Source organism: Salinibacter altiplanensis (assembly GCF_002894645.1).
Classification (GTDB): Bacteria; Bacteroidota; Rhodothermia; order Rhodothermales; family Salinibacteraceae; genus Salinibacter; species Salinibacter altiplanensis.
In genome coordinates, this window is record NZ_NCQY01000009.1 from 65120 (window position 1) to 122790 (window position 57671).

The window sequence follows — 57671 nt, forward strand, 5'->3', positions numbered from 1 at the left end:
TCCTCCCGGTCCCTTCATCGTCGCCTCCCATCTGGGATGCATCGGCCTCGTGGGGGCATTTTCGTTCAAAATGTGCCCGTTTGGGGCGCGGTCCAGTGCTACTGCGAAATGAGTTGGGGAGAGGCCCAGAGCCCCGTTCGTCTCTCGCCGATCTTCTCCCTCGGGGAGCCGTCGATGTTTGCACCACCGCACAGATCCTACGTTCGTCCGGCATGCCCTCGTCGTTTCCCGTCCATGGCGCCCACCCCCACGACGACGCCGTCACGTTTCGCGTCTGGGCTCCGGCAGCGGACGCCGTCGCCCTGGAGCTCAAAGACGGGCCGTCCCTCGCCCTCTCAGCGACCGAGGGCGGCCTGTTTGTCCGGACAACCGACGCGGCGGCCCCCGGCACGCGCTACCGGTTCCGGCTGGACGACGATGGCCCATTTCCCGACCCGGCCTCGCGCCACCAGCCGGAGGGTGTGCACGGCCCGTCCGAGGTCGTCGACCCGACCGCATACGACTGGGGCGACGCGGACTGGACGGGCGTCGCCCGAGAGGATCTCGTCGTGTACGAGCTGCACGTCGGCGCCTTTACCGAGGCGGGCACCTTCGATGCGGTTCGCGAGCAGCTCACGTACCTCAGGGATCTGGGCATCACGGCAATCGAGCTGATGCCAGTGCACGGCTTCCCGGGCGCGCGAAATTGGGGGTACGACCCGGCGGCTTGGTTCGCCCCGGCACGCACCTACGGCCGGCCCGGCGCCCTGGGGCGCAGCCGTCAACCTGGACGACGAGGGCGCCGAGGGGGTGCGGCACTTCTTCGTCGACAACGCGCTGCACTGGCTGCGCGAGTACCACATCGACGGCCTCCGCCTCGACGCCACTCATGCCCTGCACGACGAGAGTGAGCCCCATTTCCTGGCGGCGCTGTCGGCCGCCGTGGACGACCACATCGACGGCCCCGAGCGCTTCCTCATCGCCGAGGACTCCCGCAACCAGTCCCTCCTCGTGCAGCCGCGCGACGCGGACGGGCACGGGCTCGACGCCGTCTGGAGCAACGACCTGCACCATCAACTGCGCGTGTTCACGGCCGGCGATACGCAAGGCTGCTACCGCGACTTCCAGGGCACGACGACCGACGACATCGCCACCACCCTGCGCGACGGGTGGTTCTTCCGCGGGGGACACTCGGAGCACGTCGGCGGGCCGCGCGGAACCGACCCCGCCCCGGTGGACCGCACGCAGTGCGTCGTCTTTATTCAAAACCACGACCAGGTGGGCAACCGCCCTGCCGGCAATCGGCTGACCGACGACGTGTCGCCGGCCACGTACCGGGCGCTCTCGGTGCTCCTCTGTGTCGTACAGGAGATCCCTCTCCTCTTTATGGGCCAGGAGTGGGCGGCGTCGACGCCGTTCCAGTTCTTCACCGACCACAACGATGAGATCGGCCCGCGAGTAACCGAGGGACGCACGGAAGAATTTGCGGACGTCTCCGGCTTTGCGGGCGACGTGCCCGACCCGCAGGCCAAGGCCACCTTCGAGCGCAGCGTGCTGGACTGGGACGAGCCGCGCCGCCCCCCGCACGACGGCGTGCTGGCGCTCTACCACGACCTCTTGGCTCTCCGCCCCCAGCTTGGCGACGAGATACGCGTCGACGCCCGCAGCGACACGACGCTGCTGTTGGAGCGCCCCCCGGTCCACATCATCGTGAACCTGAAGGGCGCAGCCCAGGTGGACATGCCGTCCGCCCTCACGGCGATACTGCACACCGAGCAAAGCGGCTACACCGTCGCCCCGCAGCCGCCCGCCGTCTCGGCGGACGCGGTCTCCTTCTCTCGGGCGGGCGCCGTCGTACTCGGGGCCGCCTAGCAAGGGCATCTCCTTCGACATTCGATGTGAAAGAGGACCGGTGTGTGCGAAAGAGGCCTACGATGAGTCTCACGGAGGAAAAACCGGCCCTCTTGCCGCCCGTCCCTCCGTCTGCGCCACGCCTCCGTCCCCACCACGGGTGCCGGAGCCGGTGCCGCCGTCCGCCTGGTCGTCCCGTCGATCACGGCCGGGAGCACACGCGTAAGAGCCTCGCGGAGTCTTCAGCCCGCAGAGCACGGAGCACACCGATTTCGATTGCCGATAACAATCCAACGTTTTGCCGCTGTGAACACCTACGCCGTCCTGATCCTCGGTGCCCTTCTGGCCGAGTACGGGCTCACCCTCAGCTCCGACCTCCTCAACCTCCGCCATCTCCAGCCCGAGTTGCCGGCCGAGTTTCGGGATACGTTCGACCGGGCGGAGCACGAGCGCGCGCAGGAGTACACCCGGACCCGGACCCGCTTCGGGCTCTTCTCGTCCACGGTTGACCTTGCGGTGCTGCTCGTCTTCTGGTTCATCGGCGGGTTTGAGGGGCTCGACACGGTCGTGCGTGGCTGGGGCTTCGGGCCCATCGCGACGGGCCTGTGCTACATCGGTCTCCTCGTGCTTGGGCGCGGGGCGCTGTCGCTGCCATTCACGATCTACTCCACGTTCGGGATCGAGGAGCGCTTCGGGTTTAACGAGACCACGCCCAGGACCTTCGTGCTGGACCTGCTGAAGAGCGTCGCGCTCGGGGTCGTGCTCGGCGGGCCGCTCCTGGCCGCGGTCCTGTGGTTCTTTCAGTCCACCGGCCCGTACGGCTGGGTGTACGCCTGGGTCGTGGTAACGGCGGTCATGCTGCTCCTTCAGTTCTTCGCCCCGCGCTACCTGATGCCCCTCTTCAACGACTTCGAGCCGCTGGAGGCGGGCGGGCTCCGCGAACGGATTCTGTCGTACGCCGATCGGGTCGACTTTCCAGTCGACGAGGTGTACGTGATGGACGGGTCGCGCCGGTCGAACAAAGCCAATGCCTTCTTCACCGGCTTCGGGGCGAACCGGCGCATCGTGCTGTTCGACACGCTCGTGGAGCAGCTGTCCGTGGACGAGCTGCTGTCGGTGGTCGCCCACGAGATGGGCCACTACAAGCTGCACCACATCCCCCAGCGCATTGCCACCAGCGTGGTGCAGACCGGCGTGCTCTTTCTGCTGCTTTCGGTTTTCCTGCAGGTCGAGGGCCTCTTCGACGCCTTCTACGTCGACCAGCCGTCGGTGTACACCGGCCTCTTGCTTTTCGGACTGCTCTACTCCCCGGTCGACCTGCTGCTCTCGATCCCGCTCAACGCCTGGGCGCGCCGCCACGAGTTCCAGGCCGATCGCTTTGCGGTGGAGACCACTGGCCGGGAGGGGGCGCTCGTGAGCGGCCTCAAGCGCCTTGCGGAGACGAACCTGTCCACCCTCACGCCCCACCCGCTGACCGTGGCCCTGGAATACTCTCACCCCCCTCTCGCCGAACGCATCGACCAGATTCGCGCCGCGGCCCGGCCGGCCCAGTCGGCCACGTAGCCCGTACGCAGCCCTCCCTTACGCGGTCGTTTCGATTAGCGGCAGGCGGATCCAAAACGTCGTCCCTTTCCCCTCTTCTGTCTCGTACCCAATCTCGCCGCCGAGCTCGTCGATGCTCTTTTGAGCGATGGCAAGCCCGAGCCCGGTGCCACTCGTTTTCGTCGAGAAGTTGGGCTCAAACACCTTGTCCTGCACCGCCGGCGGGATGCCGGTGCCGTCGTCGATCACCTCGCTGTAGACCGACGGCCCCTCGTCCAATCCCTCGCTTGGCTGTGCAGTGACCCGGACCCCGCCTTCATGATCGTCGGGGAGGGCCTGCAGGGCGTTCTTGAGGAGGTTGATGTAGACACGGCGCAGCTCCTCGCGGTCCGCCTCCACCACCAGCGGGTCGTCCGGCAGGTCGAGGGCCAGGGCCTCGGCGTTGGCCGCCTCCTCTTCCATGAGCGCTGCGGCCTCTTCGATGACCTCGATCAGGTCGGTCGGCTCGGGCACGCGGGTCGGCAGCCGGGCGAACGTCGAAAACTCGTCGGCGATGCGCACGAGCGACTCGACCTGCTCGATGAGGGTGCTCGTGATGCGGTCAAACACCTCCTCGAACGGCGAGCCCTCCGTCGTGCCGTCGGCCTGCTTGAAGGCCCGGCGGAGGTGTTGGATGGACAGCTTCATGGGTGTGAGCGGGTTTTTGATCTCGTGGGCCACCTGGCGGGCCATCTCGCGCCAGGCCAGCTCCCGCTCCTGCCGGGCCAGCTTGCGCCGGCTCTCGGCCAGCTGGTCGCGCATCTCATTGAACGTCAGCACGAGGTCGCCAATCTCGTCCCGCGTGTCCACCGAGAGCGGCCGTGTGAACCGGCCCTCGCCCACCGCCTCCAGGCCCTGCCGGAGCTGGGCGATGGGCCGGGCCAGGGCGTTGGCCAGCACCACCCCCGTGAGCATGACCACCACGACGAGCAGCAGCAGCGCCCCGAAGAGGTAGGCCAGGGTGCGCGACTTCTCCTCCTGCAGCTGCTCCTGCTGGGCGAGGGTGGGCACCCCCACCACGAGCCGCGGCCGCCCCGCCTCGTCGACCAGCGCCCGATACCCCACCCGGTACCGAAACTGCCCAATGGACGCCTCGGCGGTCACGGACCGGTAGGTCTCGTCGTACAGCTCGTGGTACACAGTCCCCGAGAGCCGCTCTTCCACCAGCCCGTCGCGGCGCAGGCGGGGCTGGCTCGTCCGCGTGAGCCGCCCGTCGTCGTAGAGGTGCAGGTCGAGCCCCACCCGGGCGGCAAGGGTGTCCACGTCCGTCCGCTCCGCCACCCGCCACAGGGGCTCGTTGGGGCCGGCCTTCAGGGCCAGCGTTTCCTCCACGCGGGTGAGCTGGTCGTGCATGCGTCGCTCGATGGCGCGCTCATTCTCGCCGGTCACCACACGCACCCCCACCACGCCCACGGCCACCATCGAGACGATGCCAACCACGAGGAAGGCGTTGAGCACCTTGTCGCGGAAGCGCACGCGGCGGGCCGGGAGGCGACCGTGCCGGTACCGCACGGAGAGGCCCAGCAGGTACACGACGAGCCCGACGCAGAGGCCGGCGACGGTCAGTCGAAGCAGGTAGTAGAGGTGGTCGAACGCGAGGATGGCGGGGATGCGCACCGCCACGGTCGACGGCGTAGCCCCCCCCGCCGGCACGAACCGGCGATAGTGCGTCAGGTATTCGCGTCCCCGCACCGTCTCGTGCCGCCACAGGGACGGTCGTCCGCGGAGGGCATCGCGCTGGGCAGTCTGGAGGCGTGCCCGGCCGAAGGCCTCGCCCACGCTCCGCACGAGCCGCCCGTCCCGAAATTCAGCCAGGGACAGGTCGGCGTACAGGTCCCCAAACGAGCCGTCCGGCAGCAGGACTCGGGACAGGCCAAACCCCGTCCCCGGCAGCACAGATTGCGGCTCGATGCGGACCAGCACCCAGCCCTCCACGAACTCGCCCCCCACCGGCATGCCCAGCAGCCCGGCATACTGGCCCCGACGCGCCCCGGCGGTCCGTACAGCCGTGCCCGACGACGACAGTTGCTTCACCACGGCCCCCGGACGCCGCCCGTAGCGGGGCGAGAGGGCCGTGAATGCCGTCCGGGCCGCCGCCTCGGTACGCTCCGCCGGGGCCACGCGTCCGTCGGCCGTGTACTGGCGCCGCACCGTGCCGTCCCACGCCAGCACGCTCAGGCGCACCTCGTACGTGGCCAGGGACGACAGCAGCGACTCCCGCACCACCCGGGCCGCGATCGAATCCATGTGGGCGTCGGCGGCGGGCGCATTGGTCCGCAGGGAAGGCCCTAGCGCCCCGGAGGCCGAGCGGAGCACGCGGCGCACCGAGTAGAGGACGCGCGGGTCTTGGCCCCGTTCAAACGAGCGCGCGGCATCCACCATGTGCTCCTGCCGCCTCGCGTCCATGCCGGCGTACAGGAGCGGGTAGAGCAGCAGCGTGACCGCGAAGAGCCCGCCCAGCAGCCCGCGCAGCGTGAGCACCTCGTCCTGCGCTCGGCGCCCAACGAGGCCGTACGTTGCCAGCCCCCCCACGCCCCCAAGAAGAACCAGCACGTACGGCAACGACACGAAGGCCTGTACGTCCGTGCCGAGGTACAGCGCGGCCAGCGCCCCGCCGTACAGCACCGTTCCCAGCACGAGCCCGATGCCCCGCGGCCAGGTGCGGGGCCGATGGTGCAGGAGGCGACGCAGGGCCACCCACGTGCCCCCAATGCCGACGAGCGCGCCAGAGGCCACGAGAAGAAAGAGGCCGCACAGCACCCCCAGCACGAGCGGCTCCGGCAGCAGTCCGGTGCGGGCAAAGAAGTCGAGGGTGCTATCGAGCACCGCCCGTCGCACGACGAAGGCAAGGGCCACGACGGCCCCGAGACTGCCCGCCACGAGTCCCACCAGGGTTCCAAGATACCGGGCCGCGTGGGGGCGATCGGGCTCGTATCGGCGAAGCGCCTTTGGAAGCTCGTCCAGCGCGTCGGCTCGCGGCCGGTAGTGCCGCCCCAGGTACACGACCCCGGTGGCAAGCCCCCCTGCCCACAGTCCCGTGAGGAGCAGGTCCCCGATGGACCGGAAGAGTCCGCCCCCGAGGGTAGAGGCAAAGTACGTCGGGTCGAAGAGAGCGTCGAGCCCCAGCCCCGGCCCCATCCATCGGGCCGGCACGTCGAACGCCACCATCGCGTAGCGTCCCCCCAGCGCAAGGAGGGTGACGAGGGCGAGCCGACCGGCCGCGGCCTGCCGGGCCCGCCAGTGCCGTCGCAGGCCGGGGCGCCGCGCGAGGCGAAGATACCAACGCCCTCCCAGGACGAGGCCCCACCCTAGGAGGCCGGCGGCCCAGGCCGCCAGAAGATCGGCGTAGAACGACGCCGTTCGGGTCACCACCTGATCGGGCGAGGGCGGCTCCACGGACGCGTACCCCAAAACGGCGCCGTCCCGCCCCCGCAGCGCCCGGTGAGGCGCAGCGGGCGCTGCCCCGCTCCAGTGCACCCGAACCAGTTCGCCGGTGGCCCGGCTCCACCGCGCCTCCAGGCTCGTGGCCTGAACATACCGGTTCTGCACGGGCGGGCGATGCCGAACCACCTGGGCAACCCGTACGGCCCCTCGTTGCTCCCCCTGATGGGAAACCGGCGCCCAGGCCGCGAGGGCCCACCGGCCACTTTCGTCGTGGACGACCGTCGTTCGGGAGCGGGCCCCCGATCGTCCCGCCATGTGCTCGCGGTCGACGGGCACCTGGGGGCCCGCCCAGGCCAGCGTACGGCCGCCCGGCCCGTACACCTCGATCGCGGTGCGGGCCTCGGTCGGGCGCCCGGCGACATATTGAGTGAGCCCCGACGGACGGGCCCCCCGATCCTGCCCGGCCCGTAGGCCCGCCCGAATGCTCGAATCGGCGGCGAGTCCCCTCGCTCGGTCGTGGAGCCGGTCGCGAAGCGCCCCAAACCGCTCTTCGATCGTCGCGAGGGCGGCCTCCACCGCCGCGTCCTGGCGGGCCGGCGCATCGGCCGCGACGTGCTGGACCGCGTAGCCCCGAAGGGCCGCCGTCCCCAGAAGGCCCACGCAGAGCACGAGGCCCACGCCCGAGGCCCACGGACGACGCTGGAGCACACGGAGCAGGCGACCCATCACGCGCAACGGAGAGACAAATCCACAGACGAGCGAGACCCTCTCGGTGCAGGCGCCCCCAACCGGCGCCGCGTGCCCGGAGGAGCAGGAGCGTTTCGCGCCCCGCCCATGCCTCGGTCACTCAGGGGCATGTTCGATCCGCACCTCGTGCAGGTTCCACAGATCCTTTCCCTGGGGCTGGTCGAGCCGAACGTAGACGCGATGCCGACGGACCCTACGGGCCTCTTCGTACTCGCCCCGCACGAAGAAACTCGTCCCCGCTTCCATCACGTCCCCCAGTGCAAAGTGACCCGGGGGGTGGCTCCGGAAGAACTCTCGAAGCACGTATACGGCCTGGGAGCTGCTGTAGAAGGTGCGATTGCCAAAGAGACTGATCTCGACCCGGTCGGCCGACGGCGTGAGGAGCCGACGGGCATCCCCCTCCGCAAACGCAGCCGCCACTCGCTGGGCCATTGCGGGCGGCCCGGTCGTCGAATCCGGGGCAGAGGCACTTGAGTCGGCCGGCTGCCCCTGAGCAGCGGACAGCCCCCCCCCAAGTCCGAGTACGAGGAACACCACCAACGATCTTGAGACAGACATGAACGCAGGGAAGCAACCGGGCAGGGAGTGAGCAACAACAATGCTACGGGCTCGCGGCCGCAAAAAACGGGCCGATTCCGCTCTGCGGGCCGCTGGCCTGTTTCCCACCCCCGAACTGTCCGACACCGCCCACACGAGCGTCCATCCCACCGACCAGCGCACGGGCAACCGGGGAGGGCCGGGGGCCTACACAAGACGGTGCGGCACATGGTCGGCCCCTTCCAGCAACGCCGTGATGGAGGCCACGCACATTTGAGCCATCCGCGTGCGGGTACCAGTGGTGGCACTGCCCAGGTGGGGCGCCAAGACGACCCGCTCCTGCTCCACCAGCCCCGGGTGCACGTCCGGCTCTTCCTCAAACACGTCGAGCCCCGCCCCCGCAATCTCGCCGTTCGCCAGCGCGTCGACCAGCGCCGCCTCGTCGACGACGGGACCGCGGGCGGTGTTGACCAGCAGGGCCGACGCCTTCATGTTCGCGAAGGCCGCCGCATCGAGAAGGTGATGGCTGTCCTCGTTGTGCGGGCAGTGCAGCGAGACGACGTCGCTCGTCTTCAGCAGCTCGTCCAGCCCCACGTACCGGGCGTTCACCTGGCGCTCCACGGTCGGGTTGGCCCGCGTTCGGTTGTGGTAGACCACCTCCATCCCGAAGCCGAGCGCCCGCCGGGCCACCGCCGTCCCGATCCGGCCCATGCCGACGATGCCGAGGGTCTTGCGGGACAGCTCCGTGCCCATCAGGAGCGTCGTCTCCCAGCGCTCGAAGCGGCCCTCGCGCACGTACCGGTCGGCCGCCGGCACCCGCCGGGCGGCGGCCAGCAGGAGGGCCCACGCCTGGTCCGCAGTCGCGTCGGTCAGCACGTCGGGCGTGTGGGTGACGGCCACATCGTGCGCCGCCGCCGCGTCCAGATCGATGTTGTCGACCCCCACGGCGTATTGCGCCACCATTTGGAGTTCGGGCCGCGCCGCAAACAATTCTTCTGTGATCGGGTCGGCGAGCACCGACAGGAGGACATCGGCCCCGTCGGTCAGGGCAATCAGGTCATCGACGGAGCGTGTGCTGCCGTCGGGCGGGTCGCAGACGGTGAGGGTGTGATCGTCCCGCACTCCGGAAAGCCCCTCGTCGATGAGGGGACGCGTCGAAACGATGTGGGCCATCGGCAGGCGTGCTACTAGGAAATGTCGTTGGGGTACGTTGCCGCCCACGAATCTACAAACCGGCGGGCAGTTCGTCCAGCACGTGGGGCAGGCATGGGAGAGCCCCTCGGCAGACTGCCCGCTCAAGAGGTCTTTTGTGCTTTACGGAGGGCTCGTCATTCTGAGGGAATACCGGCGACCGAAGAATCTCTTCGAATTTAGCGGTTCTGCCTCATGTAGAGAGATTCACTCCAGGAGCACTCGGTCGCTGCGCTCCCAGCGCCTCGACTCCGCTCGGAATGACTCTATCCCGAGGAGACTGCTTGAATCTGCATCAGGAAAGGGCGGCCTTCGTCACGCCCGCCCCGCCCTCTTCGATGGGCGCCTTATGGTGGTCCGCCACGTCCGGCCGGTCCGCGAGCATGTCGTGGAGCGCGTTCCGGAGCGCTCCGGTGCCCTTTCCGTGGAGAATCTCGACCGTATCGAGGTCGGCCGCCACGGCGTCGTCGAGGAAACGCTGCACCTGCCGCCGGGCCGCGTCCACCCGCTCGCCCCGCACGTCGATCGACGGGCTCGCCTCAAGGGCCGTCATCTCGGTGCCCCCGCCCGTGTCCTCCTCTTCGGGCGCCGGGCCGCCGACGCGCGTCAGGCGGTCGAGCGGCACGTGCATGTGCATCGAGCCCATCGCGACGAGCGCCTCTCCGTCCTCAATCTCCCGCACCTCCACGGCGGTCGAGCCATCGTCTACCACCACCTGATCCCCCTCGTTGATGGGAGGCCCCGACGCCGTCTGTCGGGCGTCCCGTCCCTCCGCCGGCGCGGCGTCCACGTCGCTCGACCCGGCCTCCTCACGCTGCGCCTCCAGGTCCTCTTTGTATTCTTCGAGCTGCTGCCGCGCCTCCTTGGTGGCCCCCGACTCGGCCTGCGCCTCCTTAATCTCGCGAATGGTGTTCTCGATGCGGGCGTTGGCCTCCTCTACGATGCGCTCGGCCTCCTCCAGGGCCTGCTGGCGAAAATCATCGCGCTCCTTCTCCAGCTTCTGCATCTTCTCCTCGTAGCGCTGCTGTTCCGCCTCGGCCTTCTCACGGGCCGTGCGGGCGTCGTAGAGCTCCTCCTCCAGCTCCTGCGTCCGCCGCTCGAAGGTGGTGATAAGGTTCTCCATCGCCGTCTTCTGGGTGCCGGCCAGGTCGCGGGCCCGCCCCAGCAGGCCCTCCGACAGGCCCATGCGCCGGGCGATCTCGAAGGCGTAGGACGACCCGGGCACGCCCTCCTGGTAGCGATGGGTGGGGCGCAGGGTCTCTTGGTCGAACTCCATCGACCCATTTTCAACCGCCTCCGTCTCGTGGGCGTACGTCTTCAGCGTCCCGTGGTGGGTGGTTGCAATCGTGCGGGCGCCGGCCGCCGTGAGCCGCTCCAGCACTGCCTGCGCCAGCGCCGCCCCCTCGTCCGGGTCCGTGCCGGTGCCCGCCTCGTCGATCAGGACGAGCGCGTTGTCCCCGGCCGCGGAGAGCATGTGACGGAGGTTGGAGACGTGCGAGCTGAAGGTCGACAGGTCGTCCTCAATCGACTGCTCGTCCCCGATGTCGGCCACGATCTGGTCGAAGAGGGGGAACGAGGAGTGAGGCGCCGCCGGCACGGGCAGTCCGTAGGCCAGCATCAGGGAGAAGAGGCCGACCGTCTTCATCGTCACCGTCTTCCCCCCTGCATTGGGCCCCGTAATGACGAGCGTTCGGAAGTCGGCCCCAAGCTCCAGGTCGAGCGGGACCACCTCCCGCGGCGGGAGGGCCTCGTCGTCGCCGCCCGGGGCGCGCCCGTCGGTCTCGTCCTCCGGGTCGAGCGATTCGAAGTGCAGCTGCAGGACCGGGTTTCGGCCCTCGTAGATCTCGATCCGGCCCTCCTCGTTGAGCTTGGGCACCACGGCGTCCAGGCGGTTGGCGAGACGGGCCTTTGCCCGGAGCAGGTCGAACTGCGCCAGCACCGTCAGATTCTCCTCGATCGCGTCGCTCTCGGCCCGCACGTGGCCGGTCACCTGGCGCAGGATGCGCTCGATCTCGTCCTGCTCGGCGCTCTGGAGCTCGCGCACCTCGTTGTTGAGCTCCAGGCAGGCCGCCGGCTCGATGTAAACGGTCTGCCCACTGGCGGAGCGGTCGTGGACAAACCCTTCCACCTTCCCCTTCGCACTGGCGCGCACCGGGATCACCATGCGCCCGCCGCGGAGGGTGGCCTGTTCGCCGGTGGCGTGGCCCTCCTGCACGGCGCGGCGGAGGGCCTTGTTGAGCGTCGTGCGGAGCGCCTTCTCCTTCGAGCGGATCTGCTGGCGCAGGCGCCGCAGCTCCGGCGACGCGTCGTCCTGGATGGAGGCATCCTCGTCGAGGATGGACGCGACGTGCTCTTCGAGGTCGGGGAGCGGGGTGGCCCGCGCCACGGCGTCGGCCAGCCGTGGGTAGTCCTCGCGCCGGGCCTCGAAGTGGGCCTTCAGCCGCCGGAGCGTGACCAGGGTCCGGCGCGTCGCCATCAGGTCCTCCGGGTCCACGTAGGCCTCCTCGGGGGCGGCGCGCCGGAGGGCGTCGCGGAGGTCGTACATCGGGCTCAGCGGCACCGAGTCGCCGTACCGGAAGGCGCCCTGCAGCTCCTCCACCCGACCCAGCTCGCCCCGCAGCCAGCCCATCGTCCGGGCCGGCTGCATCGACGCGAGGCGCTCTTGGCCCAAGGGGCTCTGTACGCGGGCCGCCAGGCGGTCGCGCACGACATCAAAGCCGAGCTTCTCGTCCAGCGAGTCGGGGTACGTCTCCATGAGGGCGTGCGGCACACGAGATTGGGAGGGACGCTCGGGGAGCCCGTGAACCGGGGCGTGAAAAACGACATCCGTCCTCCACGCACCTCCATCCACGGAGGAGCCGGCCCGTTGCTTCGCCGACCCGATCGACCGTCTTTGTGCGACGTGGAGACACAAACGATCGACCGGCCCGGCTGCTCCGATGCCACGCGGCACACGCGCCCTCAGCGCCGCCAAATGCCATAGTCCACCCAAAACACACACGCAGGGGGCGGCGTGCGCCCGGCCCGGTGGCGGCCTCGTGATCCTGCCCGGCCGTTCACGCGTCTCGTGCTCCGCCGTCGCCCTCAACTACGCAGCTCCACGTTGATCTGGGAGTGGTCGCCCACGTTGAGGCTTCGCACCCGCTGGTCGACCGCGGCGTCGCGCCCGATGACCGAGTCGGCGAGCACCGCGTTCTCCACCTCTCCCCCGGCAAAGACGATGCTGTCCCGCACCACCGAGTTGGAGACGGTCGCCCCCGCCTCGATCGAGACGTGCGGCCCCACGACCGCGTTCTTCACAGTCGCATCCGGGCCGATGTAGACCGGGTCGTGGACGACGCTGTCCTCGACGGTGCCCTGGTGGAGGTCGCCGGACTCCCGCTCCAGGACGCGCCCCGTCGTCTCCAGCAGGGCCGGAATGGTGCCACAGTCCATCCACGCGTCCACGCCCGCCGCGGTAAACACGTCGCCCTGTTGCAGGCGGTAGTCCAGGGCATCAGTCAGCTGGTACTCCCCATCGGCCCCCTTCAGGTCGCTGTCGATGACGTGGTCGATCCCGTCCTTGAGCTGCGCGAGCTCCCGGAGGTAGTAGATCCCGATGAGCGCCTCGTTGGACACCGGATCGTCGGGCTTCTCGATGAGCTCGGTCACCTGCTCGCCGTCGCGCACGGCGACGCCGAAGCGGCTCGGGTCCTCGACCTCGCGGACGAACGCCATCACGTCGGCGTCGCCGAGGGTCACCTCGTCGGACAGGCCAAAGAGCGTGTCCGCGAAGACGACCACGCCCTCGCCCTGCAGGTGCTCGTCCGCGCAGCCGACGGCGTGGGCCGTGCCGAGGGCCTCCTCCTGCACGGGAAAGTGCGGCGTGATGCCCCGCTCGTCGCAGAGCGCCGTGAGCTGGTCGCGGATTTCGTTGCCAAAGTCGGGCCCGAGGACGAACACGCCGTCGTCGGGGGGCGCCGGCAGGACCTGCGAGAAGGTGTCGACGATGCGCTCGACGATGCTCCGCCCTCGCACTGTGAGGAGCGGCTTGGGGGTCACATGCGAGTGCGGGCGGACACGGGTGCCCCGCCCCGCCATGGGAACGATGAGCTTCATGGACGTAGGGGATGTGGTGCGTGCAAAGCGAAACGAGCAGTGCGGAACGGCCGCACACGAGAGAATGTGTTGGGGCTCCTTGGTGCGACGTTCCTCCATAACAATAACGAGATCGGGCGCCGAATGCCAGTGTCCCGCCTCCTTCTCCTCTGCGTCCGGCTGTATTCAATCCTGGACAGCGCTGCGCACTGCCGCCCACAGCCCCTTCCCCACCCGACCGGGCCCGCCCCACTCCCCACCATCTTCATACTCTCCCCTTCTCCAGGCCACAACGTCCGACCAAGAGCCCCTCTTCTAGGGCACAAGAGCCTCGGGGGGGGCCTTGGGACACGAGTGCTCGTCGCGCGGACGGCCTCGTCGTCCGGCCGGCTACACATTCGGCACAGACGTTGTACCTTGTTCGAAGCAAACGTCCCGCAGTCGATCCGATCTCGGCTGTCGGGCCGACGCGCCCGTCGGGGCCGAAGGGCCTCGGCGCCGGAAACAAACGTGTAGGGCACCCCTATCGTACTCGGCGTCTGAGGTTGACGGTCTTTCACCATTCCCCGCAATCAGTCCCCCAGTCATGAATACCCATTGGTTTTCCCGCGTTCTCGCATCCCGTTGGTTGGTCGCCGCCGCTGCCGGCCTGCTCGGCCTCCAGCTTGGGGCCGGGGGCGCCCTCGCCCAGAGCGAAAGCTCCCTGTCCGCCGAGCAGAAGAAGAAGCTCAAGAAGGAGCTGCAGCAAACCTACAAGGAAGGCGCGCAGGCCGGAAACAAAGAGAACTACGAGGTGGCCGCCACGCGATTTGAGGAGTCCGTTCAGCTGGCCCAGAAGCTGGGGCTGAGCGACCTTGTCAGCAAGATTGAAAACAACCTCGCCGAGAGCCTCAGGGGCGCCGGGAGCGCGGCGCTCAAGCAGGAGAACTACGAGGACGCCCTGTCCCACTTCAACGCGCTGGGGGAGTACACGGACACCGACCCCACCGCCCAGTACAATCAGGGCCTGGCCCTCATCAACATGGAGGACAGCACAGAGGCGGGCCTCCAGTCGCTCCGGCGCGCGATTGAGATCGGCAACGAGGTCGGCAACACCCGCGTGGCGGGCCTGGCCACCGAGCGCATTCAGGACGAGTTTCTGGCCCGGGCGTCGAAGGCCCTGCAGGGCGACAACCCGTCACAGGCCCGGATCGACGAGGCGCTCGGTGCCCTCGACCAGATGACCGAGTACGTGGACCCGAACGCGAACGCCATGTTCTACCGCGGGACGGCCCTCTACGAGAGTGGGCAGTACCAGCAGGCCGTCCAGGCCGCCCGACAGGGGCTCGACCTGCACCAGGGCAGTCGTACCGACGCCGCCAAGTTCCACTTCGTCATCGCCGAGTCACAGATCGAGCTCGGCGACAAGGCCTCCGCCTGCCAGACGTTCGAGAACGCGGCCTACGGCGACTACGAGGCTCGCGCCAACCACTACCTCGAAAACGAGTGTGACGACGTGTAGCGCCGCCTCCACAGCCGCCCCCCACACTTCGCAAACGCCCGTGTCGGCCCTCCCGGCACGGGCGTTTTTTGTATAAGCTTGTTCGTCCGGGCTCGGATTGAAAAGCACCCGCGTCCTCAAACGGTCGTTTGTGCCCCCCAGTAGACGAGCACGACGAGAAACACCGCGGGCACGAAGAGGGCGGCGAGGGTAAGCCACTCAATGCCCATCCCGACCGGCGCATTGGCCTGGAACTGAGCGGCGGTCTGAAGGAGCGCGGGGGCAAGGGCCATGGCGGGCAGCACGTATTTTGGGAGGGCAAACTATAGTGTGGACGGAACGTCTGGTCCCGATACCGGAGCCGTCGGGCGGCAGTTTCTCGGCCCCGGCGCGACGTCACGCCTGCGGCCACGCCGTCTCCTCGGGCAGCTCCGCGTCGGGCGGCTGCAGGACGAGCTCGTCCGGCAGGTCGTTCACCTGATCGTCCGGGTTGACCACCGACACCAGCGGCAGGGCCAGGGCAGTAAAAAACTTGCCCATGGCGGCGAGCAGAAACTCCTGCTGAAGCTCGATCATGTCCTCCTCCAGGCGCCCGTCGTCGCGGGCGTGGCCCTCGATGTCGAGGTACAGCACGCGCGGCCAGTCCGGAAACTCCGCCTGCGCCTCCGTAAGCAGCGCAAACACGCCCTGCGCCGCCGCCTCGAAGTCGTCCTCCGCCCCCACGATGTGGTAGAGGGAGACGGTGTTGTCGAAGTTCATGTGGAGGCCGGGGGCGTCCGGCTTGTTGTACTCCGGCACGAAGTCCGGGCGGTCCGAGGCCGTGCTCATGGTGCAGAGGGGCCAATTTACGTACGGTGAGAAGACTCCGCTTGAATGCGCGCCCGGGCCGAGAGATTCAGCCCCAGGCCCTCATCGCTGCGCCTGCGTCCCGCCCCCGGAGGCAACCTTGACGGCGTCCCTCTCCGCCTCCTCGTCGTCGGACGGCACCGCGGCCGTGTCCGTCCGCTGGCGCCGCTGGCGCGCCACCGAGTGGGCCAGGATTTCTTCGAAGAGGGCTTCGGCGAGGTCAGGGGGCAGCCCGGCCTCGTCCGCCGCCGCCCGCACGTCGGCCAGCAGCTCGGCCTCCCGTTCGGGGTCGCGCACGGCAGTGCCGGTGTCGGCCTTCAGGGCACAGAGCTCATCGACGATGGACTGCCGCTCGGCAAGCAGCTCCACGACGCGCTCGTTGATGGCGTCGATCCGGACGCGGGCCTCGTCTACGGTCGTCGGGGTGGGGGATGCATTCATGGGGGGGCGTCGGGGTGGGGGATGAGCAGGGATCGGAAGCCCCCCGGACTTGGCGCCCATCGACCCACACACAGCAAAACCCCGCCGGGGCCGAGGGCGATCGGCCGGCGGGGTGCAAGGATGCGGTATGCGCTCGTTCTACGTACCGCCGGCCGTCAGAAAGGAGACAAAATAGACATACGCGTGACCCAGATAGAAGCGGGCAAAGGCGTAGAGGCCTCCAGTCGCGCCGACGTGCGGGTCGGTCGCGGGCAGACAGGCAGACATGAGAGCGCGTTGGTTCATAACAGTCGTACGCTAGGGGACGCAGGCAGGGATGTCAATGCTCCCGCAATTCTACACAGAACTCTCATATTTCCCCGCATTCCCTCTTCTCCGGTCGGCCCTGTCCTCCTGGCCACCAGGCGACACAGATTTCAAACACCGACTGATTCTCACAGACGATCTGGAACAGTCGGAATCACCTCGGACCGGTCTCGCTCCTCATCAGCAAAGAAGCGGATGCCCTTCTCTTCGGTCACAACCCATACCTCTTCGGCCCCAGCGTCGCGGTAGAGCGGACGCTTCTCCGCCATCTCATCCCAGTCGTTCGACTCGGACATGACTTCGACGCACACCTCTGGAGCCAGGGTTGGAAGATCCCCCGTACCTTCCATCTCGTCCCTGCGCTCGGAGGTACACCACACGACATCGGCCCCCTTCGTGCCCTTCGATGTCGCGATGGGAAACTCTGGACGGGCCTGCCCGCCCGCGGTGTGTTCATGAAGAAGAGCGATGAGATCGCCTTGCGTGTCGGAATGCGACGCAGAGTGGGGACTCAAAATCAACTGTCCTCGGCGGTTGGTTTCGACCTTGTAGGGAAGCTCGCAGAGAACGGGATCGGAGCTGATCTCCGCCCACCGCTCCCGCTGGTTTTTCACTGGTGTGGCAAGGATTGACATGAGCTGGGCCGCGGACTATCAAAATGGTTTTTTATGATAAACGAGCGGTTGTGATGAAGGATTCATTTTCTTCTCCTGCTCGTCCGCTCATTACGCCGCTCGATTTCCAGTACGAGCCGCCTCCCCATCACCATACGCCCGGTCCACAAATTCCCCGTGGGCTTCTCTGCCCGGCACGTTGGGCCTCAGCGATCCTGGACTACTGACCCTCCGGGTCATACAGTCCCCGCCACGTGAGGCCCACCCGCACGCCCACACTCTCCTGCCGAAAGTCACCGGTGTCCACGGCCAGCCCCAGGTCGTAGGAGAGCTGATCGGTCCCCGGCACCCGCCCGAAGGCCTCCACCAGAAACGACCACTGGCCCGTCCGCGAGAAGCGATCGTCGAGCAGGCGCGTGCAGTCCGCGTCCGAGCACAGGCTCTTCGACCCGCTGTTCTCGCTGTACGTGCCCGTGAGCCGGTAGGACAGCCCCGGCTGGAGCACCGTGCCCTCCACCGCCACGTGGTGCGCCACGACGAGGCTGTTGGCAATGCCGGGCCGGTCGTCGGGCACGCCCGGCGTGTTGGCCGGCGGCGTCACGAGCGGCAGGCCAATCGTCCGGCCCTGATGGGTCCACCCCGACCGGAACAGAGTTTGGCTGAAATTGCGGTCGGCCCCGGCCCGCTGCCCCTCCGCAAACTTTGCGTTCTGGCGGATGAACCGGAAGTGCTCGTACAGCACGGCCTCCACCAGGGCGGGCCCGCCGGGGCGCCGCAGCGCCGCGCCCCAGAGCCCATCCCACACGTTCCGAAACCAGAGCCCCGGGGCATCTTCGAAGAAAAACTGCCGGTAGACCTGTGCCTCTACGGGCCCGGCCGCCACGTCGACGCTGAAGTCGTAGTTGCCCATGTGGTCGGGGCCTCTCTCGTCGGAGTCCCGCGTCGCAAAGAACACGCGGCCGAACTGTTCGAGCCCGTCTCGAAAGGCCCCCGCTTCCCGCCCCGCCACCGCGCCGGTCGGCGTCCCGCCCCACAGCGCGTGGTGGATCAGCCCCGCGTGGAGCGTCACCGGCCAGCGAGCGGGCAGAATGCGGAGGTACCCGTACTTCTCGTGCAGAAAGGAATTGCGCACCACCCGGTCGGCCCCCATCCAGCCGTGGGCCAGGTATCCTTTGATCCCCAAGAATCCGTTCGTGCCGGGCACGGGCACGTAGCCGGGGGTCGACACGCTCACCTTCGGCAGGGGCGTCGCGTTTTCGCTCCGGGTAATGCCGCCAAGGGAGCGGGCCGTGTCAACGCGCCCAACGGTCTGCTTCTTCCACCCGGCCGTCAGTTGAAGTCCCCGGTACCGGAGCCGCCCGTAGAGCTCCTGCGCGTGGAGCGTGGGGTGGTCGGACGCCCGCCCCACCACGTCGACCCCGACCGCGTAGTCGAGCCCGTTGCCCGACGCCGAAAAGGGCCGCCGGGCCGCGAGGCGCGTGCCGAAGGACGTTCCTTCCCGATCAAACCGCCCGAATTGGTTTGCCCCGAGCCAGAAGGGGAGCTGATGGGTGCTGGCGCCCGCGCCGAAGACCGACACCTCTGTCTGGATCGGCCCCACGTCTTGTCCCTGCGCTGGCTGGGCCGTCGTCCCCAGGAGCATCCCGCAGGCCCCGACCCAGACGATAACCCAGGTCGGGACTTCGGACAACCATCCAGCGTACGCTCGGGAGACGGGGGCATGCATTTGAGAGTCGAGAGCGTTGACAATCAGTACACCGATGCGGCGTGTTGAACGCCCACGTCCATCAATACCAAGGTTCTTTGTTCCGGGACTATCCCCCTGGACGGGCAGATTAGCAAGGCCAGTGTCGCACGCGGACGTGGATCTTCCGTCCCCCCTCTCGCGCTAGGTGTCCCCCACGGGCCGATCCGCGGCGTCATCTGTCTCCCAGTCGGCAAAGACCTGCAGCCCCTCCTCGATCGAAGTCTCTGGCTGCCAGTCGAAAAGCTCGTTCGCCTTCGAAATGTCTGCGCCCCGAGCGAAGGAACCTGTGATTCCTGAGAGAGGAAGTACTCTTGGGGTGCTTAGGTCCGCTTTGCGTCGCCCGGCCGGGCGGGCAGCACCCTAAAAGCACTTCCTCACTTCGTTCAGGGCGCTGCTTAATCTCCGGCGTGATGCCCATCGCCTCCACAATGCTCGAAATGAGGTCCCTGAGCTGCGTCGTTTCCGACCCTCAGCCCAGGACTACTTCCTCCTCGGCACTCGTCGAGTGCCTGCGTCAGGGCGCCCAGGTTGAGGATCTCGTACTTGGGCTCGTCCAGATTCACTACCAAGTGCGGACTGCCGACGCTCCACTCTCTACCGAATCTTCCGGCCCCGCTCCTGAAATCGCTGGATCGCCCCAGCCGTCGGAAAAGAAAAGTAGGTTGCCTCCTCCTCGTCGTTGTCTCTCAGGTCCACATCCCCCGCCATAATCTGCCGCACCGCCTCGGCGAGCGTCGGCGCGCCATGCTTTACCTTTGAACGCAGAACCAGGGAGTGCAGTGTATCGTCCGGCTCAATCGAAACCTCTCTCTGCACGATGATTGGCCCGTCGTCGAGCTCCTCGTTCATGTAGTGGACAGTCACCCCGGTCTTCTTCTCCCCGTTGGCCAGGACCCAGAAGCTGGGCAGCTTGCCGCGGTATTTGGGGAGCAGTGCGCCGTGGATATTGATGACGCCTTCGGTCAGATGCGCAAGTAAGTCCTCTCGCACAATCTGCGGGCAGGCGATGGAAATGACCAGATCAACGTCTCGCCGGTCGAGCTCGCGCAGAAACGACGGATCGTTGACATTTTCCGGCGTGTGCTCCGGGATGTCGTGGGCTTGCAGGGCACCCCGAACCGAGTACAGTCCGTTCAGTCCAACACTCCGGTCAATAATGTCGAGAGCCTTATGCCGAGCGAAGTCCAGCCCGTTGAGCACGGTTCCGCGCACGCCCATCAGGCGAAGATAGTCGGGAACGTTTTCCAGGGCAATTTCGCCTTCGAGGACGGAGGCCCCGACGATCTGCGTCGTGCCCGGCTTCTCTTCCACGAAGCGGTCGATCAGCTTCGGGAGATAGAACGCGTCCGGCTGGGTGAGCAGAAACAGATTCATGCGGCGAGTGCCCCCAGTTCGTCACTGAATACGTCCCGGTACGGCTGAAACGAGAAGTCTTGGAACAACCGCTCCAGCTTCGGCAGGGTCGAGTCCAGGTTCCAGTAGTGCGTTGCGCTCACCCGGAAGGGTAAATCAAGGTTGGGATGCTCCGGGTCTACCTCCCAGGGATGTACGTAAAGGCCCACGTGCTCCTCCCGCGCTTCGAGCCGCCGCAGAAGGGTTCGCTGCAGCCAGTACGGATAGATGCGCAGATAGGCTCCCCCACCACACGGCACGTTCACCTTTGGTAGTGGATACGTCGACACCGGGACCTCCAGTAGCTGCCGGCCATTCGGCGTGTCTACCTTCGAGGGTATTCGGTCAGCGTCTGGAATGCCGTAGCGCCAGTTGAGGACCGGGTGGATGCTGGAGTCGTAGCGGATGCCTTCCTCGGCGAGCACATCCAGCGCCCAGAGAGAGTCTTCGGTAATCGTAAAGTAAGGCGCCCGGTGGCCCAGCACGGGCTCCCCCGTCAAGTCCTGGAGCAGATCAATCGAATGTCGCAGCTCGCGACGGAAGCATTCTGGCGTAAGGTTGTAGATCTTGGTATGGGAGTAGCCGTGGGTGGCGATTTCGTGCCCGGCCGCGTGGATGCGCTTCACGAGGTTCGGATGCTCTTCCGCGACCTTGCCGAGCACGAAACAGGTGGCCGTCACGTCGTAGCAGGCCATGAGATCGAGCAAGTGATCCATGCTGGCCTCGACGCGATTCTCAAAACCGTCCCACTGGTCCATAGGTATCTCGATGCCTTGGTACCAGTCTTCGACGTCAATTGAAAAGACGTGATGCGGCATGAAAGCACGGCTGAACGTGAAGCACCAGCATTTCCCCACGAGCGACTATCTTTAATATTCTGGAGCGGCTTCCGTCCAGCGGTTTACGTTGAATTCATAAATCTCCTGCAGAATTTCTGGCACATCGTACGTGATATCCCAGTCGGGATAGTGTGCCTTGAATTTGGAAAGGTCACTCACGTACCAAATATGGTCTCCCTGACGGTGATCGTCACTAAGTGAGTAATTCATCTCTCGACCAACGATATCTTCACACATCCGAATAGCCTCCAGCATTGAACAATGGCTCTGGCGTCCGCCCCCTATATTGTAGACCTCAGCACTACGAGGGTCCTTGTAGAACTCATGGAAGGCAGCGACCAGGTCGGCAGAGTGAATGTTGTCACGTACCTGTTTCCCTTTGTAGCCAAAAATAGTGTAGTGCTCTCCAGTCACCGCACATTTCATTAGGTACGAAAGAAATCCATGCAACTGGGTCCCCGAATGACTGGGACCCGTGAGGCACCCTCCCCGAAAGGAGGCTGTCTTCAAGTCAAAGTATCGTCCGTATTCCTGCACGAGAATGTCAGCTGCAGCCTTTGAACTTCCAAAAAGGGAATGCATCGATTGGTCGATGCTCATCGACTCCGAGATGCCCTCCGAATACTTGTGAGAGGACTCAATTTCCCACCTCGTTTCCTTTTCAGCAAGGGGTAGCGAGTTGGGACGGTCCCCATACACCTTATTGGTGGAGGTAAAAATGAACGGTACATCCGGACAATGCTCTCGGGTTGCCTCCAACAGCACAAGTGTGCCGTTGGCATTGACGGTGAAGTCGGTCATAGGATCTTTTTTTGCCCAGTCGTGTGACGGCTGAGCTGCGGTGTGGATAATGACCTCCAGGTCGTCGGCATATTTTCGGTAAATATCATTGATAGCATCTTCGTCGCGAATATCGACCCGATAGTGCCGGTAGCGCCCAACCTCCCTCTCGAGCCGCTTCCGATTCCATTCTGTTGACGCCTCCTCGCCAAAAAATTCTCCCCGCATGTCGTTGTCGATACCGACAACGTCCATACCGAGATCGGCAAAGAACTCCACGGCTTCCGACCCAATAAGGCCCGCCGAGCCAGTAACTAAGGCAACACTCATAATAGCAGACTTCAATTAGAGAGAATTCTGAAAAGTGTATTCACGAGAACGATCACGACAAGCATGTCAAGAGGTAAGACTCAGAAGCGAATCCCACCAGAAAATTTTAAGACGGAGACAATCCAAACAGAGAGTCGTGAGGGAGTCAGCGGGAAACTCAAAGCGTTGAAATGATGGCACGAGGAGCGTGTACGGATCTCAAGGCCAGCCCGCTGTTGGGAGTTATCGTGACGCTGCTTGTGCATCAACACGACGAATCGATCTGGTCCCGAAGAAAGCGGCTCCATTGTTCACATACTCTTTCTTGAGCATACTTCCGATTGTACAACGCCCGTCCCCTCTCTCCCATCTCACGTCTCTGATCTGGCTTTTCGTAAAACATCTCGAGCGCTTCAACAAGCCCCTGAACGACTTCAGTTCCTTCTCTTCTCGAAGGATCAAACACAACTCCAAATTCGCCCTCCTCAATGGTGCGCGCCGTTTCCGACGAACGGGGACCGACCATAAGGACTGGACGCGCCGACATCATACTGTCATACAGCTTACTTGGCACAGCAATACCAGAGATTTCGGGACGCAAACTCAACAGGTGCACATCTGCCAGGGAAAGGACGTATTTCAGATCTTCACGGGGGACGTAGTCGCGATATTCAAAATTATCGATATCGTGTTCTCGCGCGTACGATTCGATTTCGTCTCGACGGGGCCCATCTCCTACAAACAGAAAATATATGTCATCATGATCTTTGAATCGACGCATGCAATCACATATCTCCTCAAACTGGTGGAAGAGTCCAGCATTGCCAGCGTACAGCACGACAAACCGATCCTGAAGGCCAAATTTTTCAAGGTAAGGGTTCTGCTCTTCCGGCACCTCATCCATCCCTTTCGTCCACATCGGCAGTACCTTCAGAGAATCATTCCTGACACCTTTCGCCTGGATCCGCTCGGCCATCCGCCGCCCAAGAGCAATGACAAAGTCGGCCTTTCGGTATGCCATATCGTTTAACCCGTCGAGGACCGAAGTGACGAGGCCCTCCTCCGGAATCATTCCCAGTGCCTTTTCTCCATCGGGATGCAGATCCATTGACCAGATACCGTAAGGCTGATTCTTCAGGAGCTTCGCTGCTGCACCAACAATGTTGACCAGTGGGGGAGTCGTGAGGGTAACGACGTAATCAGGAGCGGAACGGGCTAGAACGTGACCGAGAGCTTGTGTGAAAAACGCTGCGTAATCGGTAATGCGGCCGAGATTCGACGACCGACCAAAGTTTGGTGTGCGTAGGCGCCGAATCTGCACACCGTTACGTGTTTCATGAACTGGTGCATCGGTAGACTCACCCTCGTAGCCGCCGCGCCCGCAGAGAACGCTCACCGCAAAGCCGTCAGCGGCAAGGTGCTCCGCTAAGTCTGTTAGACGCTGCCCCGCTGATACTAAATCTGGATAGTAGTTCTGATTTACGAAGAGAATGGAAGGATAACGCGACATCTGAAAATAAGTCCGAGTTAGTAAAAATTAGCAAGTTTTCTTTTGATATTTGACTCAAAATACAAAAATAGTGCAATAAATATAGGTACATATTCTATTTCTGCCGAATCTAATCTTTCGTGTCAATATGTACATATTGTTTACTCTTTGTGTAGTGTGTAAATATAAACATGTGTTTTTTACTTTTTTTATTATTGAATACCCCTATTTAAACTTGCCTAATTAGCAATAACTAAAGTGTCCTTTTGTGCAGTACATATTATATTACGTTATTTATCATAAAGTATTTCATTTTTTCGGGGTACATTACGGGACACATTTACAAGCCCTCGAAAATACCGTCGAGCCTGAAAGGGTTGATGAACCCCCCTGATACAAGAGAAAAGCCCGCAAGTGACATCTGGAACATCTTTTAAATATACAGATGGTTTGTCTTTTTCGGGGTAGTTATTTGCATGATATTTGCGTGTGTTTGTTACCGACCTGTTTATATATATTTAGACTTTCAGGGGTGCACCTTTCTTGCACAGCCCTACAGATCACTTCTTGAATGAGGTTATCCTCCTTCACATCTCGCAATTTAGGAATAGCGAGATCCATGTGTAAGATGTCGAGCATCCCGTCGTCCCGATCACCGCTACGCTAATTTGAAATTGGTTCATCTGCTCTTGCCATATTAGCATATCCCATCCCCGTATTGAATGTACGTATTTCGCCCTCTACTCGTGCATTAATTTCATTTTTAATTTCACCACATTCTGCTTCATCTAGATATTTATCTACAATAATGTCTTCCTTGCTACGAAGTACTTTCGAAATATCATTTTTATTAAGCCTTTCGTATTTTATTTGATACTTTTCATAAATAGTAATTTGTTTTTAGATTAAGTTCGGTCTTCTATGCAAAAGTGCATTGCAGCTACCTCAATCAAATAACCATTACTCGCTGATTACCGATTGAATCGACAGATTCAAATTCGGTACCGTGGATCTCATCCCGCTTACTTCCGGTTACTTACGGAATTTCGCGAGTCCATCTACTTCCGAGTTGTAGAACAATCAACATGCTCTTCAACAAGCACGACTCCAATCAAAAGCCAGGCCGAGGCTCTGAATCACCTTATAAGGCCGAGATACTGCTATGATCAGGTCCTCGATCCTAATGATTATCCGCAGTCAGCGACGGTATTTTCCAAGAAGAGCGAGGACAGGCATATCGGCTTCGAAGTTCTTCTGGAGAATGGTTCAAGGCTGTCTCCTAAAGAAGTTTCCCATGGGCACTGACTACCAGACAGTTTGCGGCAAGGCACCGAAAAATCCTCTCCAACCGTCACATCAGCCCCCGAGCTGGAGTCTATCCGACGTACGGCAGAATGGGCTCCAGATCAAAGTCTGGAGCGACGAGGGAAAATCGGGAAATCGTGGGTGCATTTTTCGGCAGTATTGTCTGCACACAACGACTCCGAGGGAAAGACAAGCGGGGCCGCCAGGGATTTTCGGTACCCACGACTGCCAAATTGAGACTGTCCGGTAGCCAGCCATGGGCATTTACATTTGTTCAGTTACGAGCGATTTCTCCATCAATCATAACGTCTAGTTATAAAACATGAAACCAAGTATTATGGTTTTAGTGAGAAGCTTAGACAAGCAGTTGAAGTTACATTTATGCAAGGTTTAGTCAAGTACCTGCTCGAATAGTTTACGGTTGTTATCAATTGTATCTGAGTCATGCAACACCCTTTCAGCCAGCGTAGTTGCATTCTCTGACCGCCGAGCGCGCTCATCATCAGAGGCACCAGCATATTGTCGAATCACTTTTTGGAACCCTTCAGGGTTCGTTAAGGGAACCACCCAACCGGCATCATCCTCTACCAGGTTTGTCCAAGGAGTTTCATCACTTATCAAAACAGGACAACCGCTGGAGAGGGACTCAAAGATGACGTGGCCAAAATTTTCCCCGCACGTTGGAAACAAAAAAATATCATGTAATGAAAACACGTTCGAGACTTTAGAATGAGGAACAGCACCCTTATAGTTGACACATACTGTTTCAGGTAGTCTACTTATCGCTTGTTGGCATTTTTGCCAATACTTTTTATCATCTATTACACCATAGATATTAAAGTTAACAGGTATATCAATATCAGCTAAGAGGTTAACTGCATAAAGTAAATTTTTTTTGCGGGAGATGCGGGAAAGAAAGACAACATCAAGAGGACCCTTGTATTCATCCAAAGTATCGACCGACGGTTCCATAATAGACGGAATGTTTCTGGCAACTTTTACAATAGTATTGTCTCCCATCCACTTTCGTATGTCGTCCTCTTCTTCACTCGTAGATGCATGCCACACTACACGACGATGTGTGAAAAGTGACTTGAAGAGGGTTATATATGCATGTTTCTTCAGTTTTTTTATGTTAATAGCTCCAGGGGAAAACTCGCCTCGAGGTGCTAAAATAAACGGTACTCTATCAAGAAGGGAGAATCGCCAAAGGAGTTGCGGCTGGATACCGAACCATGGCTCGAAGAAACTATTTACATATATAGCATCATAGTTAACGTCTTTTGCAATTTTATAGAATCCGTGTAATGTTTGATTACGTGGGGAACAGTAAAAAACGTCTGCTTTACCTACCTTATTCCATTCATTGCAACTTACGTCATTAAAAGGTGCCTGATCCCCATAATCTCTATCTCTCGTAATAATATTGAATTTAATATCATCACCTAGATGATGACACAGGTTTTGTATTGAACGTATAGGGCCTCCACCTTTGTAAGCTGGAACATAACATTCATTGAATACTAGTAGCGATTTGGGCATAAGAGAATTTATCTATAAAAGGTATTCAGACATGTAAATGTACAATGTTACGCTTTACTATAACTTCTTGTAGAGCATGCCATCAACAATAAGAATATAAAATTATATGTGTTTATAAAAGAGCCGTAAAATGCACCATATATTATTAGTGACACTATGAAAACTGTTCCGTACCAATTAAGCCTCCTTACGGCATTAATAAATTCTTTGTAAAAGAAAAGGAAAATTGGTAAGACTGTGAGGCCATAAGAAGTTAGTACTGACAACCACTTTGACTCAGAATGGCTAGGCGCATTTGGAAAATATGAGTATAAGTCAAAAGTTCCTACACCAAATAAGGGAGATGTACTGTAAATGTGTAGCAGATTGTTCGCGAGTAGGAGCCTTGGTGTATTTATTATTTCGCTAAGTGGTGGTCTGCTTGGAGATCTATAAATAACATAATTAATTATTTCAGGCGTATCGTAAGATATTAAGTAAATCGGCAAGACTAGTACAGTATAAACTGTTACAATTGTGAATATGGGAACAAAGTACGTAAAGTACGTCACATTAAGATTGATCAACAAATATATGAAAGTAAGTGCTAAAATTATTATATATGTGGTTCTATTTCCAGAAAACACTATAAAATACAACGACAGTACAATCGCCAACTTTTCTACCAATCTACCCTTTTCACAAATAATATTTAATACAAGTACTGAGAATGAAAAGGCGGCGGAGTACGGTATAGTAGCAAATGGGAATAGTGATACGCGCCACCACTGTACGTTATTCTCTCTAGGAGTTGGACCAGGGAAGTAGCCATACTCATTTACTCCTATGTGGTAAGATACAACCGCGACTACTACACTCAAAAAGAAGAGCTTATTTACAAATCTAACATTGACTGATATGTCATGCTTGTATATAGTGTATATCGGGACAACAAAAACTACCAGTCTTAAGAAGGCTCTTGCATCTCCATTCGTTACACATGATAATGCCCCTATCAACAATGATATTAGTAGTAATTTAGTCTTTTTATGGATACGTACGGTAGCTACTGAATAAAATGACAATAGTACAAATAAAAGTATTGGACCTACTTTAAGTATATGTCGTATACTTCCAGCCTCAATAGTAACGCTTTTCGGCACAAATGTTAACCATACCCAATAGTATACCAATAAATACTTGAACAAAAAATAGTATATACTTTTAGATAGATTCACTTCGTAAAGTAATCAAAGTTTTCTTCGTATTTCACCAATATTGTTTACTCCGCTAGCACTGCAAGTGTTATCGATAACTTTCTCAATAATTCTTCCTACAAGTCCAGATGACTTACCAAAATATTCTGTTTGCAATGTTTCACAGTATGGCTTAGCTTTATGTTTTACATCTGGCTTTTCAGAGGATAACTGTGAGACTACTTCCACAGCTTCTTCCACGTTTTCAGCTTTTATCGTCATACCAGTCTCGACAAAGCCGTACCGATCACCCCCAAAGTCTCCGAAGTCAAAGAAGATTGGAAGTACATTCATTAGACAAGCTTCGAGGTGTATTCCAGAAGCTCCGGCAATAACCGCATCAACTTCTTTGAGAAATCGGAATGATTCTTCCCTCCTCGAATCTGAAAACTTGAAACACATTTTTTTGGCGACTTTTCTCCATTCTTCTTTTCGTTCGTCTGCTGGATGGGGTCTTATAGTAAACTCAATCTCAGAATTTTTTTCTTGAACGGCATCCAAAAGTTCTACTACCTCTACAACTGGATCTAGACGGTTAGTACAAATTCCAAGAGTTCGGACCGCTGTTGAATTGTTCTCATATACAGCATACTCGTCAAGCTTCGGGATTCCAGCCAGAAAAACGGTAGTGTTGGATGAAATACCAGCTACCTTGTACTTTTCCAATGTTTTACGCCCGTATAGAAATGCGAAATCATAGGTAAGAGGAGGAAAATTACTAGTGACGGACGCGTGTTGTATGTATGCAACAGGTATACCTAACTCCTCAGCTGCCCTAGCAATCCCGCACGACCAAACGACGTGGTCATTTGATATTAAGAGTAGGGATGGGTCTGCTTTCTTCAATCTTTTATATGAGACTAAATAGTACCCGTAGGTGATAAGGTAGTTATGAAATGCCTTCCTTATCGATTTCCTCTTGAATGAATCAGCTTTAATGTACAAGTATGCTAACAATGGTATATAAAAGAGTGATAGTATGTACGCTAATGTTAGATCATACTTAAGACACCCATTTTTCTTTTTATTTTTGTTGAATATATAACTTCTTTTTATTTCATTAGCAACTGGTTTTAATGCTGAGTACTGGTTTTCAGTTGCGGCGAATACAAATACGCTACCTTCTCTAAGCTCCCTATAATTAACTAGGGTGACCGATAAAAAGCTGGCAACTAAATTATATATATATCTACCGGACTCATAAAATATCGTCTTATTCCGTATATATGAGTACTCCATTCTACCCATTCCTTCATTACTAAACCCATAGTTCAGCCTAAACAAATCTAAGCCTAAAGATGTTTTTACAGCTTCTAGCATAAATTAATATTTATGATATCACAACTTATACTTCACTAATGTTTCGTATTTAAAATATACCTTTTTATCATCACGAAATACGCTCTTTTTCTCAAGTCATACTTGCACATTCTGCTTATTCATTTTATTTATCAGTTTGTATAACAATAATTGATTTTATATATTTAATGATTCTTTTTTAAGTGATTTTAGTGCGGTTTTTATAATTTATTTTATCCAGCTAGAAGTATACATTATCAATTAAACTAACTCATTTATCTTTTCAAACTTATCTCACACCATTCCAAGTCTAATTTCGTATCTATGTCTATCGATCGCTCTGGTGGCATCGGACAACCAATAGTTTCGCCTGTGAAAAACGTTCTGCGCTTTTTGAGATGCTCGGATTGTGCAACATAGACGGCACCATTCACAACATAGGTATCATCAGCATCCTGACGACGCGTAATAGTCTCTTCTCCTTCCATTACTGGTTCTAGGCGATAATTATCTCCCAGCAAATACATCCACTGTGGGAGCTTATCGGTCTTTGTTACTGTCACACAAACTGGTGCATTGTTCTCATTACACAAGTTAATGGTGGTGTCGATATCACCTGCAGTTCGGAGCGGCGAAGTGGGCTGGAGTAACACGACGTACTCGTGTGATCCAACTTGATCTATGGCGTGAAGTAATGCGTCGATGCTCGGTGTATCGTCTTGGGCCAGCTCCGCAGGGCGCCGAAACGGGACCTCGCAGCCATATTCCATCGCCACGCTCATAATCTCATCATCGTCACTGGAGAGAACAAGGCGATCAAGATATTCCGACTGGTGTCCAGCCTCAATCGTCCAGGCAAGCAGAGGCTTTCCGGCAAGTTCTCGGACATTCTTACGCGGAAGCCCCTTCGATCCTCCGCGTGCAAGGATGACTCCAAGAACACTTTTTCCGTCGATCATTCCTTAAATACCTCCTCGAATTCTCCATTTGCACGTCGAAAATCTTCCTTCTGTCCCACATCCTGCCAATACTCCCGAACTGGAAACACGGAGGTGTCTGCTCCTCGATCAATGAGTGCCTCGAAGAGTTCCGTCATGTCGAAGAACTCGTTCTGCGGCACAAGATCGAGCGTTTTAGGCTCCAGAATGTAAATGCCGGCATTTACGAAGTAACGCTCCCTAGGCTTTTCTTCTATCCCCGTCATACATTGCTCCTCGGTCTCGATGACCCCGTAAGGGACCTGTGTTTCGTACTCACGCACGCACATCGTGGCAACTGCACCCTGATCGCGGTGATAGTCGAGCAGGTGCACGAAATTGAGCTTCGTAAGCAGATCCCCATTCATCACGATCAACGACTCATCCGGACGCTCCGGAAATAATGAGAGCGGGCCCGCCGTGCCGAGGCGCTGTTCTTCGTGAAGATACGTGATGTCTATGTCCCAATCACTTCCATCTCTAAAATAGTCTTCAATCATGCCAGACTTATAGTTCACTGAGAGATAGAACCGGTGGAAGCCGTGCGCGATGAAACCTTCTATGATCGTTTCAAGGATTGGCTGGTCGCCCACCTCCAGGAGCGGCTTCGGACAGTCTTCAGTAAGCGGACGGAGCCGCGTGCCGAGTCCCCCCGCCATAATCACAACAGGATTAGGGTGCGTTTCCGGCTCCAGTAAATCGTCGAGCACCTCAATGCCCACCACGCGGCCGTCGTCGTCCACTATTGGGATCTGATGGATTTGGCGGGCCTGCATCGTGTCGATTAGGCTCTGTCGGTCTTGCTGCGGGCGCGCCATGATCGGGCTCTCGTTCATCACAGATTGCACAGGCACGTCGAGATCGATGTCCTGTAGGATGGCCCGCCGGATGTCTCCGTCGGTCACAACGCCCTTCAGCCGGTCATCGGCATCGGTGATGAGAGCAATCTGAACGCCACCCGCGTCGATGACTTCCAGGGCCTCCCGGATGGTCTGATTTGTATGGGTCGAAATGTCGCGCCACTTCATCGAGTTGGAAGTGTATTATTCGGATTCGAGATCTGAGAGACGGCGTTCTAACTCCTCAACTTTCTTTGAGAGCCGGTCCACTTCGTGTCGGAGATTCACGCCAAATGTCGTACCAATCGGACAATCCGGCGTCCGCGAGTTGATAATCTCGCCGTCCCAGTCTGCAATCCCTGTGATCTGGAGCGTGGTATCACCCGTCTTCACGGTAACACTGCCCTCTTGGCGACCAACGACGGTTCCCGGCCGATCAATATACCCGGGAGCCTGGGGAATTTTTTTCGATTGGAGGATTATGGTTGGCTCCCCATCAAGCAGCGTGCGTGCACCTGGGCCGGGGGGTGTGATTGCTCGAATAAGATTGTGAATCCGCTCTGAGGACCACGACCAGTCAATCCATTCATCCCCTTCTCGCCGACGACTGCAGTAAAATCCCACGGGATGGATTTCCGACTGTGGAACTGAAGAGACCCCATCTTGCTGTATGTCCTCAAGGGCCTCAAGAACCGAGCTTGCACAAAGCTCTACAGCCTTGTCGAGAAGAGACCGGTAGTCGTCTTCTGGCGTTATTGCCGCAAATTGCTGAGCTACGATGTCTCCAGTATCTATGTCCTCATCGATATAATGCACTGTAACTCCAAACCGATCTTCCCCATTAATGAGTGCCCAATTTAGTACATTTCGTCCACGGTAAAATGGTAGCTCACCCGCATGACAGTTAATAAACCCTTTGGGGGCGAGGCTAAGTGCATCACTTCCTAAAATTTGATCATACGAGACTGATACATTGATGTCTGGCTCGTGCTCTCTGATTTTATTTAGGAAAGAAGGGTCGTTTACGTTCGCTGGCGTGAAAAAGGAAAGAGCCCTCTCCTCGGCATACGCATGCAATATAGAATCAGGAGTCGGATGACGAGCAACCACAAATGCGGTCTGGATCTCAGGATCGTCCTCAATCTTTTCGAGCGTCCGGTGTGCCCAGCGCCCATCCCCGAAGAATCCAACTCGCATCATTCTATGATCTGATCCTCTGAATGATAATTCTTTTTTGCCTCGCTCCCCAAAATCGACCAGTATCGCATCGGTGATAGACCGTCCCCCGGCCGCTTAAAGCCAAGATTTTCTTCGGTGAACGTCTCTCCCTTCTCAATTGCCTGGATTGCCACGATGCTCTTCCGCGCTACCGAACGATTTTTCCACTCTGGATCTGCCGGTGCTTTTACCGAATTGCCGAGTGCCCTCTCCACGTCGCGAATGCCCTGAATCATGTCACGCAGCTCATCGGGTTCCAATGAGGCTTCGTGATCTGGTCCTGGAAGAGCTCGGTCGAGCGTAAAATGCTTCTCGATTACAGTCGCACAGCGAGCGGCCGCGGCAATGGGTACGGCAATGCCCTCTGTATGGTCGGAAAGTCCCACCGGGAGATCAAATGCCTGGCGGAGCGTGTCTATGGCTTGGAGATTTACCGACGCAACCGGAGCCGGGTACTCCGTCGTGCAGTGGAGCACCGTTACGTTCTCCGAAAGCGCGTTCTGTCCCTGCTCCGACGCGAAGACTCGCTGCAAGTCTTGAGGTTCGGGTTGGTTTCCATCGTGCGCGTACCCGTACGCCAGTACAGAGAGCGCCTGCTCCACCTCCCCGAGCATCCCCATACCCGTAGATAAAATCACTGGTCGGCCGAGGCGAGCAATAGAGAGAAGAAGCGGGCCGTTGGTGAGCTCCCCGGACCCAATCTTGATACGAGGAACGTCAAACTCCTCCGCAAGAAACCGGGCACTCTGTGCGTCGAACGGCGTCGAGAGAAACTGAATGTCCTGCTCGTCGCAGTGCTTAGCAATTGCATGGTGGTGCTCCGGGCTAAGCTCCAGCGCCCGTAACATATCGGCCTGCGACTCTTCCCCGTCGGTCGTATTCTGCTGGTAGTCCGCTTTGGACGTTTCTTCGGAGACCAGTTTCTCGACCTGAAAGGTCTGAAACTTAACGGCATCCGCCCCAGCCTCGCTGGCGACCTCAATGAGGTCTCTTGCCATCTCCAGAGAGCCGTTATGATTCACGCCGGCCTCGGCGATAATGTAAGTGGACGAATGCTTCAATTGCTCCGAGGGCATGTGTCTATATCGTTTTTTCCAAAGCAGCAGGAAGGTCGTAAAATGTTTTTCGCGGACTGTCTATGTCTGCCTGCTTGAGGTGACAATGAATGCGAGTTGCGGCCTTCCCATCTCCGTATGGGGACTCAACCTTTTCTATTTGGCTTTGGAAGTCGTCGGATAGTGCTTTCTCGATCGCTTCAATGATCTCTTCGGATTTTTCTGCGCAATCGATGATAGACTCAGCTCTCAAACGACCCTTCTGTCGAGCTCCCACATTAACAGTAGGCACGGGAACAGCAGGGGCCTCAATGATACCACTCGAAGAGTTTCCTAAGACAAGATCTACGTGATGTAGGGCACTTAGGTATCGACGCTGCCCCAGAGAGGTATAAACGTTCGCTCGCGATCCCAACGCCTCAGCGTATTCTTCTATTCTACGATTAATAATGCGGCCTTCCGTGTCGGCATTTGAGTTCGTGAAGATCAATCGCGCGTCCGGGAAGTGATCAAGTGCCTGCAACAACTCATTAATCCCCTGCTCGGAAGACTTGTTCTCTAGCGTGACCGGATGGTAGGTGATTAAAAATGTCGGCTCTCCCAGCTGGAAGTCGATTGAACGCTCAAATTCGTCACGGTCGAGCAAATCTAGCCTACTTAAATGATCGAGCTGAGGAGCGCCATAATTTTTGACTCGATCAGGATGCTCTCCTAACTGGATTACTCGTTCTCGATGCGGCTCAGCCGTTACGTAGTGGTACAGGGCCATTTTCGTGATGGAGTGCCGTATGGCTTCATCAAAAGCTCCTTCCGTTGTCTCCCCTCCGTAAGCATGAGCAATTGGAATTCGCGCTACTAAGGCTGCCTGTGCAGCAGACAGTGCCTCAAACCGATCACAGGGAATCAGGGCAACATCGGGGTCGAGTCGGTCAAATGCCTCCGCGAAACCGATCGTCCCAAGCCCCATGGACTTCGCGACCCCGACGGGCGTATCGCTTGAAAGCAACATCTCCACCTTTTCATCAATCTCAAAACCATCCTCTTCAATCGCCTGGTAGGTAAGCCCAAATTCAGGAGAAAGGTGCATTCCCGTCGCAATGATCTGAAGTTCCAGATCCGGGTCCTGCTGAATTTCGTGCAGCACCCACTGCATCAACCCGTATTCCGCTCGCGTACCCGTTACGAAGCAAATTCTTCGCTTGGCCATTCCGGAAATCGCTATCGTGTGAAAGCAGTTTATCTCCCGAGAAAAACGCTGCTCGGAATATTGATAAGACGCCGATAGATGCTCTCAGCCACGGAAACGTCCATTCGCGGGCAGTCTTCGTACATCGGAAGTTTATGCATCGGCTTCCAGGCCGGCCGCGTCATGAGATCATTGTCGTTCAGCCGCGCGAGCACATCGTCTCGCCGGCCTTCTTGGTTTCCATCGAGGAGAATTGCGTTCAGCCAGTAGTTGCTCCTTCCAAACGGGGGCTCCTCAAAAAAATTAACTCTTTCAACTTCAGCGAACGCTTTTCCGTAGCGCCTAGCCAGTTCTCGCTTATTTTCAAGATATGAGGGAAGCTGCTCAAGTTGTGCACACCCGAGGGCGGCATTTATATTGGGAAGCCGGTAGTTGTATCCCACGGTGTCGTGGTGGTATTCCCACTGGTGATCATTCTTCGCGACCTTCGTGAGATGCTTTGCGCGGTCGGCAAGGGCTTCGTCGTCCGTTAGAATAGCCCCACCTCCCCCAGTCGTAATGGTCTTATTTCCATTGAAGCTGAGAGCCGAGCACCGCCCCCATTGGCCCGTGTGTTCGCCCTTGTAGAAAGATCCAAGTGATTCCGCCGCATCTTCAACCATCTCCAGATGGTACTGATCGCACATGTCTTTCAGAGGATCGAGGTCCACCGGATGGCCGAATGTGTGCATCGGCACAATTGCTCGTATCCGCCGACCGGTCTTAGTGTTATAGCACTCACCGGAACGGACCTCCGCAATATCGTCGAGGTAATTCTCCACCTTTTCTGGATCTACCCCCAGGGTTTTCCACTCGCTATCCACGAAGTGCGGCACCGCCCTCAGATATGAAACGGCATTCGCCGTCGCGACAAACGTGAGTGCAGGCATCAATACCTCATCTCCCTCCTCCACCCCCACCAGTCGCAGCCCTACCTCCAGGGCCGCCGTTCCGTTGTTCACAGCCACGGCTCTCTCCACCCCTGTAAAATCTGCAATCTGCTCCTCGAACTGATCGACGTACGACCCGACGGGCGAGACCCAGCCGGTGTCAATGCACTCCTTGACGTACTCCCATTCATTACCCTTGAAGGTCGGCTCGTGAAGGGCAACGAACTCCTCCTGCGGACCAATGGCCGTCCGAACGGCCTCTTCAATTTGCGCCTCGAATGGTTTGCTCACGGCTAGTTCCACGTTACGAAAAATCGCTCGCTACTCAAATACCTTTCGTCCCGATTCAAAATAATCCAGGTACCATTCCACAGTCTCCCGAACGCCCTCCTTCCAGTGCACCTGCGGCTCATACCCAAACACGTCCCGTGCTCGACTCACGTCCGGACACCGCCGGGAGACACTTCCGGCGTGAGACGGGCCCTTCTCGTACGTGCTATCGAATCCGGCGATGTCCCCAATGTATCGGATGAGCGTCTCAATTGTAATCTCATCCCGATCATCTCCAATATGAAAGATCCGTCCTGGAGCACTGTCAGACGCCATCGCCTCCACAACGCCCCGGACCGCATCGTCAATGTGACAGAAGGCGCGGGTCTGATCGTAGCCGTAGATCGTAAATGGGTCTTCCTCCTCATAAAACCGCTGCGCCACCTGTGGGATCACGTGCTTAAACCCCATCCGCGGACCGTACACGTTGTGAAACCGGACGGTGATTTGATCGAAATCGTACGCCTCGGCGTAGTGTGCAAATCCCGACTCCCCCAGCATCTTCGTCACGGCATAGGTGAAGCGTGGTTGTTTGATGTCGGTAATACAGAGCGGCACGTCTTCCGGTGTGGGAATGTCGGCCCCGAATTCCTCAACCGTCCCCGCGTACGTCTCGCTCGTCGAGGCAAACAGCACACGGGACACGTCGCTTTCACTGAGCCACTCCAGCGTGTTCAGCGTGATTGCCGTGTTAATGCGCCACACCTCGTGCGGCATGTCTTCTGTATAGCCGACGCCGACCACTGCAGCGAGCGCGTACACGTGATCGTAGTCATCGGCAAGCTGGTCGAAGGTCCCCATCTCCGTCAAGTCTCCTTCGACCGTATTCACCCTCGGCGACTGGAGAAGTTCTTCAAGCTCCCGATCTCGTTTTCCGCGAAAGAAATTGTCGACGAGTGTAATCTCACAATTCCCATGATTAACGAGATGACGGGCAAGGTGGTATCCAATGAACCCGGCGCCACCAAGTAGAAGAACGCGGTTCATGCAGATGTCGAACTTTCAGATGAGAGATCAAAAGAAGAGATCATAGTCTTGGATGTTGCCGTGCTTTCATTAAGATCCCCACGCCCGGTTACTTGAACCCAATGTCTACTCTGCAGGGCCCCGATCTCTCCATCGCCCAGCACGCCCCAGGCGTCATGTACGAGAATAGAGCTCGGCAACGCGTGAAGAAGACGCTGTAGCTCTTCGTTTTCATCGTACGCCGAATGGGGAGTCGAGAGAACGACGGCATCGACTTCTTTCGTAATCACCTCCTCAAACTCCTGCCGTACGTTTCGTTCCCGTTCCTCCCAGTATTCAACGAAGGGATCGTGCAAACGAAGCGTCGCCCCGTCGTCCTGAAGTAGGTCATAGAGATATTCCACCGGTGAGTAGCGCGTGTCCCCTACATCCTTCCGGTACGAGACCCCAAGGAGGGCAACAGTTTTCCCCTCGATCTCGCCCCCAAACGCTTCTCGAATCCGCCCATACGTGTACTCCGGCATACGATCATTGATCTGGACGGCCTGCTCACTCTCAAGGAGGCGTGCGGAATCATCTTCCTGAGACTTGGATCGTGCCCATGAAGCCAGCAGCGGATCTTTTGTCAAACAATATCCTCCGACCCCAAGTCCCGGCAACATGAGATTTTGATGGGTGGGCCGTTTTCGGATCGCTTCCACAACCTCGTAAAGATTGACCCCGAGCTCCTCCGCAAACTCCGTCCATTCCTGAACGAAGGCAATGTTCATCGCCCGATACGAATTTTCGAGCACCTTCGTCATCTCCGAGGCTGTTGTGCTCCCAAGCCGCGTCAGCGGGTACTCATCGGTGTAAATAATCGACTTCAGGAAGTCGCGCGTTGCATCTGCACTTTCCTCATCTATGCCCGAATAGACACGATAGAAATTGCGAATTGAATCCACGTAATCCGGTCCCGGCATGACGCGCTCGAACGAATGACCAAGCCGGTAGTCTTTCGGAAGTCCTCGTTTTTCGAATGCCTCGTCGAAAATCGGCTTGACGACATCGCGGCACGTGCCTGGTGGAACCGTTGTCTCCACAATCATGAGCACATTCTGCTTGCATCGCTCGGCAATCGTGCGGCAGGCCGCCTCAAAGGGCGCAAGATCGACGTCGTACCCCTCCAGTTTTCGGTCCGGCGTCGTTTCCTTCTGTACGTCCAGATTTACGTCAATTACGACGACATCCGCGACCTCGTAGGCACTATCATCACAGGTGGCAAGGAAATTTCCCTGCTCCAGCGCCTGCTCGTGGAGTTCGTCCACAGTCGGGTCCGCAGACTCGATCGGGAAGACGCCTTGGTTCAGCGCCTCTACCTTTCGCCGTCCTTCCTCAGTCGGGAGGTCTACCCCAATTACCGTATAGTCTTCGTGGGACGCATTGGCCACCACCAGGGCCATGACGGCCCCGACGAACCCAAGCCCCTGAACTACCACCACGTCGCGGTTGGGTTGATTGAACAGAAATTGATTGAGGTCTCGCTCATTCATCTATTCCTTCAAATTTGTTAGGTAACTTTTGAAAACTATATTTTTTCTAATCTATTAACATCATTTTTAGTTGCCTATTCTCAAAAGACATCAATTTTATCCCAAACAATACCTTTATAGGTCAAAGAGCTCCCCGTCTAAGGCCAAATATCGGATGAAAATCCACCTGTCTTTCCTCTACTGAAGGCAGATTCCGATCAGGGTCGAACCAAGTAAGTTTACAAGTCTCGGGCACACAATAAGCACTGGATACTACCACACGAGAGAACTCAAAATTGGAGAACCTAAGTTTCGATTACGAAAACGCCATTGACTGAAACTTTGAGTGGTTTTCTGCTAACTCATTGTATTTTCCCTCACCTACTTTCCGACCTTTCTCCAACATTATGATGCTATCGGCGCGCTTTACTGTACTTAACCGATGAGCTATCATGATCATTGTGTGGTCATCTTCAAGTTCATAAATCGCCTCCATTACACTGGCTTCTGTGTCTTGATCCAGTGCACTCGTAGCCTCATCAAAGACAAGTACAGAGGGCCTATGATACAATGCTCGGGCAATTCCGATCCGTTGTTGCTGACCTCCGGAAAGTTTCACTCCCCGCTCACCCACGATTGTTTTCCACCCCTTCAGTAGTTCTTCGGTAATAAAGTCATGAATTTGCGCCCTCCGCGCAGCGCGCACCACAGCATTCATATCGATCTCGTCTTCTGGTACACCAAATGCGATATTTTGAGCTACGGTATTATCAGACAGGTACATCTGCTGCGGTACATAACCGATGTCCCTCTGCCATCTGGGAATATTTTTGCCTCGGAGGGGCATACCATCCACCGATATTGTTCCTTCCTGTGGGCACAGGAGACCCAGAATTAGGTCGACTGCAGTAGTTTTACCAGAACCCGTCTTTCCCACGAAGCCAACTGTACTACACGCAGGAACCTCCAGAAACAGATCGTTGATCGCAGGACTATCGGCTCCTGGATAAGAGAAAGTGACACCTTCCATCACCAGCTCTTCGTCCAGAGATAGCGACTGGTTTATGGATTCAGACTCTCCATTCAATGAGGAATAGTTCCGTCCTTCCACTCGCTGCTGAAAGCCATCACTAATTTTCTTCAGAGCAGCACTGTTAAAGCGAGCACTAGCAAGTCCTCTAAAGGCCTTTTGTAAAGCAGGCATCATCCGATACCCCGCAAATGCATAGAGCCCTAGAATTGGTATTACTTGTCTAAAGTCATCTTTTACTAATATCAAGTATATAGCTATCAAAATAATACCACCAAAGGCAATGGCCTCAAGGATATACCGAGGGGCTTTTTTTATAATCTCATACTTCGATTGCACACGGGCATACCACTTTGTTGGTCTGTCATACCTTTCGAGAAAAGACTCTTCTTTTCCTCGTATTTTTACTTCTTTTATTCCCCCAAATGCCTCATCTATAAACTGATAGCGTTTTGCATTGGCCTCCACGCGCCCACTTCCAGCTCGGTCGAGTCGATCCCGTACGACGCGATACATGGCCGCATATCCAACTCCAAGAATAGTAGCAATCATGAGGGCCACGACCGGATCAACAAAAAATAAGAAGGCGATAATCGCGAGCGCGGCGATCGCCTTCGCCCCGCCCTGCATAGCGGGTCTTAACATCCGGTTCGCCACTTCCCTTACGTCGTCCAAAATATTCTTCCCAAGTTCCGCACTATTGCGTGAAAGAAAGAATTCATAGGGCTGGTAAAGGTAGCTGGACAGAAGTCGTCGCGAGAGATTACGATTAAATGTCCAAACGTAACGGTACACTGCCCACGTTGTGAGGATGATAAATACGTTGCTCACGATAAGCGCCATAAGAGCCCCAAAACCCAACGCAATAAGAAAGGTATTAGTATCCGTAAATCCGACAGTCTTGTATACCCATCTCAGATATGTATTTTCGTGCACGCTCGATGGATCGGTTGCCACCGAAAGAAACGGCATGATGGATGCTACGCTCACCACCTCTAAACCTGCCATGACGACGACGGCACAAAAGAGCAAGTACAGTTTTCGTCGTTCACGGGTGGTAAGAAGATTTATAAGTATTTTTATTGTTTTCATACTACATGTTTTATATCAATGGTTTTTATTTTTTGACTATAAACCTAATGTAGTTTATACTGTTTCATTTGATTTATTTTTTCATATAATACATAACTATCGAGTCAATTTTGCACCGTCGCTGAGAGTTTATTACATTTTTTAACGTTTTTATACAATTCAGATACGTAAATACGATTACATTTTACGTAGAACTACATCGACTTGTGCTTCTGCCAACGAGTTGGAATCAGGCGGTTACGAATTTCGTCAAGCTTTTCCTGCTCTTCGTCGTCATCTTTCACTTGTTCGAGGGATTCCGATCCAAATGAAATTCCCATCCCGAGGATACCGCCGAGAAGAAGACTCATTAACACGACAAGTGTTCGATCAGGCGCACTCGGCTCTGTAGGCGGCACTGGCTCTTCAACGACCGTGACCACAGGCTGCCGCCGCTGCAGGTCAAGCCGCGTCTGCGTGTGCTGACTCTGGAGTTCACTATAGAGCTGTTCCTTGAAGCTCACCTGCCGCTGCAGGCGATCGCGTCGGAACTGCAGCGTGGCCGTCGTCGGATTCTGGTTCCGTTCTAAAAACTGTGCCAATCGGTCCTCCACATTTTCCAGCTCCTGCTCAGCTTCTTCGAACCGTCCCTTCACGAAACGGAGTCGCTCGCGCACCTTCTCCGTACGAATCGCCCGGACTCGCTTCTTGAAGTGATCAAGAAAACTTTCCGCAAGCTCCGAAGCGAGCAAAGATCCGCCAGCAGTCACAGAAATCGTCATTAGGCCTGTCTCCTTGTCAACCGATGCCGAAACTTTTTCAACAATGGATTCCAGGGCTTCGTCTTCTTCTTCACTCGGAATCACCGGCGCACCGGCGTCTGTCGTTCCGGCCGGAACCGGTGGTCCCGAAATAATCTCTCCCAAGTTCTTCTTGAGGGTCAACGGCAGAAAAAGCGTGTATTTCAGCATGATTCCTAAGGGACCGGGCGGCCGATTCACGTACTCAACATATGTCATCGGCCGCTCGGCGTCCGGAAAGCGGAAGGTATCCCGCACCACTGCCTGCCGCACCTCATGGCTCTTCAGCACATCGGGGTAGGCCTGTGGCGTAAGGCCGCCAGCCGCCCCGCCGAGGCTAATGCCCAGTCCGGAGAGGGCACCGCCTCCAATTCCTCCGGGGAGTCCCCCCGGTAATTCCCCACCCTTCTGCTGCGCCTCACGCACTACCCGCACCTCCGAAGTAAACTCTTCCGGCGCCAGCAGCGCGTACGTGATGCCCAGCAGCATGAAGACGAGCGTCGTCCGCACGATGAGCGTTTTTTTGCGGGCCAGGACGAGCAGGATGTCCAGCAGGAACACCTCGTCCTCTCTGGCCGGTGGACCGGCTTCTGGTCCATAGCCGGGCCCTTCCGCCCCCGGCGCCCCGTTGCCGGACGGTGGATCGGCGGGGCCGTCGGAATGGTTTTGACTCCCGGCTTCACTCATAGAAAGCGCGGTTCAGGGATGAATCAGAGGGCAAATGCTTCAGGGCTCAGGAGATTTCTAACGGCCGCCCGGAGACGTTCACGTCCAATTCAAACTGCACATTGTCTTGTGAGACCTCAGACGCATCAAGCACCTCAAGCCCAATTAGCTCATCCTCCGGACCGAAAGCGGATCGCCTTGAAGCATGGCACGAAGTACAGCGGCCTTAGAGTCATCGGTCACGTTGACTGGCTCCATCTCTACAGTATTTGTCGACTGTGCTCGTCCAGTACACGGTGTGGAAAATTCATTTCCCCCTGAACGGTAGGGACTCAAATTTATCCCAGACCCCGCCGCCGTTGAGCGACCTCCGCGTCTCCGTGTCCCGGTAGGATCTGCTTGGGATGCCTCACTGCTCCCTCGCGTCCCCCTCACACCCCCCACACCACCGTCCTCATCCTGCCCCCAGCAGCGTAATCTTCTCGCGGAGCACCGGGTCGGTCACAGCATCGAGGGCATTTCGCGTGTCCACGACGGCCGGGGCGTGCTCCACGACGAGGTGCGGGTCCATCGCGTCGTGATCGGTCACGACGACAGCCACCTCGTGCCGCTGGAGCGTCTCCGGCGTCAGCTCGACCGACGGCACCTCGTCGACCCTTCCATTCGCCCCGGTCGGTACCTGAAAGGCGTCCACGTGCGGGTCGTGGTACCGGACGTCCCCCACGCCCTTCTCGTGGAGGAGCCGGATAATCTTTTCAGCGGGCGCGTGGCGCGTGTCGCTCACGTTGCCCTTGAAGGCCACGCCCAGCACCAGCACCTCCGCGTCCTGCAGCCGCACCGGCTGCCGCGCCAGGGCCTCCACCACCGAGTCGACCACGGCCGCCGGCATCTCCTCGTTGATGCGGGCCGAGAGAGTGATGAAGCTCGTCTCGAAGTCATGCTTCTCGGCCAGCCACGAGAGGTAGTGCGGGTCGATCGGGATGCAGTGTCCCCCCACGCCCGGCCCCGGATAGAACGGCATGAAGCCGAACGGCTTCGTCGCGGCCGCCTCCACCACTTCCCACATGGACACGTCGCCCATCCGCTCGCAGAGCTGGGCGAGCTCGTTGACCAGGGCGATGTTGACCGAGCGGAAGATGTTCTCCAGCAGCTTTTCCATCTCGGCCACCTTCGGGCCGGAGACCGTGTGCACCTCGGCGATGATCTGCTCCAGGGCCTGCCGGGCCACGTCGGTGCCGGTCTCCGTCATCCCCCCCGCCACGATGGGCGTACTGGCGGTCGTGTACTCCTCATTGCCAGGGTCGATTCGCTCGGGGCTGAAAGCCAAAAAGACATCCTCGCCCAACGTGAGACCGTCGGGGCCCTCCTCCCGCAGAATCGGCGCGACGACCTCCTCGGTCGTGCCCGGGTACGTCGTGCTCTTCAGCACCACGAGCTGGCCGGGCCGCAGGTGCGGAGCAATCGAGCGGGTCGCGGCCTCGATGTAGGTGGGATCCGGCTCGTTCGTTTCCGTCACGGGCGTCGGCACGCAGAGAAACCACACGTCGATCTCACCGCCCTCTTCGTAGTGGGGCGTGGCCCGCAGCCGCCCCATCTCCACGAGCCCCTCGATCGCCTCGTCGTCGAGGTCCTCTATGTAGTTGTCGCCCGCATTGAGGCGCCGGACGCGGTCTTCATCCAGGTCAATGCCCCGCGTCTCGAAGCCTTGCGCGGCGTACTCGGCCGCCAGGGGCAGCCCCACATACCCCAGACCGACGACACCGACGGTCGCCGTGGTCGTGTCCAGGCGGCGGCGCAACTCGGCCGCAGCGTCGGTCGTGTCGGGGGCAGAAACAGTCTCGGGCATGCGAGTGATGCATCAAGGGAAAGCAATGCAAGAAGTGCCGCGGCGACCACGGGCTACGGGCCGGAAGGAGGCGGTCCCTTCGGAGACTCTCCGTCTTTCGATGTGTCGCTCGTCGATACGCCATTCGTGGGCGTGCCGTTCGTCAGTGTGCCGTTTTTTGACACGCCGACCGGAGCGGCCGAGGGAGACGGCTCCGGACCCGTCTCCTCTTCCGGCGAGACCGACGCGTACGACACAGTGAAGGCCCGGCAGTCAACTCCCGCCTTGCGGCACGCCTCCGCGAGGACGCGGCGGCGCTCCGGCACGTGGGCGTCGGTGGCAATGAGAAGCTCGTCGATGTCGTGGGCCCGGCAGAGACGTGGGAGGTCGGCCCGGGCGCCAAGCACACGCAGCCCCTGCACCGTTTGCCCCTCCGTAAGCGGGTCGTCATCCACGAAGCCCACCGGCTCGGCCGGTCGCTCCCGGTCGTGGCGCAGGGTACGGAGGGCCAGCAGGCCCGTGTCGTCGGCCCCGTAAATCAGAACACGACGAACTCCCGGCCTGCATGACATAAGATACTGCCGGAGCCCCCGAAATCCAAACCGCGCCGCGGCGACGCCCCCCGTGGTGATCATCCAGTCGATGACGAGGGCCGCCGCGGGGACGGCCGCCGCGCCGTACAGACCCATGAGCAGGACCGCCACGAGCGCAGACGCCGCAGAGGTGGTCGCCACCGTGCGCAGCAGCTCCGGCGTGCCGGCGTGCCGCCAGAGTCTGCGGTAGAGCCCCCCCGCGTAGAAGACGACCGCCTTCGCCGCAATAACGAGCGGGAGGGCCCCCAGCACGAAGCCTTCGACGGCCCCCGGGAGAGATCCGCCGTGCCGGAGCACGTGCGCCCCCACGAAGGCGGCCCCCACGATCAGGGCGTCCCCAAGGAGACCGACGATGGCCTTCCAGTGCGGCCCGACCAGGCGGTGCAGCGCGCGGAAGGGCCGTCGCGCAAGGGCCGTGCGCGGCAGGGCAGGGGCCTCCTCGTCGTAGACGCGGGCCCGGGCGAGGTGAATGCCCAGCACCCCGAGGCCCACACCGCCCAGCCCGGCGACCGCGTAGAACAGCGCCGGGTCCGCTACGAGCACGAGCAGGGCCCCGGCGCCGGAGAGCAGGCCCAGGCCGTACAGCATCCAGACGGCCCGCCGCTCCGAGAGGCCCAGAAGGACGAGCCGATGCGAGGCATGGTCGTTCCCCCCCTGGGCGACGGAGCGCTCCGCCACACGGCGCATGACCGTCACGAGGGTCGTGTCCAGAATCGGCACGGCGAGCACCGCCAGGGGCACCAAAGCGACCGCCACCGGATCACCGGCCGGCATCTCCGCCTGCACGGCGAGCCCCAGGCCGGCGAGCAAGAACCCGAGGGCGAGGCTGCCACAGTCCCCCATGAAGATGCGGGCGGGCTTGGCGTTAAAGCCCAGAAAGCCAACCGCCGCCCCGGCCACCGTAGCCGCGAGGACGCCGGCCGTCAGCGCCCCACCCCCCACGGCAAGGACCCCGAAGGCCGTCGCCGCAATGCCCGCAATGCCCGCCGCGAGGCCGTCCATGTTGTCGAGCAGATTGATCGAGTTGGTCATGCCCACCACCCACAGCAGCGTCAGGGGCGTAGACACCCAGACAGGCCACGCCGGCCCGAAGGCGTAGCCGCTGTACAGGAGCAATCCGGCGGCGGCCCCCTGCACCGTCAGCTTGCCGGAGGGCGGCACGTGCCAAAGGTCGTCCACGAGGCCCATCGCGAACAAGAGCGCCGCGCCTCCCCAGAACGGCAGAACGGCCGCGCCCGGGGCGCTCCAGAGGAGCCCCACCGAAATCCCCCCGAAAAGCGCAATGCCGCCCATCAGGGCCGTGGGGCGCTCGTGCCAGCGGTCGTCACTGGGCCGGTCTACCCATCCGAACGTGTGAGCCGCCCGGATGACGAGGGGCGTGAGCACCGCGGTGGCCAACAGGGCCGCGAGGCCTCCTTCAAAGACAGTCCAGACTTGCTGTATCGTCGACTCCATGAAGTGCATTCACCAATGAAAGAGGTCCGCGGCACACGTTCGCCCCAGCTCAAGGTATAGAAAACTCTACACGTCTTTGTCAGAGTCGAAGTCATCCGACGGACAATGCCCACTATCCCGCGGTGTCTCCAGGGTCCGTCCGATGATGACTTGACCGTTCTGCTTCGGCTGAATGTGCTCTCGACCAGGCCTGAACAACAAAGCAGACAATTTCGAATGGAATTGGACACTTGAACAAGAACCGTTCCGTCCTTCCCCCACCCCACGGGCTCTTGGCGTCTCTGCCACGTCGGGAACGGGCCCTGCGCGCTCTGCGCAGCCCAGTGCCCCCCGGCCGGACGTAGACCGATCTACGAGGCAAAAGCCGCAAGGCTCGTGGGGGCGTTCTCGGGGACCGGGCCCGAGTCAGTCGACTCCCCTGCGGACGCGATCACGTCCCGAAGAATGTCGTCGGTCGAGTGCTGCGGGACGTAGCCTGTGGCGACGTGGAGCTTACTCACGTCCGGCGTCCGGCGCTTCATGTCCTCAAACTCGGGGCCGTACACCTCCTCGTAGGGCACGTGGACGATTTCCGAGTCGGAGTTCGTCATCGACCGGATCCGCTTGGCCAACTCGTTGATTGAGATCTCCGTCCCCTGCCCGATGTTGAACACCTCGCCCTCCGCCTCGGGGACGTCGAGGAGCTTCTGTGTGGCCCAAACCGCATCAGCCACGTGGGTAAAGCAGCGGGTCTGCGTGCCGTCCCCGTGGACCTCAATCGGGTCGCCCGCGAGGGCCCGTTCCACGAAGCTCGGGATGACCATTCCGTAGCGCCCCGACTGGCGCGGCCCGACGGTGTTGAAGAAACGGGCGATGACGACCGGGAGGTCGTGCTCGTCGTGGTACGCCTGGGCCAAAAACTCATCCGTGGCCTTCGAGCAGGCGTACGCCCAGCGCCGCTTAGACGTAGGCCCGAGCGTCCAGTCGTCCTCTTCACTCAGGGCCTCCAGGTCCTCGTCCTTGTCCATCGCCTTCCCGTACACCTCCGACGTAGACGCCAGAAGCGTCGTCGTGTCGTGGTAGTGCGCGAGCTGCAGGACATTCTCAGTGCCCCCCACGTTTGTCTGCAGCGTCTCGACGGGCTGGTCCATGATGCGCTGCACGCCCACGGCGGCCGCCAGGTGCACGATGCGGTCGCACTCGACGACTCGCTTCTCAAGGGTGTGATAGTCTTGAACGTTGCCCACTGTCAGCGAGAAGCGATCGTGGTCCGCTAGGTGCCGGACGTTGGCGAGGCGCCCGGTCGACAAGTTGTCGAAGGCGTGAACGTGATGCCCTTTTTCCAGAAGCGCGTCTGCGAGGTGACTGCCGATAAACCCGGCCCCACCGGTAATGAGGTATTTCATGCGCCGGAGTTTAGGATTCTAGGTGCAATTGGGGTGCCCCACCCTGCTCGTATCAGACAACAGCCGGACGTGCGCTCAATCCACGCTTGCCTCTCTTTCCCCCGCAAGAAAACGTGCAGGGGGCTGCAATGACCACGAGGACCTTTCTCAGCACAAAGACTTTTCGCAAACTTCGTTCCAGCTGTCGGTTAAAAGGCCCGCGTGGCGAGCACGATCAGGCTGAGGGTGCTCGAGATGACCTGGCCCACGTTGGAGGCAATTTCGGCGTAGTTGATCTCTTGCTCCTGTTCGGGCTCGGGCTGCACCCGGATCACGGCCCCGTCGTCCACGACCGGGGCGCGGCGGAACCAGCCCGTGTTCACCTTGAAGGTGGCGCCGGACGCCTGGGTCAGGAAGACGCCCTGCGTGTCCTCGCGCGTGCCGCCGGCGCGGTCAAGGTAGTAGCCCACGCGCCGCCCCTCTTCGTGCTTGATGAGGCCCTCATTCGCCACGTTGCCCCGGATGGCCACCGTGTTCGGCTGGGTCGGGATGATGACCTCATCGCCCGGGCGCAGTATGACGTCCTCCGCCGGATTCCCTCGCACGGCCCGCTCCATCTCGACGATTACCTGCTCCCCCTCCCGCTGCACCCGAAAGTCCTGATCCGCCTGCGCCTCCGGCCGGACGAGCCGCCCGCCCTTCAGGTAGCCGGTCGAGAGCACGCCCCCGGCCCGCTGGATGACGCTGGAAAGGCGTTCGTTGTCGCGAAGCAAGGTGTACTCGCCCGGATACTGCACCTCTCCCTGCACCGCAACGGTCTCTTGGGGCTGGAACGTGGGGTTCTTCCGAATAAAGATGCGGTCTCGGTGTTGTAGCTCAAAGTCGGCAGCGGCCTCCAGCGCCCGCATCGTGTCTTGGACTGAGAAGTCGACCTCCTTCGGGTCCAGGTCCCGCTCCACCAGGGGCACCTCTATGGTGTTGGCGCGACGTTCCTCTTGGCCCTCCCGTTCCACCATCCGGGTGACGGTGACCTGCCGGAGCGAGGCGCCCTCCGTAAAGCCGTTCGCCTGGAGGATCGCGTCCTTGAGCGTCATGTTGTCGCGGAACGCGTAGCGGCCGGTGTCTTGCACCGCCCCGCTGATCTGCACGAACTGCTCGTCGAGGCGCTGGACGGTGGCCGGGTACACGCGGATCTCGTCCTCGGGCCGGAGCGTGCGGCCCGCCATGCCCTCGCCCGCCAGGGCGTCGCCAAGGTGAAACGGAATGACCCGCTCCTCCTCCCCGTCCGCCGAGACGCGAAACAGGTCGGCCCGCCCCAGGAAGACGTCCTTCAAGAACTCGTCGTCGGTGAGGCCGCCGCCCTGCAGGAGCAGGTTCTGCACCGTCATGCCGTCGCGGTGGCGGTACGCGCCCGGGTCCCGCACCTCGCCGGTGATGCGCACCATCCGCTCCGTCTCCATCTCGCGGGCGGAGGCGACGTGCAGGCTATCGCCCGGCCGCAGGACCACGTTCGCCTGGGGCCGGTCCTCCAGAACCGCGTTCAGGTCGAGGGAGCGGCTCGTCTCTCGCAGGCTGTCGTCAATCCGCACGAGGGACGCCTGCTCGCGGTAGGCGGCGCCCGTCAGGCCGTCGGCCTCCTCGATCAGGTCCTTCACCGTACGCACCTGGTCCCCAATCTCGTACTGCCCCGGCTGGTAGACCGCCCCCGTCACCTCCGCGGCGTTGACGCGCACCGCTACGGCCGGGTCCTTCGCCTCCGCGAGGGACAAGATCCGCACGCGATCGCCGTCGGACAGGGCCACCTGCGCGGTGTCGGACCGGGCGTCATGCACACTGGCATCCTGCACCTCCCGCGCCACGGACGGGTCGTCCCGGTCGGCGGGCGGCACGATGCGCTCGATCTGGAAGCGTTTCGTGTAGGCGTTTGCCTCGAGTCCCCCCGCGTAGTCGATCAGGTCGCCGGCCGTCTCGTCCTCCTTCATCTCGTAGTACGCCGGGCGCTTGACCGGCCCCGTGATGGCGACGGTCTCCCCCCGCGGCGGGACGAAGACGTAGTCGTTGCTCTGCAGCTGCACCGGGTCCGGGCTGTAGCCCTGCAGGAGGTAGTCGTACAGGTCGACGGTCTCGACCACCTCTCCGTCCCGGATGACGCTAATGTTGCGCAGGCTTCCACGCCGGAGGGGCCCGCCGACGCTGTAGAGGGCGTTGAAGACGGTCGAATAGCCGCTCACCATGTAGCCCCCGGGCTGGGACACCTCGCCGAGCACGAAGACCTGCGTGGGCCGCACGCGGGTGAGCGTGAGGTCCATGAAGACCGTCGGCGGGTCGGTCGTCAGCCCTGAGTAGCTCTGGGAGAGCCACTGCTTCATGTCGGTCCGCAGCTCGTCGAGCGACTTGCCGGAGACGGTAAACTGGCCCACGTTGGGGACCGTCACACGGCCGCCCTCGTCCACCGGCAGCTCGTACGTGAACTCGGCTCCCCCCCACACGGTGAGGCGCAGCTCGTCGTCCGGCCCCACGACGTAGCTGCCGTCGGCCGGCCCGGCGGGCTGGGGCGTGAAGGCTTCCGGGATGGTCTTGAACGTATCGTACCCGAAGTATTCGAGCGTGTCGCGGTCCGCTCGGGTCGTGTCCCGGTCTGGCAGCTCCCCCTCCGGAAAGATTGTCAGGCGGCGGCCCGTGGCCAGTGTCACGCTCGTGTCTCGGGTGGACGCCTGCACGAAGAGGTTCCACGTGCCGTCGCTCGTGTCCCGAGGCACCGTGAGGCGGCCGCGCCACGTGCCGTCGACCACCGACCCCCGGACCCGCTGCACGTCTTGCACCTGCACCGAGTCGCCGCCCGCCGTGAGGAAGCCGGGCTGCACGGTTCGGATCTGGTTCGCGCTCCGGAGCGGCACCCGCACCTCAATGTCGCGGGGCAGCTGGTCGACCGAGATGCTGTCGGGATCGATCTCGGGCGTCCCCGCCAGGACGGGGAACGACGGGTTGCGCGGCACCTCTCGTTGTCCCCGTCCCACCCCAGTGGTGTCCTGCCTCTGCCGCTCACGCGCCGCCTGCAGCAGCGACTGGATGCGCGCCTCCGGCACCCCCAGCTGGCGGGCGCGCCGGGCGGCCTGCTCGGGGTTGGAGGGGTCGATCCCGAGCTGGCGCAGGCGCTGGCGCGCCTCCTGCACCGTCATGCCCCGCTCCTCCAGCTCCTGCCGGGCCTCCTCCGGCAGCTCCTCGCGCTGCTGGGCGGGGGCCGCCCCGGGCAGGACAGTCCCGGCCACCAAGAAGACGCAGCACACAGAAAGGATCCAGCGCATCGTGAACGGAACGAAGGACCAGAGAGACCGAGACGAATCGAGCAGCAACGTGCCGCCCCCAGAGACCGTGGGGCGGACACAAGATTATTGGTAAGCGGTGCCGGGTAGAAAGGCGAACGAATCCGTGTCAGGGCCAACGGCTTTTTCGAATATTCGACTTCAGGAGACGTCTGCGGCCGACGTGTCGCCCACGGACGCCACGTGCTCGCGGAAGCGGGCCAGCTGGGCCGTCCACGGCGTGTCCGGCAGGCCGAAGACCTCTCGGGCCCGGCTCGCATCGAGCACGGTGTAGGCCGGGCGCGGCGCCGTCGTCTCGTACTCGCCTGAGGACACGGGCTCGACCGTCACGTCCGGCCGCCCAAACTGGGCAAAGATCGCCTGAGCAAAGCCGTACCAGCTCGTCTGGCCGGTGCCCGTGAGGTGGTACAGCCCCGACAGGGACGCGTCGTCGACCGCGAGGAGCTGTTCACAGATCGAGGCCGTTGCCTCGGCGAGCCCGCCCGCCCAGGTCGGCACGCCGATCTGGTCGTCCACCACGGTGAGTCGGTCGGTGTCGTCGGCCAGGCGCAGCATGGCCCTTACGAAATTGGACCGGCGGCGGCTATACATCCAGCTCGTGCGCAGGACGACGTGGCGGTCACAGGCGGCCTGTACGGCCTCTTCGCCGGCGCGCTTGGTGCGGCCGTATGCGTTGATCGGATTGGGGGGGATGTCCTCGGTGTAGGGCACGCGCCTCGTCCCGTCGAACACGTAGTCGGTGGAGTAATGCACACACCAGGCCCCCACGTCACGAGCCGCCTCGGCCAGCACACGGGGCGCCTCGGCGTTGAGGCGGGCGGCCCGCTCCGGCTCCGCCTCGGCCCCGTCGACGTCGGTGTACGCCGCCGCGTTCACGATGAGGCGCGGCTCCAGGTCCGCCACCACGCGACGAATGGAGGCCGGGGCCGTCAGGTCGACCGTGGCCCGGCCGGGGGCGTGCACCGTGCCGAGGGACGCGAGGGGACGCCGTAGCGCGTGGCCCACTTGTCCGGTGGCCCCGAGCAGCAAAATGGGGACGGTCCCGTCAGGCATTGCGGATTGAACTTATCGAACGTCGTCGAACCGAAGAGCCTCGCGGGGCATCTCGTCCAGCGTGGGCGCCGTCGCGTCTTTATCCGACAGGACGGGGTCCTCGACCGGCCAGTCGATGCCGAGCGACGGATCGTCCCACCGGAGGGTCTGGTCGGCCTCGGGGTGGTAAAAGTCAGTGCACTTGTAGTGAAAGAGCGCCTCGCCGCTCGTGACCGCGAAGCCGTGGGCGTACCCCTCCGGCACATACAGCTGCCGCGCGTTCTCGGCCGAGAGGGCGTGTCCCGCCCACGCCCCAAACGTGTCCGCCTCCGCCCGCACGTCGACCACCACGTCGTACACCTCTCCCTTCAATACCGAGATCAGCTTCCCCTGCGGCCGGGGGTTTTGGAAATGAAGGCCGCGGAGCACTCCCTCCCGGGACCGGGACAGGTTGTCCTGGACGAACGTGGTGTCGAGGCCGTGGTGCCCGTGGTCTCGGGCGTTCCAGAGTTCGGTGAACGCGCCGCGGTCGTCTTCATGGACGTCCAGGTCGATCAGGCGCACGCCAGGGAGGGCGGTCTCGGAAACCGTCATCGGACTGCGGGTCTTGAAGGAATCTCACGAGGCGGAGGCGGGCGCCGTGTCGCCCCGGACACGCGCCACGAGGTCGATCAGGTACTGGCCGTAGGCATTGTTGTCCATCGAGTGTCCAATGCGCAGCACGTCGTCGGCCTCGATCCAGCCTTTCTGCCAGGCAATTTCCTCCGGACAGCTGATCTTCAGCCCCTGGCGCTCCTCGATCGTCTGCACAAAGTTGGCCGCCTGGAGCAGCGAGCCGTGCGTGCCGGTGTCGAGCCACGCCATGCCCCGCCCCAGGGTTTCGACGTGGAGGCGGTCTCGGCGCAGGTAGTGCCGGTTCACGTCCGTGATCTCCAGCTCGCCCCGCCCCGACGGCTCCAGGCCCGCGGCGATGTCGACCACGTCCGCGTCGTAGAAATACAGGCCGGTCACCGCATAGTTGGACGGCGGCGCGTCGGGCTTCTCTTCGATGGTGTGGGCCCGCCCCGCGTCGTCGAAGTCCACGACGCCGTAGCGCTCCGGGTCGTTCACGTAGTAGGCGAACACGGTGCCGCCCCCCGACTGCCCGGCGGCCCGACGCAGCTTGGGGCCCAGCCCCTCCCCGTGAAAAATGTTGTCGCCCAGGATGAGGCACACGTCGTCCCCGCCGATGAAATCGGCCCCGATCGTGAAGGCCTGCGCGATGCCCTTCGGCTCCGGCTGCTCGGCGTAGCGGAGGGTCAGGCCCCACTGCGCGCCGTCCCCCAGCAGGTCCTCGAAGCGGGGCAGGTCTTTCGGCGTCGAAATCAGGAGAATGTCCCGGATGCCCGCCCGCATCAGTGTAGAGAGCGGGTAGTACACCATCGGCTTGTCGTAGACGGGCACGAGCTGCTTGCTCACCGCCCGCGTGGCCGGATGCAGCCGCGTGCCCGCTCCGCCAGCAAGCAGAATGCCCTTCCGGGTGCGGGCCGAAGTGCTACTTTCGTCGTCGCTCATCTCGTCAAAGCCCTTCTCAAGTCCGTGAAAGCGTCGTCACAGTGCATGACGCGCAAGGAGTGGTGCCCAGAGTATGAGTCGGCCTCCACCGCCCGTTTCACTTTTCACGTTTCACGCATCAATCCGCCTCTGCTGCGGCCCCGTCGTCGGCGTCCCGCCCGACCGCCTCCACCCAGTTCCGGTGCTCCGCGTACCAGTCGACCGTCCGGCGCAGGCCCTCCTCGAAGTCGACCCGGGGCGTCCAGCCGAGCTCCGTTTCGATCTTGCTCGCGTCGATGGCGTAGCGCCAGTCGTGCCCCGGCCGGTCCTCCACGAATGTAATCAGGTCCCGGTGCGGGGCCCCCTTGGGCCGTCGCTCATCCAGGAGGGCACAAATCCGCCGGACAACCGCAAGGTTCTGCTGCTCGCAGTCGCCCCCGATGTTGTACGTTTCGCCCACCGCCCCCTCGCGCAGCACGTGGAGCAGCGCGCGGACGTGGTCCTCCACGTAGAGCCAGTCGCGCACGTTCTCGCCGGTGCCGTACACCGGAATCGGCGCCCCGTCCAGTGCGCTGCGGATGACGACCGGAATGAGCTTCTCCGGGTGCTGGTACGGGCCGTAGTTGTTCGAGCAGTTGGTGATGAGGACTGGCAGGTCGTACGTTCGGTGCCACGCCCGGGCGAGGTGGTCGGCCCCGGCCTTGCTGGCCGAGTAGGGCGAGCTGGGGTCGTAGGGGGTCTCCTCGGTGAACGCGCCGGTCTCGCCGAGCTCCCCGTATACTTCGTCGGTCGAGACGTGGAGGAACCGGAACCCGTCGGGCCGGCCCTGTTCCTCCCAGTGGGTCCGCGCCGCCTCCAGCAGCACCTGTGTGCCCACCACGTTCGTCTGCACGAAGGCGGCCGGCCCATCGATGGAGCGGTCCACGTGCGACTCCGCCGCGAGGTGGAGCACCCCATCCGGCTCGTGCTCGCGGAAGAGGCGGTGCATGGCCGGGGCATCGGTGATGTCCTCGTGCTCGAAGTGGTGGCGGGGGCTGTCGGCCACGGGCGCGAGATTCTCGCGGTGCCCGGCGTAGGTCAGCGCGTCGACGGTGACGACGGTCGCCTCGGTTTTCTGAATGAGGTGGCGCACCACCGCCGAGCCGATAAAGCCCGCGCCGCCGGTGACGAGAAAGGTGTCGTTCATGCGATCGGTTTGGGTCAGTCAGTTCGTGAGTCTAGCGTCTCTCCGTCTTCCTCCAGGTGGCCCTCTACCCACTCCAGAACGTGTTCGGCGATCGCTACGGCCTGTTCGTATTCGTCTCTGGTGACCGATTCTCCAATCCCTGGATACCGGACAGAAACCGCGTAATCCGTCAAGATTGCGGCTTCTTCTACCGAGCCTGGGACCTCCAATCTTTGCTTTTGAACGAGAGTAATCAGATTTGCCAGGTCGTGCGTGTGCGGAACGGATACGTCCAGATGGATCAGCAGCCCCTTGAGGGCTTTTTCAGCCGCTTGCTGGGCATCAAAACACAAATCTTCCAGGTACACGTCGGGATGCGTCTGCCGAGCCCGAGCCATATTGCTTCGAGCCCGATCGAGCCAAGCTCGGGGATCATCCGGTGGCCGTCATTGGGGCACTGTAGACCTCAGTTCCTTCTTCCAAAGCAGACGAGATAACGAGAGAGTGGCTGTTTGCGTACCGCTCTACGTCTTCCGGGGTCACGACGACAATATCAACCGATTGACCGACCCCGATAAGATTCCGGTAGATCCGCTGCGCCAACTTGCGGCAATGAATGCCCGCCTTCACTACCAGGAGATCCACATCGCTGTGCGGCCCCATCTCATCCCGGGCGGCCGACCCAAACAGGATGATTCGCTCCGGATCGGCCACCTCCACGACACGCTCGATGATGATGTTCAGAACTGGGGACTCCATGGGCCGAGGATTGGGCAGAGAACATGGGCCGGATACACCGTACTCTCATCCTCTTTCGGGGACCATCCGATCGAGGGTCCGAGCGAAGGCACGAAGACTCAAAAGGATGCGCTCTTCGGTCTCTTTAATAGTCGTCTCGCAGGAAGATCAAGCTGCACAGTCAAGTTCGAGGGCATGTCATTGCACACCACGTGTCGAGACCTCCAATAGCCGGTCCAGGTTTTCGAGTATCATCCGACAGGACTGAGGGAGGGGGCCCGTCAAGCTCTGTATCCATCTGCTCCGGCAACTTTCGGTGCCGACTCCCTCCGGGAGAATCTCGATGCCGCTTCTGCTCGCAACGGGCCTGGTCGCCCCGGCGGCGCACTGTGTCTCGGTAGGGGGCGAGTACGTCTGTCATCAAGACGATCTCGGCCCGCTCAACAGGCCTTTCATACATGTAGTGGTGGTCGTCTTTTGGACTGCACCAACGTGTAACAGGTCACTCAAGGTTTCCAATCTTGCTACGCTAGAGCCACACCAGCGAAATGACGGTGACCGAGGTCCCCATCACGAGCAGGGTGACCGGCCAGCCCACGCGGGCGTAGTCGCTGAACCGGTAGCCCCCCGGCGCCATCACCATCAGGTTTGTCTGGTAGCCGATGGGCGTGAGGAAGCTTGCGGAGGCGGCCACGGCCACCAGAACCCCGAAGGCGATGGGCGGGGCCCCGAGGCTCGACGCCGCCGCCATCGCGATGGGCAGCATCAACACCGCGGCGGCGTTGTTCGTAATGATCTCGGTCAGGAGGTTGGTCAGCAGATAGAGGGCCACGAGAACGGCCACGGGCCCGAGCGGCTCGGTGACGGAGAGGACGCTCCGGGCCACTGCCTCCGCGAGCCCGGTGGCCTCGAGGGCCGTCCCGACGCCGAGGGCCGCCGCGATGACGACGAGCACCTGCACGTTGAGCGCCCGCTGCGCCTCCGCCGGCCGGATGCACCCGGTTCCAACCATGAGGAGGGCCGCGAGGAAGGCGGCCGTGACGATGGGCGCCAGGCCCGTCGCCGCCGCGAGCACCATCGCGCCGGTCAGTCCAAGGGCAATCGGGGCCCGCCCCGACCGGTCCGTGTCCGCCTCGGCGTCTTCGGACGCATCGTTCCGGCGGGCCCGCCCGTCGCGGGGCGCGACAAGATAGAATTCCTCCCGGCTGCCGCTGCTCCATCGCTCCTGGAAGTCGCCGGGTGCCTCCACGATCAGCAGGTCGCCCGCCTGCAGCTCCGTCGTGCCCACCGGCCCCGAGAGCGGCTCGTCCTGGCGCTGGATGCCGAGGACGACGCCTTGGTACTGCTCGCGGAAGTTGGCCGCCCCGAGCGTGGTGCCCACCAGGTTTGACGACTCGGCGATGACCGCCTCGTAGAGCGGCAGGGTCTCGTAGCGGGCCGGGTCGCCGCGGGCGTCATCGGGGTCGGGCAGGGTGCGCGTGAGGCCTCGGCGCCCCAGAAGCCGCTCCCGCGCGGCAAGACTGCCGTTGAAGGCCAGGATGTCGCCCTCCTCAAGGGGACGGTCCGGGCGGCCCTGCAACACCTCCTCCCCACGGCGGACGTGCGTCAGGTAGGCGTCCCCGAGGTCGCGCAGGCCCGCCTCGGCCACCGTCTGGCCCACGATGGGGGACGGCGCGGTGACGGTCACCTCGAACATGTTCTGGCCGAGGTTCTCCTCCGCTGCGGCCGTTCCCCCGCCCCGATCCGGCAGCAAGCGGTGGCCGCCCAACACGAAATAGGCGATGACAACGAGGGCTGCGGGCACGCCCACCCAGGTGACGTCGAACAGGTGGAGCGGCTCGTACCCTTCCGCCTCCATGAGCCCCGCCACGATGAGGTTCGTAGAGGTCCCGATGAGCGTCGTCATGCCCCCGGCGATCGCCGCGTAGGAGAGCGGGATCATCAGCTTCGAGGCGGGGATGTCCTGCGCGTCGGCCCACGCCTGCAGGCGCGGCGTGAGCATCGCCACGATCGGCGTGTTGTTGAGCAGGCCGGACAGGACAGAGGTTGGCACCATGAAGCGGGCCAGGACGGGCCCCAACCGCGTGGTCTCGGGAAAGAGCACCCGATCGAGCCTTGAGAGGGCATTGGTGTGCTGCACGCCCCCGGCCACCACGTAGAGGGCACCCACAGTGAGAACGGCGGCGTTGGAGAACCCAGCGAAGGCCTCCGCCGGCGCCACGACGCCCGTGACGAGCAGCACGGCGAGGCCGCTTAGCAGGACGAGGTCCGGACGCCCGACGTCCGCCATCAACGCCCCCACCACCCCTATAACGACGGCACCCGTGAGCCAGGCATCGGGGCCGAGCCCCTCAAAAGCCGCCGCGAAACCGAGCATCTGTTCGGGGAGCGTGCTCTACGTGCCACATCGGTCGGGACTGGCAAAACACCGTCTGCCGGTGCTACACGATCTCGCGGGCCTGGAGGACCTCGACGATCTGATCGACGCATGCCTCCACGTCGTCCGTGTCGGTGTCCACCACCACGTCCGGGTCCGTCGGCGCCTCGTAGGGGGCGGAGACGCCGGTGAAGTTGGCAATCTCGCCGGCCTCGGCCTTCGCGTAGAGGCCCTTTGCGTCCCGCTCCTTGCACACCTCCAGCGGACAGTCGACGTGTACCTCCAGGAAGCGGTCGCGGACGTCCTCCGGCAGCAGCTCTCGGGCCCGGTCGCGGTCCTCCTGATACGGCGAGACGAACGAGCAGAGCGTCACGTTGCCCTGCTCGAAGAAGAGCCGCGCCACCTCGCCCACCCGGCGGATGTTCTCTTTGCGGTCGGCGGGCGCGAAACCGAGGTCGCCGCTCAGGCCGTGCCGCACGTTGTCCCCGTCCAGCATCATCGTCTGCACATCCGCGTCGAACAAGCGCTCCTCCACCGCCTTCGCGATCGTGGACTTGCCGGCGCCGGACAGGCCCGTCAGCCACACGACGCCTGCCTTGTGGTCATTCTTCGCTTCGCGGTCCTCTCGTGGAATCTGGAGCCCCTCCCACACCACGTTCGGGGAGCTCTCCGGTTCGTCCTCCGCCTCCGACGCTGGCTGCTCGCCAAATGGGGTCA

General features: G+C 60.6%; 42 protein-coding genes and 1 pseudogene (1 of these 43 cut by a window edge). 4 read left to right on the forward strand and 39 right to left on the reverse strand.

Annotated features, from left to right (window positions below):
• The first annotated feature begins 212 nt into the window (after nucleotides 1-212).
• The 3 genes from B7R93_RS15680 to B7R93_RS03635 all read left to right on the forward strand — a co-directional run bounded on the left by B7R93_RS15680 (nucleotide 213) and on the right by B7R93_RS03635 (nucleotide 3393).
• On the forward strand, nucleotides 213-890 hold the full coding sequence (locus B7R93_RS15680) for an alpha-amylase family protein (protein ID WP_232797976.1): 678 nt from the start codon (nucleotides 213-215) through the stop codon (nucleotides 888-890).
• On the forward strand, nucleotides 790-1851 hold the full coding sequence (locus B7R93_RS15685; protein ID WP_232797978.1) for an alpha-amylase family protein: 1062 nt from the start codon (nucleotides 790-792) through the stop codon (nucleotides 1849-1851). Before B7R93_RS15680 ends, B7R93_RS15685 begins: the two co-directional genes overlap by 101 nt.
• A gap of 285 nt (nucleotides 1852-2136) precedes the next feature.
• Nucleotides 2137-3393, forward strand: a complete 1257-nt coding sequence (locus B7R93_RS03635) for a M48 family metallopeptidase (RefSeq protein ID WP_103019479.1) — start codon at nucleotides 2137-2139, stop codon at nucleotides 3391-3393.
• Between the two features lie 18 nt (nucleotides 3394-3411).
• Here the strand turns inward: B7R93_RS03635 and B7R93_RS03640 are convergent, their stop codons facing one another.
• From B7R93_RS03640 to B7R93_RS03660, 5 genes are all read right to left on the reverse strand, one after another.
• Entirely contained in the window at nucleotides 3412-7521 is a 4110-nt protein-coding gene (locus B7R93_RS03640) for an ATP-binding protein (RefSeq protein ID WP_103019845.1), read from the reverse strand.
• Nucleotides 7522-7638: 117 nt separating this feature from the next.
• Complete coding sequence (locus B7R93_RS03645) at nucleotides 7639-8100, reverse strand: DUF4783 domain-containing protein (protein ID WP_103019480.1); 462 nt, start codon at nucleotides 8098-8100, stop codon at nucleotides 7639-7641.
• Between the two features lie 186 nt (nucleotides 8101-8286).
• Complete coding sequence (locus B7R93_RS03650; protein ID WP_103019481.1) at nucleotides 8287-9252, reverse strand: 2-hydroxyacid dehydrogenase; 966 nt, start codon at nucleotides 9250-9252, stop codon at nucleotides 8287-8289.
• Between the two features lie 313 nt (nucleotides 9253-9565).
• A complete protein-coding gene (locus B7R93_RS03655; RefSeq protein ID WP_232797980.1) occupies nucleotides 9566-12040 on the reverse strand; it encodes an endonuclease MutS2 in 2475 nt (824 codons plus the stop codon).
• A 314-nt stretch (nucleotides 12041-12354) separates the two neighbouring features.
• The gene (locus B7R93_RS03660) at nucleotides 12355-13368 is read right to left on the reverse strand and encodes a sugar phosphate nucleotidyltransferase (RefSeq protein ID WP_103019846.1); all 1014 of its coding nucleotides are present in this window, start codon (nucleotides 13366-13368) and stop codon (nucleotides 12355-12357) included.
• A 565-nt stretch (nucleotides 13369-13933) separates the two neighbouring features.
• Here B7R93_RS03660 and B7R93_RS03665 point away from each other — a divergent pair.
• Nucleotides 13934-14848, forward strand: a complete 915-nt coding sequence (locus tag B7R93_RS03665) for a tetratricopeptide repeat protein (protein WP_103019483.1) — start codon at nucleotides 13934-13936, stop codon at nucleotides 14846-14848.
• Nucleotides 14849-14964: 116 nt separating this feature from the next.
• Here the strand turns inward: B7R93_RS03665 and B7R93_RS15445 are convergent, their stop codons facing one another.
• The 34 genes and pseudogenes from B7R93_RS15445 to cysN all read right to left on the reverse strand — a co-directional run.
• Nucleotides 14965-15120: a hypothetical protein gene (locus B7R93_RS15445; protein ID WP_198598570.1), complete on the reverse strand. Its 156-nt coding sequence runs from the start codon at nucleotides 15118-15120 to the stop codon at nucleotides 14965-14967.
• A 103-nt stretch (nucleotides 15121-15223) separates the two neighbouring features.
• Nucleotides 15224-15655, reverse strand: a complete 432-nt coding sequence (locus B7R93_RS03670) for a hypothetical protein (RefSeq protein ID WP_103019484.1) — start codon at nucleotides 15653-15655, stop codon at nucleotides 15224-15226.
• Nucleotides 15656-15736: 81 nt separating this feature from the next.
• On the reverse strand, nucleotides 15737-16114 hold the full coding sequence (locus B7R93_RS03675) for a chorismate mutase (RefSeq protein ID WP_232797981.1): 378 nt from the start codon (nucleotides 16112-16114) through the stop codon (nucleotides 15737-15739).
• A gap of 138 nt (nucleotides 16115-16252) precedes the next feature.
• Nucleotides 16253-16381: a hypothetical protein gene (locus tag B7R93_RS16000; protein WP_262507548.1), complete on the reverse strand. Its 129-nt coding sequence runs from the start codon at nucleotides 16379-16381 to the stop codon at nucleotides 16253-16255.
• Nucleotides 16382-16548: 167 nt separating this feature from the next.
• Nucleotides 16549-17055 (reverse strand): Uma2 family endonuclease, encoded by a 507-nt coding sequence (locus B7R93_RS03680; RefSeq protein ID WP_103019486.1) that lies wholly within the window; start codon nucleotides 17053-17055, stop codon nucleotides 16549-16551.
• A gap of 199 nt (nucleotides 17056-17254) precedes the next feature.
• Complete coding sequence (locus B7R93_RS03685) at nucleotides 17255-18760, reverse strand: capsule assembly Wzi family protein (protein WP_103019487.1); 1506 nt, start codon at nucleotides 18758-18760, stop codon at nucleotides 17255-17257.
• A 615-nt stretch (nucleotides 18761-19375) separates the two neighbouring features.
• Nucleotides 19376-20155 carry a methionyl-tRNA formyltransferase gene (locus B7R93_RS03695; protein WP_103019488.1) on the reverse strand — a complete coding sequence of 260 codons (780 nt, stop codon included), beginning with the start codon at nucleotides 20153-20155 and terminating at the stop codon, nucleotides 19376-19378.
• Nucleotides 20152-20991 (reverse strand): XrtA system polysaccharide deacetylase, encoded by an 840-nt coding sequence (locus tag B7R93_RS03700; RefSeq protein ID WP_103019489.1) that lies wholly within the window; start codon nucleotides 20989-20991, stop codon nucleotides 20152-20154. Before B7R93_RS03700 ends, B7R93_RS03695 begins: the two co-directional genes overlap by 4 nt.
• A gap of 51 nt (nucleotides 20992-21042) precedes the next feature.
• Complete coding sequence (locus B7R93_RS03705) at nucleotides 21043-22122, reverse strand: NAD-dependent epimerase/dehydratase family protein (RefSeq protein ID WP_103019490.1); 1080 nt, start codon at nucleotides 22120-22122, stop codon at nucleotides 21043-21045.
• A gap of 244 nt (nucleotides 22123-22366) precedes the next feature.
• Nucleotides 22367-23611, reverse strand: coding sequence for a glycosyltransferase family 4 protein (locus B7R93_RS03710; RefSeq protein ID WP_103019491.1), 1245 nt, complete (start codon nucleotides 23609-23611; stop codon nucleotides 22367-22369).
• A 1674-nt stretch (nucleotides 23612-25285) separates the two neighbouring features.
• On the reverse strand, nucleotides 25286-26437 hold the full coding sequence (locus B7R93_RS03715) for a glycosyltransferase (RefSeq protein ID WP_103019492.1): 1152 nt from the start codon (nucleotides 26435-26437) through the stop codon (nucleotides 25286-25288).
• Nucleotides 26438-27666: 1229 nt separating this feature from the next.
• Nucleotides 27667-28992, reverse strand: coding sequence for a hypothetical protein (locus B7R93_RS15180; RefSeq protein WP_157942185.1), 1326 nt, complete (start codon nucleotides 28990-28992; stop codon nucleotides 27667-27669).
• 254 nt (nucleotides 28993-29246) lie between these two features.
• Nucleotides 29247-29930 (reverse strand): acylneuraminate cytidylyltransferase family protein, encoded by a 684-nt coding sequence (locus tag B7R93_RS03720; protein WP_103019493.1) that lies wholly within the window; start codon nucleotides 29928-29930, stop codon nucleotides 29247-29249.
• Complete coding sequence (locus tag B7R93_RS03725; protein WP_103019494.1) at nucleotides 29927-30976, reverse strand: nucleotidyltransferase family protein; 1050 nt, start codon at nucleotides 30974-30976, stop codon at nucleotides 29927-29929. The genes B7R93_RS03720 and B7R93_RS03725 overlap by 4 nt, the downstream gene beginning before the upstream one ends.
• Nucleotides 30977-30991: 15 nt before the next feature.
• Entirely contained in the window at nucleotides 30992-31984 is a 993-nt protein-coding gene (locus B7R93_RS03730; protein WP_232797982.1) for a methionyl-tRNA formyltransferase, read from the reverse strand.
• Nucleotides 31984-33081 (reverse strand): N-acetylneuraminate synthase, encoded by a 1098-nt coding sequence (gene neuB, locus B7R93_RS03735; protein WP_103019496.1) that lies wholly within the window; start codon nucleotides 33079-33081, stop codon nucleotides 31984-31986. Before neuB ends, B7R93_RS03730 begins: the two co-directional genes overlap by 1 nt.
• Before the next feature lie 4 nt (nucleotides 33082-33085).
• Nucleotides 33086-34267 carry a UDP-N-acetylglucosamine 2-epimerase gene (gene neuC, locus B7R93_RS03740; RefSeq protein ID WP_103019497.1) on the reverse strand — a complete coding sequence of 394 codons (1182 nt, stop codon included), beginning with the start codon at nucleotides 34265-34267 and terminating at the stop codon, nucleotides 33086-33088.
• 29 nt (nucleotides 34268-34296) lie between these two features.
• Nucleotides 34297-35466, reverse strand: coding sequence for a LegC family aminotransferase (locus tag B7R93_RS03745; protein ID WP_103019847.1), 1170 nt, complete (start codon nucleotides 35464-35466; stop codon nucleotides 34297-34299).
• 30 nt (nucleotides 35467-35496) lie between these two features.
• Complete coding sequence (locus B7R93_RS03750) at nucleotides 35497-36492, reverse strand: NAD-dependent epimerase/dehydratase family protein (RefSeq protein ID WP_103019498.1); 996 nt, start codon at nucleotides 36490-36492, stop codon at nucleotides 35497-35499.
• Nucleotides 36489-38003 carry a nucleotide sugar dehydrogenase gene (locus B7R93_RS03755; protein ID WP_262507549.1) on the reverse strand — a complete coding sequence of 505 codons (1515 nt, stop codon included), beginning with the start codon at nucleotides 38001-38003 and terminating at the stop codon, nucleotides 36489-36491. Before B7R93_RS03755 ends, B7R93_RS03750 begins: the two co-directional genes overlap by 4 nt.
• Before the next feature lie 295 nt (nucleotides 38004-38298).
• A complete protein-coding gene (locus B7R93_RS03760) occupies nucleotides 38299-40104 on the reverse strand; it encodes an ABC transporter ATP-binding protein (RefSeq protein WP_232797984.1) in 1806 nt (601 codons plus the stop codon).
• Between the two features lie 194 nt (nucleotides 40105-40298).
• Nucleotides 40299-41570 carry a GNVR domain-containing protein gene (locus B7R93_RS03765; RefSeq protein ID WP_103019499.1) on the reverse strand — a complete coding sequence of 424 codons (1272 nt, stop codon included), beginning with the start codon at nucleotides 41568-41570 and terminating at the stop codon, nucleotides 40299-40301.
• A gap of 433 nt (nucleotides 41571-42003) precedes the next feature.
• Nucleotides 42004-43395, reverse strand: coding sequence for a nucleotide sugar dehydrogenase (locus tag B7R93_RS03770; protein ID WP_103019500.1), 1392 nt, complete (start codon nucleotides 43393-43395; stop codon nucleotides 42004-42006).
• Between the two features lie 53 nt (nucleotides 43396-43448).
• The gene (locus tag B7R93_RS03775; RefSeq protein ID WP_198598572.1) at nucleotides 43449-45422 is read right to left on the reverse strand and encodes a hypothetical protein; all 1974 of its coding nucleotides are present in this window, start codon (nucleotides 45420-45422) and stop codon (nucleotides 43449-43451) included.
• Between the two features lie 350 nt (nucleotides 45423-45772).
• Entirely contained in the window at nucleotides 45773-46807 is a 1035-nt protein-coding gene (locus B7R93_RS03780; RefSeq protein WP_103019502.1) for a GDP-mannose 4,6-dehydratase, read from the reverse strand.
• Between the two features lie 188 nt (nucleotides 46808-46995).
• On the reverse strand, nucleotides 46996-50091 hold the full coding sequence (locus B7R93_RS03785) for an SLBB domain-containing protein (RefSeq protein WP_103019850.1): 3096 nt from the start codon (nucleotides 50089-50091) through the stop codon (nucleotides 46996-46998).
• Between the two features lie 159 nt (nucleotides 50092-50250).
• Nucleotides 50251-51162 (reverse strand): dTDP-4-dehydrorhamnose reductase, encoded by a 912-nt coding sequence (gene rfbD, locus B7R93_RS03790; protein WP_103019503.1) that lies wholly within the window; start codon nucleotides 51160-51162, stop codon nucleotides 50251-50253.
• Nucleotides 51163-51174: 12 nt separating this feature from the next.
• Complete coding sequence (gene rfbC, locus B7R93_RS03795) at nucleotides 51175-51735, reverse strand: dTDP-4-dehydrorhamnose 3,5-epimerase (RefSeq protein ID WP_103019504.1); 561 nt, start codon at nucleotides 51733-51735, stop codon at nucleotides 51175-51177.
• Nucleotides 51736-51759: 24 nt separating this feature from the next.
• Complete coding sequence (gene rfbA / locus B7R93_RS03800; protein WP_103019505.1) at nucleotides 51760-52695, reverse strand: glucose-1-phosphate thymidylyltransferase RfbA; 936 nt, start codon at nucleotides 52693-52695, stop codon at nucleotides 51760-51762.
• A 118-nt stretch (nucleotides 52696-52813) separates the two neighbouring features.
• Nucleotides 52814-53860: a dTDP-glucose 4,6-dehydratase gene (gene rfbB, locus B7R93_RS03805; RefSeq protein WP_103019506.1), complete on the reverse strand. Its 1047-nt coding sequence runs from the start codon at nucleotides 53858-53860 to the stop codon at nucleotides 52814-52816.
• A gap of 14 nt (nucleotides 53861-53874) precedes the next feature.
• A pseudogene (locus B7R93_RS03810) lies at nucleotides 53875-54255 on the reverse strand (HEPN domain-containing protein); the annotation flags it as partial.
• A 16-nt stretch (nucleotides 54256-54271) separates the two neighbouring features.
• Nucleotides 54272-54598, reverse strand: coding sequence for a nucleotidyltransferase domain-containing protein (locus B7R93_RS03815; RefSeq protein ID WP_103019508.1), 327 nt, complete (start codon nucleotides 54596-54598; stop codon nucleotides 54272-54274).
• 508 nt (nucleotides 54599-55106) lie between these two features.
• Entirely contained in the window at nucleotides 55107-56954 is a 1848-nt protein-coding gene (locus B7R93_RS03820; RefSeq protein ID WP_103019509.1) for an SLC13 family permease, read from the reverse strand.
• Between the two features lie 64 nt (nucleotides 56955-57018).
• Nucleotides 57019-57671, reverse strand: partial view of a sulfate adenylyltransferase subunit CysN gene (cysN, locus tag B7R93_RS03825; RefSeq protein WP_423815918.1) — the end only. It continues 1252 nt past the right edge of the window; only the last 653 of its 1905 coding nucleotides appear in the window; its start codon lies beyond the right edge, outside the window; its stop codon occupies nucleotides 57019-57021.

Bases quoted from the DNA above. Each gene is read 5' to 3' on its own strand.
- B7R93_RS15180 (WP_157942185.1), bottom strand. From the start codon at position 28,992: ATGCTAGAAGCTGTAAAAACATCTTTAGGCTTAGATTTGTTTAGGCTG.
- rfbB (WP_103019506.1), bottom strand. From the start codon at position 53,860: ATGAACGACACCTTTCTCGTCACCGGCGGCGCGGGCTTTATCGGCTCG.
- B7R93_RS03820 (WP_103019509.1), bottom strand. From the start codon at position 56,954: ATGCTCGGTTTCGCGGCGGCTTTTGAGGGGCTCGGCCCCGATGCCTGG.
- B7R93_RS03645 (WP_103019480.1), bottom strand. From the start codon at position 8,100: ATGTCTGTCTCAAGATCGTTGGTGGTGTTCCTCGTACTCGGACTTGGG.
- B7R93_RS03760 (WP_232797984.1), bottom strand. From the start codon at position 40,104: ATGAAAACAATAAAAATACTTATAAATCTTCTTACCACCCGTGAACGA.
- rfbD (WP_103019503.1), bottom strand. From the start codon at position 51,162: ATGCCTGACGGGACCGTCCCCATTTTGCTGCTCGGGGCCACCGGACAA.
- B7R93_RS03720 (WP_103019493.1), bottom strand. From the start codon at position 29,930: ATGATCGACGGAAAAAGTGTTCTTGGAGTCATCCTTGCACGCGGAGGA.
- B7R93_RS03665 (WP_103019483.1), top strand. From the start codon at position 13,934: ATGAATACCCATTGGTTTTCCCGCGTTCTCGCATCCCGTTGGTTGGTC.
- B7R93_RS03775 (WP_198598572.1), bottom strand. From the start codon at position 45,422: ATGGAGTCGACGATACAGCAAGTCTGGACTGTCTTTGAAGGAGGCCTC.
- B7R93_RS03725 (WP_103019494.1), bottom strand. From the start codon at position 30,976: ATGAAGTGGCGCGACATTTCGACCCATACAAATCAGACCATCCGGGAG.
- B7R93_RS15445 (WP_198598570.1), bottom strand. From the start codon at position 15,120: ATGGCCCTTGCCCCCGCGCTCCTTCAGACCGCCGCTCAGTTCCAGGCC.
- B7R93_RS03770 (WP_103019500.1), bottom strand. From the start codon at position 43,395: ATGCCCGAGACTGTTTCTGCCCCCGACACGACCGACGCTGCGGCCGAG.
- B7R93_RS03705 (WP_103019490.1), bottom strand. From the start codon at position 22,122: ATGAGTGTTGCCTTAGTTACTGGCTCGGCGGGCCTTATTGGGTCGGAA.
- neuC (WP_103019497.1), bottom strand. From the start codon at position 34,267: ATGGCCAAGCGAAGAATTTGCTTCGTAACGGGTACGCGAGCGGAATAC.
- B7R93_RS03780 (WP_103019502.1), bottom strand. From the start codon at position 46,807: ATGAAATACCTCATTACCGGTGGGGCCGGGTTTATCGGCAGTCACCTC.
- rfbC (WP_103019504.1), bottom strand. From the start codon at position 51,735: ATGACGGTTTCCGAGACCGCCCTCCCTGGCGTGCGCCTGATCGACCTG.
- B7R93_RS03710 (WP_103019491.1), bottom strand. From the start codon at position 23,611: ATGTCGCGTTATCCTTCCATTCTCTTCGTAAATCAGAACTACTATCCA.
- B7R93_RS03715 (WP_103019492.1), bottom strand. From the start codon at position 26,437: ATGCCCAAATCGCTACTAGTATTCAATGAATGTTATGTTCCAGCTTAC.
- B7R93_RS03700 (WP_103019489.1), bottom strand. From the start codon at position 20,991: ATGCCGCATCACGTCTTTTCAATTGACGTCGAAGACTGGTACCAAGGC.
- B7R93_RS03640 (WP_103019845.1), bottom strand. From the start codon at position 7,521: ATGGGTCGCCTGCTCCGTGTGCTCCAGCGTCGTCCGTGGGCCTCGGGC.
- rfbA (WP_103019505.1), bottom strand. From the start codon at position 52,695: ATGAGCGACGACGAAAGTAGCACTTCGGCCCGCACCCGGAAGGGCATT.
- B7R93_RS03730 (WP_232797982.1), bottom strand. From the start codon at position 31,984: ATGCGAGTTGGATTCTTCGGGGATGGGCGCTGGGCACACCGGACGCTC.
- B7R93_RS03660 (WP_103019846.1), bottom strand. From the start codon at position 13,368: ATGAAGCTCATCGTTCCCATGGCGGGGCGGGGCACCCGTGTCCGCCCG.
- B7R93_RS03680 (WP_103019486.1), bottom strand. From the start codon at position 17,055: ATGTCAATCCTTGCCACACCAGTGAAAAACCAGCGGGAGCGGTGGGCG.
- B7R93_RS03765 (WP_103019499.1), bottom strand. From the start codon at position 41,570: ATGAGTGAAGCCGGGAGTCAAAACCATTCCGACGGCCCCGCCGATCCA.
- B7R93_RS03815 (WP_103019508.1), bottom strand. From the start codon at position 54,598: ATGGAGTCCCCAGTTCTGAACATCATCATCGAGCGTGTCGTGGAGGTG.
- B7R93_RS15680 (WP_232797976.1), top strand. From the start codon at position 213: ATGCCCTCGTCGTTTCCCGTCCATGGCGCCCACCCCCACGACGACGCC.
- B7R93_RS03650 (WP_103019481.1), bottom strand. From the start codon at position 9,252: ATGGCCCACATCGTTTCGACGCGTCCCCTCATCGACGAGGGGCTTTCC.
- B7R93_RS03750 (WP_103019498.1), bottom strand. From the start codon at position 36,492: ATGAACCGCGTTCTTCTACTTGGTGGCGCCGGGTTCATTGGATACCAC.
- B7R93_RS03785 (WP_103019850.1), bottom strand. From the start codon at position 50,091: ATGCGCTGGATCCTTTCTGTGTGCTGCGTCTTCTTGGTGGCCGGGACT.
- B7R93_RS03675 (WP_232797981.1), bottom strand. From the start codon at position 16,114: ATGAATGCATCCCCCACCCCGACGACCGTAGACGAGGCCCGCGTCCGG.
- B7R93_RS16000 (WP_262507548.1), bottom strand. From the start codon at position 16,381: ATGTCTGCCTGTCTGCCCGCGACCGACCCGCACGTCGGCGCGACTGGA.
- B7R93_RS03695 (WP_103019488.1), bottom strand. From the start codon at position 20,155: ATGAATCTGTTTCTGCTCACCCAGCCGGACGCGTTCTATCTCCCGAAG.
- neuB (WP_103019496.1), bottom strand. From the start codon at position 33,081: ATGCCCTCGGAGCAATTGAAGCATTCGTCCACTTACATTATCGCCGAG.
- B7R93_RS03685 (WP_103019487.1), bottom strand. From the start codon at position 18,760: ATGCATGCCCCCGTCTCCCGAGCGTACGCTGGATGGTTGTCCGAAGTC.
- B7R93_RS03670 (WP_103019484.1), bottom strand. From the start codon at position 15,655: ATGAGCACGGCCTCGGACCGCCCGGACTTCGTGCCGGAGTACAACAAG.
- B7R93_RS03755 (WP_262507549.1), bottom strand. From the start codon at position 38,003: ATGAATGAGCGAGACCTCAATCAATTTCTGTTCAATCAACCCAACCGC.